Below are 57,671 nucleotides of genomic sequence, written 5' to 3'. Positions count from 1 at the left end.
TCGTTTATCAAGTCAGAAAAGAAAGGCCTGCGGATTAACTTTGCCACCCAAGTTGATTGGGATAATGTCGAATCAAGCTTTATTTACGGTATTGATGCACTGCAAGACATCAGTTCACAACCATTAGAAGACGGCCGAATTTGGGTGCCTGAAATGGACATGCGTAACTTAGCGGTTTATTTACAAACTAAGTTTGTCATTGCCAATGATTGGGTTTTAAAAGCCGGGATCCGCCAAGATAGCGTCGAGTTAACTGTCGATGATTATCAAACCTTAACACTCTGCCGAACCCCAAGTACTTGCTCAGTACCTTTTGATGTCACTGGCGGAGAATTAACATATGACTCAACCACTTATAATATTGGCTTACGTTACAATATCAATGCGTTATTTAACCCGTTTATGAGTTTTTCCCAAGGTGCAGATATTTCAGATATTGGTCGCCTTTTACGTACCGCCACGGTTGATGATATTGCGTTAATCCGCACAGAGTCATCCATTGTTGATAACTATGAAATCGGTTTTGCAGGGCAATGGGGTGATGTCAATTATGAAATTGCTGCCTACCGAAGCGAATCAGAATTAGGTACAAGTAATAGCTTTGATGCAACAACAGGCATTTACTTACCCGTACGTGCACCACAAAAAATTTGGGGTTACGAAGCACAAATTGACTATCGTGTATTTGATAATCTCAGCACGGGGTTAAGCTATAGTTGGATTGAAGGTAAAGACACCGATACCGATACTTATCTAGATGGTGGCACCATATCACCACCTAAATTAACCGCTTATGTCAGTTGGCAGCCTGTTGAAGAGGCAAGTATCGGCATTAACTACATGTCTGTTGGTGACCGTGATCGATTTGAGCCGATCGATGGCGCATATATTGGGTCTCAAGGCCCTATCGAAAATTACAACCTAGTAAACCTAACCAGTCGCTATCAACTCAATAATTGGCAACTCTCACTAGGGGTAGAAAACTTACTTAATGAAGATTATTTTTCTGCCCGCTCACAAGCTTCGACTAACGCGAGTTACTATACCAAATCACTGGGTACCACCATTAATATGGGCGTAAAAGCCAGCTTTTAACCCAGGAAAAGTAACAAAAAAAGGCCTCGCATTGCTGCGAGGCCTTTCATTATAAAGAGGTGAGTTGGCCGATAAGCCGGGTCTTGTCGTGGACAGTTATTCATCTAGGCCTGCAATCACTCACAGGCTCAAGCGACCTACCCGGTCCCAACGCGAGCAGCGCCATACGGGACCCTATTTGGTCTTGCTTCGGGTAGAGTTTACCTTGCTACGAACTATTGCTAGTCGCACGGTGCGCTCTTACCGCACCCTTTCACCCTTACCATTTTTAGCCGAAGCCAATAAATGGCGGTCTCCTCTCTGCTGCACTTGTCGTCGGTTCACACCGCCCAGGCGTTACCTGGTACCCTGCTCTTTGAAGCCCGGACTTTCCTCCCCGTACTTGCGTACGCGGCAACTGTCTGGCCAACTCGGCGCGGATTATAGCTTAAGCAGCGCAACAAACCAATGCATAAGCAACGGACTTTTTATAAATCGAGCTCTAAACCGTATTTATACAAAGCGTTTTTCTTTAAACCGTGTATTTGTGCCGCAATAGCCGCGGCCTTTTTAAGCGGTAATTCTTCACAGAGTAGCTTTAACGTAGTGACCGCGACCGCTGGAACACCTTCTTCATCAGATAATGAGAAGCCGTGACACATGATGACAATTTCGCCTTTCTGTTGATTTTTATCGGCTTCAACTATCGCCAAAACTTCAGCAGCGGTGCCAGATAAAAAGGTTTCGAAAATTTTAGTGACTTCACGCGCCATCACGATTTGTCTATCGGCGCCTAACACTTCAATAATCGCGGCAAGGCTATACAGAATACGATGAGGAGATTCGTAAAATATGAGTGTACGAGGATCTTCTTTAAGAAATTCAAGTTTATCGATACGGGCTTTTTCTTTTGACGGTAAGAACCCCTCAAAACTGAATCGATCCGACGGTAATCCCGATGCACTCAAGGCCGTAATCGCGGCACAAGCACCCGGTAAAGGCACCACTCGGTGGCCCGCTTTGCGGACATAATTAACCAAATGGTAGCCGGGGTCTGAAATGAGCGGTGTGCCAGCGTCAGAAATGAGTGCTATTGACTTGCCCGCATCTAATTGTTCAACTATCCATTGCACTCGGTCACGTTCATTGTGATCATGTAGTGCCGTTTTACGGGTTTCAATACCAAAGTGACTCAGCAGCTTTCCGCTGTGGCGAGTGTCTTCACAGGCGATTAAATCTACCTGTTGCAGCACCTCTAATGCACGAGCGCTGATGTCGCCAAAATTACCAATAGGGGTGGGAACAATATACAGCGCGACCATTTGGTCCATAATTACCTCGATAATGAATCTACCTGATACTTTCGCCAAGCGTAAGAGCAGGTTAAACTAGTGCCAGCATCTTACCAGAGTGAAGCCAAGTGTTAAAAAGACTGAATACTACAAAATTCGTGTGTGCGTTGATTTTCTCTGTATTGGTAGTAGGTTGTGCCGCCAAAAAACAGCAAGATAATGTTGACGTAAACGCATCACTCGTTGCCGCGGAGCATCCGGCTAAAATTTATTTAGTTAATGCTACCAATAGCAGTTTACCAGAAAAGCGTGATCGTTATTTATTACTGGCGGCTCACGCTTATATAAATGATGGTAATTTTAATGCTGCCACCAATGTTTTAACGTCAATGCAAAAGCCAATGGTGAAGGTACCTTCGCTTCTCGCTGAGCATATTTACTTGCGCGCCCGCATTGTTGAAAAAACCAATAGCAGCCAAGCCGCATTAGATATTTTACAGTATCCGCCGCATTGGCAGCTACCACGCTGGCAAATGGCAAGTTATCACCAATATAAAGCCAAGTTGTATAAGCATACTCAGCAGCCCATCGATCAGGTAAAGCAACTCAGCTTATTAAGTAATTACTTACCAAAATCCGAAACGGCCGCCGTTAATGATGTCATTTGGAAACTGCTACAGCCTTTGCATGAAGAAACTGTGCAGTCGTTTATGCGTGATCAATCTAATCCGATTTTTGCAGGTTGGTTGCAACTAACCTATATTGCCAAGCGTTATGCCGTTGAGCCAACACAGCTGGTGCGTTATTTAGGTGAGTGGCAACGCAATAACCCTTATCACCCGGGAGCGGTGAAGTTACCCGCTAATTTAGAAAAAGCACTGAATGCCAAACCCTTTAGACCACAAAATATTGCCGTCTTATTACCGTTAACGGGTCCGCGCGCTGCGATTGCCGAACCAATTCGCCAAGGATTATTATCTAGCTATTTATCTGATTTTGATACCAATGTGTCGCTTAACTTTTATGATACTCAGCAAGGCGTCACGGCGGCTTACCAACAAGCTGTCGCCAAAGGTGCAGAGTTTATCATTGGGCCGTTATTACCCAATGAAGTTGAAGAATTACAAAAAATTAACGACAAACAACAAAGCACTGTGCCTCAATTGTATTTGAACCAAACTGATACATTTACGCCACAGGCAAATTTATTTTATTTTTCATTGTCACCAGCGCAAGAAGCCAGTGATGCGGCACAGAAACTCTATAGTGATGGGGTAAAGCTGCCGCTACTACTGGTAAGTAATGATGCCATTGGCAAGCGTATGGCTGACAGTTTTAAGCAAACTTGGTTAACCTTAACCAGTAATGATGCCGAAGTGTATTATTATGATGCTGGCGACCAAATGAAGGTAACAGTTCAACAAGCACTAGGCGTTACAGATAGCCAAGCGCGAATTAGCAGAATGCGTAATTTATTGGGCAGTAGCGTAGAATCAGATTTTCGTTCTCGCCAAGATACTGATGCGATATACATGATTTCGGGTTCACAAGATTTAGCCCTGCTCAAACCCTTTTTAGATGTTAACTTTAGTGTGTTCTCTGAACCCGTAGCCTTGTATACCACTAGTCGTAGCCGCCTTGAAAACGAGTCGGCGCAGTCGGCTCAAGAACTCAATAACTTGATGATTAGTGATGTACCATGGTTAATGCAATCTAGTAGCGAAACGCAAATGGTGTCAGCGCTATGGAGTGGTTGGAATAACAGCCAAAAACGTTTGTATGTTATGGGTTTTGATGCACTTGAATTGGTCAACCGTTTAGCCCAAATGCGCGCTTTCCCAGGATATCAATTTATGGGCCGCAGCGGTGCGTTATCGGTGGATCCTAATGGGGTGATTGATCGTCAATTGTCTTGGGGACAATATACCCAAGGACAATTAACACCACTATGAACCGCGGACAATTAGCTGAACAACATGCGCGAACTTACCTTGAACAACAAGGTCTGACGTTTGTAGAGGCTAATGTGCGTTACCCATTTGGTGAAATAGATTTGATTATGCGCCAACAGGATGTATGGGTGTTTGTTGAAGTAAAATTTAGGGCGTCAAACCAGTTTGGTGGAGCCTTAAATGCCTTAACAAGCAAACAGATCACCCGGATAAGATTAGCTGCTGATCATTATTTACAACGCCAAAAATTGAATCCACCTTGTCGCTTTGATGTGATTGCGATGAATATTGATGAAATAAACTGGCTACAAGGCTGTTTTTAAGCGACAACTGATTACCATAACCTTGATTTATGGCATCATATAGTCAAATTACCGAGTCTAACTGATGAGCGACGATAAAAAGCCAATCAGAGACATACGTAGACATAATTTAGCGTAAGGATTGTTGCATGTTAGAACGTATTAAAGATAGTTTCACCGAATCGATTCAGACTAAAATTGATGCTGCAGAAGCATTACCTGAGCCTATTGAAAAAGCTGCAGAGATGATGGTGCAATGTTTACTTGGCGGTAATAAAATTCTGTCATGCGGTAATGGCGGCAGTGCTGGTGATGCTCAACACTTCTCTGCTGAGTTATTAAACCGTTATGAAATTGAACGTCCACCGCTACCTGCAATTGCATTAAGCTGTGACACGTCAACGATTACGGCTATCGCCAACGATTATAGCTACGATGAAATTTTCTCGAAGCAAATTTTTGCACTGGGTCAGCCAGGCGATATTTTATTAGCCATTTCGACCAGTGGTAACTCGGGTAACATTATTAAAGCCATGGAAGCAGCGTTAAGCCGCGACATGACTATTGTAGCGCTAACCGGTAAAGACGGCGGCGCAATGGCTGGCTTGATGAGTGTGGGTGATGTAGAAATCCGGGTACCATCAAACGTCACCGCACGTATTCAGGAAGTTCATTTACTGGTTATTCACTGCTTATGCGATAACATCGATCGCACCTTGTTCCCACAGGATGAACAAGCATGATAAGAGCCATACTCATCATCTCAGTCTTGGCAATGCTGCAGGGTTGTGCTGGTGCGGTCATGGTTGGCGCCGTTAGTGGTGCCAAGATGGCAAATGATGAGCGCAGCATGAGCACTCAAATTAGCGATACTAATGCTGACTTTGTTATTGCTAGCGCATTATCAAAACATGATGACCTTAATAATCAAACCAATATCGCGGCGATTGTGATGAACAACAATGTGTTGATGATAGGCCAAGCACCTAACTCAATGCTGCGCGATAAAGCTATTAAAGTGGTGCAAGAGTTACAAATTGGCGGAAAAATACATAACCAAATTCGTATTGGTACGCCAACATCGTTTACCACTCGCAGCAACGACACTTGGGTGACCACCAAAGTGAAAGGCCGCATGTTAAATGAAAAGTCACTCGACATTACTCGAGTAAAAGTGATTACCGAAAACGGCGAAGTCTTTTTACTTGGGTTAATTGACCGCAAGCAAGCTGACTTAGCCGTTGAAATCGCTCGGAATACTGCTGGTGTGCGTAAAGTGATTAAGGTTTTTGAATACACCAAATCTTAATCCTGCGGTACATTGTGGCTTATAGCGATTAAAAAATTCATCCTGCATTTTGCTCGATGAATTTTTTTTGGCCTCTTTTCGCTTGTATCCAAGGGATAATCAGCGACGGCAATACAATAAAACCAGCCCCTACCCAACTTAACCCATCGAGCCATTCATCAAAAAACAACCAGCCGAAAAAAACACAAAACAATAATCCGGTATATTCCGCCACCACGATTTGACTGGCTTGTGCTTGGCGATAGGCCAAAGCACAAAACCACTGATAGGCATTATTTTTCAGGTTAAGAGATGGGATCAATAAGCAAAAAAACAAACAAAAAATAAGCCAGCAAATTGCTGGCTTAAAGGTAAAATTGGCTGATGACTTAGACAATAAGCCCAATTTTTTCATACACATTCTTAAGGGTCACTGCAGCACGCGCTTGGGCTTTCTCTGCGCCTTCAGCCATGACCTGGTGTAAGAATGCCTCGTCAGCACGATACTCTTTAAAGCGCGCTTGCAATGGCTCAAGCATACCAACAACAGCTTCGCCTGTAGCCACTTTCAAATGACCATACATTTTGCCTTCAAACTCAGCTTCTAAAGACGCAATTGACTGACCCGTGCAACCTGACATTAAACTGAGCAGATTAGACACCCCTGGCTTTTGCTCCAGGTCAAAACGCACTACTGGCGGCTCTTCGCTGTCGGTCATGGCTTTTTTTATTTTCTTTAAAATCACTTTAGGATCTTCAAGCAAACCGATCACGTTATTACGATTATCATCCGATTTAGACATCTTTTTAAGCGGCTCTTGCAACGACATCACCTTAGCACCATGTTCAGGAATGAACGGTTCTGGGATGGTAAAAGTGTCGCCATAAGCATTATTAAAACGAGTGGCAATATCACGTGTCAGTTCTAAGTGTTGTTTCTGATCTTGACCAACAGGGATTTCATTGGCTTGATAAAGTAAAATGTCCGCCGCCATTAATACCGGATAATCATAAAGCCCAACGTTAATGTTATTGGCATGCTTTAACGACTTATCTTTAAACTGGGTCATGCGGTTTAACTCACCCATTTGGGTGTAACAATTTAGTGCCCAACTGAGCTGAGTATGCTGCGGTACTTGCGATTGAATAAACACAGTGCTTTTTTTAGGGTCAACACCACAAGCAAGATACAGTGCTAACGTGTCCAAGCAGGCTTCTCGCAATGCTTTAGGATCTTGGCGAACCGTAATGGCATGTAAATCAACAACACAATATAGGCAATCATGACTCTCTTGCATGGCAACCCATTGACGAAGTGCGCCCATATAATTACCTATGGTTAATTCGCCTGATGGCTGTGCACCGCTGAATACTATGGGTTTGGTCATGTGTTTTATTGCTCCAGATTATCTTTTTAAATTTCACATTATTATGAAAGTAAGTATTGCTCTATATCAGCAAAATTTTCGCATACCGCATGGGGATTGCTTAGGCTAATATCTTCGCCGTAGTTGTAGCCATAGGTCAAGCCAATAGACATAACGTTGGCAGCTTTAGCCGCTAAAATATCATTCTTTGAATCACCTACCATCAGTAAATGTGATTCATCTAACTGCCATAGCTTAAGCAGATGTTGCAACGGCATTGGATCTGGTTTCATTTTTGCCAATGAATCACCACCGAGTACTTCACAAAACAAGCCATCGAGACCAAAAGCGGTTAATAATGACACCGTAAAACCGTGAGGTTTATTGGTGACGATAGCAAGTTTGAAACCGGCTTGTTTTAACTTTTGTAATGTGGCTAATACACCAGGATACAAAAGGCTATGCTTCTGTAAATGCTCGCCATAATGATACATAAATTGAGGCATGGTTTGCTCAAGTAATGCCTGTAGTGCTGGGGCATCCTCCGGCATCGCAGACACATAACTTAACGCGCGTTGCATTAACACTTGAGCACCATTACCGACCCAACTGCGCACAAGTGCTTCTGTCACTGGCGGATATTGGCTTTGCGCTAAAGTCGCATTGGTTGCTGCGGCTAAGTCAGGTACGCTATCAATTAATGTACCATCTAAATCAAAAGCAATTGCGCGAATTTTTGACCATTGCATCATGTAAAGTCCCATTAAGTCTTTAAAAATAAATTATGATACCGAAGCGAGTTCAGCACGCATTTGATCAACAACCACTTTATAATCTGGTTGATTGAAAATGGCCGAACCGGCTACAAACATATCTGCACCCGCGGCAGCAATTTCAGCAATATTATCGACCTTTACGCCACCATCCACTTGTAAGCGAATATCAAAACCACTGGCATCAATGCGCGCCCGAACTTGACGAAGTTTATCTAAGGTATGGGGAATAAATGACTGACCACCAAAACCAGGGTTAACCGACATCAATAAAATGACATCGAGCTTATCCATAACATGATCTAAATAATGCAGTGGAGTGCCAGGATTAAAGACTAATCCGGCCTTACAACCAGATTCTTTAATCAGCTGTAGGGTGCGATCTATATGTTCAGATGCTTCTGGATGAAAAGTGATAATTGAAGCGCCGGCGGCAGCAAAATCAGGAATAATACGATCAACGGGTTTTACCATTAAATGCACATCAATATCAGCAGTAATACCGTATTTACGTAACGCCGTACATACCATTGGGCCGATGGTTAGATTAGGAACATAGTGATTATCCATTACGTCGAAGTGAACAACGTCTGAACCTGCATCTAATACGGCTTTAACATCGTCACCTAAACGGGAAAAATCGGCGGACAAAATCGATGGTGCAATTAAAAATGGGCGCATAATCTTCTCTATTGGCAGATCAAAGTGATGACATTTTACCCTTTGCGGCCGCAAGCCTCTAGTCACAAAAGGGAAATAACCACTATCTAATATAGAATTTAGTCAAAAACTAGACCATAAGGCGGATTTGCTATTCTTTAAATAGAAACCACTGTTCAATAACTAAGCGACTTTGCTATAATGAAAAATGTTGTTATCTTAGGGATCTAATAGTAGATTTAACAACTGTTGTAGCATCAATCGAGTTTATACCACGGATAGGACACCTTTTATGGTTAAGCACTTACTACGCAAGCTTTCAGGGCGTGATGGCAAATTATTGCCAGCATCTGTTTTTGCTGTGTTTGCAACGTCGGGGTTGGCATTATTGTTAAGCCAAATTTTACTCACCACCGAAGCTAATTCTGCTAATAGTAAAGCCTGCGTATGCGATAGCACCACAAGCTACAATACTAGTTTGCCAAGTAGTCACCCTACAAATCGTTGTGCTGAGCAATCAGATGATGTCAGTTGGGGTAATTGGGTAACGGGTAATAGCCGCTCGAGCCAATTTCACTTTATTGATTTACTTGAATTGATCCACGGCCACAAAGATAAGCCTTTAAATGATATGCCTACCTCAGGCAGCCCAACTCAGATATCGCGCTAATGTCACTTTGGCGAGTTTTTAGTAGCACTGTAGCGGCCTTTTTTGGCGTTCAGACAGAGCAGAACCGCCAAAAAGACTTCAAAAATCAATCCCCGTTACCCTTTATCATCATGGGAATTATCTTAGCTATAGCCTTGGTTATTTCATTAATGCTGATCGTGAATCAGGTATTAAGTTAACCACCTGCGGTTGTTATATTCTCATCCCAGTAGTACTACTCTTCTTCACGATAATGATGATCGTATAACGCCATAATTTCGTCAACTTTCTTGCGTGAACTGCCTTTTGGGCTAATGTTACGTTGCACCGAAATGGTTGAACAAGATGCGCCACGATACAACTCTCGTGTTAACGGAATATCATGGTTACTGATCAATACCGGAATATTGCGTTCATGGGCAATGAGCCGAGAATGACGGGCAAGTAATGCTTGATCGTCTAGACTAAACCCCGGACCTACATAGGTGGTAAAACTGGCGGTTGTCGATAATGGTGCATAAGGCGGATCACAATAAATGACATCTCCGCAATTCGCCATATAAAAGGCTTGTTCATAACTGATACATTTAAACGTCGCTTGTTGCGCTTTTAATGAGAAATAACGAATTTCAGCTTCTGGAAAGTATGGTTTTTTGTACGAACCAAACGGCACGTTAAAACCACCTTTGCGGTTATATCGACATAAACCATTAAAACCATGACGATTCATGTACAGAAAATATACCGACCGAATAAAAGGGTCACTGCAGAGATTAAATTCAGCACGAATACGGTAGTAGGCATCTTTATCATTCATCTCATCGACAAACATAGCTTTTGCCGCTTGAATGTAGGCATCAGGCTGTTGCTGAACAATTTGGTATAGATTGATTAAGTCTTGATTAATGTCACACAACAAGTAGTCATCAAACTGAGTATTGAGAAATACCGATCCCGCCCCAACGAAAGGCTCAATAAGTCGGTTTCCTGTAGGAAGGTGTTTTGCTAGCTCATCAACGAGCTTGTATTTACCACCTGCCCATTTTAGAAAGGCTCTATGCTTTTTTATCATGAATAGGAATTATACCAGCAAAATTAAAGCTGATAAGTGTACGCTGTTTAGCGACAATTATCATCGGATAAAGTAGATTAATTATGTTGTTTTTTCATATTATTTAATTAGCTATAACTGAATATGACGCGGTTAATCTTGTCGCTTATAATCACTCAAATCTGCCCACTTTCTAACCCATGGAGCAGCTAATGAATATTGTGTCTGAAGACTTTTAGCTTTTAAGTTTGCAACCGTTACGGTATCGAAATCACCTAATAATAAAACATAGCGTTGCTGGTAACTCATAACGTAAACCTGTGGCTCTTGTGCCATTTTAGCTAAAATAGGCGCGAGTGATGCTTTGTCATTAACACTTGCTAGCTGCAAAGTGAAACCTTGTACTTTCAAATTTGGGTTATTATCATTCTCAACAATATCACTGGGCTGAACGACTGCTTGGATCTGTGCTTTTGGCAATTTACCTTGAAAAGATAATCCCTTTATTGATGAACTCACCGTTACATCACTGTGATTGTCTGGAGCGGTGTTGTCGTTAACGTCAGAGATATTACGCTCACCCAGCGAGGTATCTGCAGCCATTTGCTTGTCAAATAACACGAGAGCTTGTTTATTTGCAGTAGACTTAGTGAGTGCCAATTGCCTTTTGGCAAAATAAGCACTCAGTGTCGTGTCGGCAAAATGAGCGACATATTGCTGTGCTTTTACACGTACGATTGATTGCTCTGCTGTCAATGTTGGTGCTAATGATGTTGAAATCGGCACAGGTAATTGACTATTAACCGCTGCCCCAATGGCAACAAAAACCGAGATAACAGCCAAAATTACAAACAGCTTAACTGACAGAGACCAAGAGGGTTTCTCTGTTTGTGGTTCTTCTAATGCTAACGCTAATAATTGAACAACTTCAGCTGGCGTACCCTGCTGTTTCTCTAGTTGTTTATGAATAATTTCACGTGGAATAAACGGCGCTTGCTCGCTGCGGAGCAATAAACTCTGATAAAGGCCATCGCGCTCGGGCACCGATAAAGGTTCAATAGTGACGGGTAGCAATCTAGCGCGTATATCATCAGTTAACTCAGCGACTAAGGTATACCAAAAACTGGGCGTGACGGTCACGGTTACTGCAACAGGTTTTCCTGCACAATGGATTTGACTCAGCAAAATGCATTCAGCCCAAATATCTTTAGGCAATAAATCGGCATCATCAATAATGATGTGCAGCGGCTTTGTTAGACTAGATTGGATCCTAAGCACAGTGTCCATTAAAGGACGTTCATCATCAAAAATAGGGGCGGAGATTAATTGGACCAGAATTTTTCGACGAATTTCAGCGCTATCTGCGTGTTGAGGACAAATGATTAATGCGCAATTATAGTCGTCCAGTTCACTTGCTAATGCGGCTGTCAGTGTAGATTTACCCGACCCCTTGTCACCGCAAATAACCAACAACTGTTCACCATAACTAGCAATATGCTGCAAACGCTGAACTAGCGCTTCTTGAGTGGGGAGTAACAATAGTCCTGGAGTCGTCAATGATTCACCACACTATAATGAATATGTAGCATAGTTATAAGCAGCTAATAACCTGTTTCAGTAAGTCTTCACCTACTTCACTAAAGAGATCAGCTTGGCCTATACCCGTAGGTAATACTAAACGAATTTTACCACCTAAGACTTTTTTATCACGGCGCATATGCTTAATAAAATGCTCAAAACCCATCGACTCGGGAGCCGTTATAGGTAAATCAAACGCTTGCATCAACTGACGAATACGCTCAACACTTTGATCATCTAATAGATTAAGTTTACAGGCTGTTTGTGCAGCAAGAACGGTACCAGCAGCTACTGCTTCGCCATGTAACCAGACACCGTAGCCCATTTCAGCTTCGATAGCATGCCCAAAGGTATGCCCAAGGTTTAATAATGCTCTAACACCTTGTTCAGTTTCATCTTGCGCGACAACATCAGCTTTAATCTGGCAACATTTTGCAATGGCATAGTTTAACGCATCAGTCTGGAGCGATTTTAATGCATCGACATTAGCTTCAAGCCATTGAAAAAAGTCCGCATCCCAAATAATACCGTACTTAATCACTTCAGCCATACCTGCGGCAAACTCATTTGCGGGTAATGTCTGTAAGCAAAGCGTATCGATAATCACAGATTTGGGTTGATAAAATGCGCCAATCATATTTTTCCCAAGTGGATGATTTACTGCCGTTTTACCACCGACAGAGGAATCAACTTGGGACAATAATGTTGTCGGCACTTGAATAAAATCAATACCACGCTGATAACACGCTGCCGCGAAACCAGTCATATCACCAACAACACCACCACCTAGCGCAACTAATACTGAATCTCGGGCAAAGTTATGCTCAAGTAATCCAGTAAAAATATAATCTAGATGCTGTAAATCTTTAAATTTTTCGCCATCAGGCAAAATAACAGTTTCAATACGCGCGCAAGCGCTCATCGCTTGTTGTATCTGTTGAAGATACAACGGAGCAATGGTGTCATTTGAAACAATTAAGGCTTTTTTGTTTGTTAGGTAGCGAGCAAATAGCTCGCTATCATTCATCAAATCCTGGCCAATATAAATGGGGTAACTTCTATCACCTAATTGAACCTGGATCTGTTGCATGTTGTTACCTAAAAGCCGAGTTGCTCGATAATTTGGTTTGCGACGATCTTCGCGCTTTGCTCATCAGTTTTAACGATAACATCCGCAATTTCCTCATATAAAGGATTACGAATTTCCGCTAAGCTTTCGAGCACTTCACGTGGATCATCTACTTGTAACAACGGGCGACGCTTATCACGCTGAGTACGCGCAACTTGCTTGTCGATTGTTGTTTCTAAGTAAACCACTATACCTCGAGCAGAAAGATAATTGCGGATATCTTTACTCTGAACAGAACCACCACCTGTCGCGAGAACGATACCTTGCCTTTCTGAAAGATCACCAATGACTTGAGCTTCACGACGACGGAAACCCTCCTCACCTTCAACATCAAACACCCAGGCAATATCTGCACCGGTACGTTGTTCAATCTCGTGATCTGAATCGTGGAAATCTAAATGCAGCATTTGCGCCAGATGGCGACCAATTGTGCTTTTACCTGCGCCCATAGGGCCTACCAGAAAAATATTGCGTTTTTCAGCCATTGCGTATACGTCTGAATCTTATATGGAAGAATGCCTTATCGACTTAAACTTCAAGCCGACCTATAATTTAACCTTGCTCTATTGAGACTTGACGAAGGATTATCTCAGTTAAGGGCTACCGCTTGCAAGTCATCACAGCTATTTATCATGATTTTATTATGTCACTGATACTAAAAATCCAAAAAAAAATATAATATTTGCGATTAAATGTTTGTTAATGCAAAGATTATACATGGATTGGCACGACACAATCTAATTGAGGCATATACTATCATACTTTAATGAGGTCGCCATTATTGCCACTTAAAATGCTAATTTGACAAACTGGAGTGACGTGTAGTGATGATATATTTAACGAGTTTGATCATTATCGCCGCAAAAATAACCGCCATAAAAAAGCCAGCGGTTAAATAGCTGGCTTTTTAGTGTTGTTATTGGCGAAAGAAACTAGCGTTTGTCAGCAACAATCTTAGGGGTTACAAAAATTAACAGCTCTTGGCGCTCATTTGTGTCGGTTGAATTTCTAAATAAGAACCCCACTAGCGGTATATCACCCAACACAGGAACCTTACTCACACGGCTAATCAAGTTTTGCTGATAAATACCACCTAATACGATAGTCTCACCATTATCGACCAGTACCTGAGTACCAATACGCTGAGTATCAATCGCAACCGCTTCACCCGTTGCTGTAGCAACCGTTGTTCCTTGAGAATCTTGGGTAATTTCAAGATCTAGGATCACCCGGTCATCTGGGGTGATTTGCGGTGTAACACGAAGCGATAGCACGGCCTTCTTAAAGGTCACGGTTGTTGCACCACTTGATGCAGACTCAACATAGGGAATTTCAACACCCTGCTCAATGTATGCCGACTTCTGGTTAGAAGTGGTAATACGTGGGCTGGCAATAATTTCACCTTTGTTTTCTTGTTCTAATGCACTTAACTCTAAATCGAGTACGGTACCGTCAGCCAATTTAGCCACATGAAAAGCAATACTAGTAGCCGAACTTGCCGCAGCCGGTAGATTCACGTTAAGGCGATCATCAATGCTTGGAATAATACCATTGGCAATACTGGTTGCACCTCCAATAGTACCAGAAGTGCCTTTAGAACCCTGCTGATCTGTTATGCCCCAGCGAATACCTAGATCTTCAGACACATCATCTTTAACTGTCACCATACGTGCTTCAATTAGCACTTGTTTAATGGGGATATCTAATACTTCAATCAAGCGGTGTACGTTTTCTAAAATCTCAGCCGTATCTTTTACCAATAGCGTATTTGTACGTTCATCTACGGCAACACTGCCTCGAGATGATAATAAGGTTGAATCGGTGGTTTTAAGTAACTCCGATATATCAACAGCTTTGGCGTAGTTTATTTGTAAGAATTCAGAATATAGCGGTGCTAATTCTTTGACTTCTTGTCGGTTTTTCAAGTCATTACTTTCACGAATGGCAAGCTCTTCACTCGGTGCCACCATTAAAATATTGCCTTCAATGCGTTTATCTAGACCTTTAGTTTGTAAAATAAGGTCTAATGCTTGATCCCAAGGCACATCGTCTAAACGCAAGGTAATATCACCTTCAACCGTATCGCTTGTCACAAGGTTAAAGTTGTTATAATCAGCAATAATTTGCAACACGGTACGAACCGCTATGTTTTGGAAGTTTAGTGACAATGAACGACCATTATATTTTTTAGCCTCTTTAGCAACAGAGACTCGTTCGACTTTGTCTACGCTAACTTTAAATACATTGCCGTCTTGGCGATAGTTATAGTCATAGTTACCGTCAACATCGACCAAGATACGGGTGGTCAAATCATCTTTAAATGTTTCAAAACTATTCACTGGTGTGGCAAAGTCTTGAACATCCATGACGTAAAGTAAATCATTGCCAATATCTGTGTTATAGAGTTTTATTTCAAGCTTTGAACCGACTTGCTCTACATTTGCCGCGACAGAACGATTGCTAAGATTAAATAATATTTCTCCACCACCGGTTTTATTGCGGCGAAAGTCAATACTGCTAATACCATTAACAAATGGATTGTTTGCTTCTACTGGACCGGAGACATCATCATTTATGGTTAATCGATAACTATTATCAACAATTTTACCTTGATATGGCTTTACTTTATTCATGGCGACAATGATTTGTAAATTGCCACCTTGTTGTTGTGTATTTACTTCTTTTACACCAACAGCATTTACCGGAATTTTGTTTTTATTTAAATTAGAAATAGTGTCAGAGAACATCAACATAATTTCTGCCGGGTCTGCCGATAAATCAACAGACGGTGACACTATTGATGATTCAAAAATCAACTCTAATTCTAATTGGTGATCAACCATTGAATGATATTTGACGTCCATAAGACGATTAGCAGCTATCGCATTGGGTACTAGACCCATTAATAAAACTGCGCCTAAGAGCGCTCTAAAAAATAATAACTTTGTTATTGCTTTTTTCATCGCGGCAGAAGATTCCATTATTCACTCATCCTTCGCACGTTATTTTCCTGATAATTCTAAATTGCTGGTTCTTTCAGTCCAGCAACCTGAACCATCAGGGATTAATTCTATAATTTCGATAAATTGCGTCGTTACTTTAGCAATTCGTCCATGATAAAGCCCTAAATATTCACCTACACCCATACGATAAACATTGCCATCACTAGATTCTATTAAAGCCCAAATAGTACTCTCTTCACTCAATGTTCCACGCATTCTTAAAATGTCTAATGCATAGGTTTCTAAACGGCCTTTGCGACGCTTTAAGTCTGGCTGTAAACAATCTTTAGATGTATCAATCACCTCTTCAGTCAATTCCCTAGACGGTGGAACAAACGGACTGCGCATCAATTCAGCTTGATAAGCAAAATGTTCAAACTTAGGTGTTTGCTTCAATGGCGGTATACGTGCAACGTGTTGCGCCTTTGTAGTAGTAACAAATAACTCTAAATCGCTGCGATCACCGATACAACCACTCAATAAAAACACCATTGATAACAATAAAAGCAAAAACTTCATTATTTCTGCTCCTTATTGGCCTGTTGCGTTAATTCAGCCCCTTCTTTAAAGCGATAGGTTTTGGCGAGAATATCCATTGATAATCCACCGGCATCATTCTGCTTTATTATAAAATCATGCAGACTGACAATTCGAGGTAATTTTGCAACACCACTGACCATATTACCCATCTGATGATAATCACCGACTACTGACATCTTTATTGGAAATTCAATATAAAAATCACGTTCGATTTCATCATCCCAATCTAGACTGTTAATTCTAAGGCCCGCGTCAGTGGCAACAAACGTTAAATCATCTAATAAACCTGGCATTTCATTTTCAGAAGGCAGCATTTTAAGCAACTCGGCAAACTGCACTTCCATTATATCTAGTTGTTCTCGATACAGTTTTAGATTAGCAGCTAAACGATATTTAGTTTCAAAATCTTCACGTAGTTGGATTTCTTTCTGCTGTTCGACTTTTATCACATCAATCGAGTCTGAAATAAACAAATAATAACTGGCACCGATAACACACACAGACAAAAACACAGCAAATACAACTTTTACCAGCTTGGGCCAACCACCGATATTTTCAAAATCGATATCATTAAATTGATCTAGGTCGAGATTCATTTTCTCGCTCCTTGGTTCGCATCAGCATTGGTTATTTGTGAATCATCACGAATAGTGACACGTAATTTAAAGCGCTGTAATTGCCTTAACTCTTCATTTTGCGTCACAATCGATTGCATACTTGGATCGTTAAGATAACCAGAGGTTTTAACCTTTCTCATCATATTAGCGACATTATTATTCGATTCGCTGCGTCCTTCGATTAATAACACGCTACCCTTTTTCTCTATACTTGAGAGATAAATACCAGGCGGCACCATACGGACTAATTCATCTAAAACATGAGTAGGTAAATTACGCGATTGTTGTAAGTTGAGAATTATTTCAGTTCGACGTTCAATGTCTTTTTTACGTTCGGTAATTTTTCTAATTTCTGCAATTTGGGTATCAAGTAAGCTAATTTCCGCTGCTAAATATGCATTGCGTTGACGTTGGTCATCAGTGACAACCTCTAGAAAACCCAGAAATAAATATATAACTAATGATGTCACTAAAAAAACTAACGCTAGAATGCCAATAAAGTCGCGTTTTTGCTTCTCTCTAGCTTCTTCACGCCAAGGTAATAAATTTATGTTCGCCATTGAGCATAACTCCTTAGCGCAAGACCACATGCCAGCATATATTTACTTATATTAGGTTGAAGCTGACTTTTCATAACATCATCTGCATGTAAACAACCTTGGAAAGGATCCGCAATAATGGTATGGGTGCCTAACTCGTTACCGAGTAGTTCAACCATTCCTTCTAACTTAGCGGTACCACCACACAAAACGATATAGTCAACTTTTTCACGTCCACTGGCAGTACAGTATATTTGTAACGTTCGTTTAATTTGCTGTAACAATTGTGTCTGATATGGTGATAAGACTTCGAACATATAATTACGCGGTAATTGGCTAGAGATCTTAGCTTGTTCAGCCTCATCATGAGGCATTCCATAATATGACATAATTGATTGAGTGAATAACTCACCGCCAAAGGCTTGCTCACGTATAAACGTAGTGTCACCATTTTCAACCACAGAGAATGTGGTCATATTGGCACCAATATCAATCATGGCGATGGATTTATCTTTAGCACCATCAGGTAACTGACCATAAATTAATTCTGCAGAGCGCCCTAAGGCATAAGCTTCCACATCAACAACTTTGACAACTAGATCAACAGAATCTAAAGCGTCCAAACGTGAATCAATGTTTTCTGTACGGCATGCACTCAGTAACACATTAACTTTAGTTGGATCGGTGATATTCGGGCTAAGCCTTTCAAAATCAATGCTGACTTCATCAAGCGAATAAGGAATAAGGTTGTCAGCTTCAATTTCAATTTGAGCTTCCATTTCCTCTTCGTTCAACGCGGCATCCATATAGATGACTTTAGTCATAACAGCGGAACCTGAAACAGCGACTGCTGCAAATTTGACCGATTTAGGTAAACCTCGTCTGATTTGCCTCAGTGATTCAAGTACCGCTTCAGAATCACGAATATCATGGTCAACAACCGCTCCCTTTCTAACAGGAACGGCCATATGGTTTTGAATTTTATATCCATCGGCAGTCTTGCTCAACAAAATGGCTTTTATTTCATGAGACCCAATATCAATCCCGACCATTTGAGGTGCTTGACGCTTCCACAATTTAGAAATCATAGTCCGTCATCACAATTCTATTCTTATTTTCTAAGAGATTAGCACATAATCAACTCGTTAAAAGTATTTGTATAAGATGTTTTAACATTTTACAAATACTATTTACTTATTTCATGTTTTACTTCACCAAAAACTCTCCCGCTTATATACTAGCGCCACTATTTTGTAATTTTCTGGAATTATCGAGTGAAATGGTTTAAACGTTTATTAATTGCATTTTTTAGCCTATCACTACTGGGAGTTGCTGCTATAGCAGCCGCTTACTTTTATGTGTTGCCTGATTTACCCGATGTTAATTCGCTAAAGACGGTACAATTACAAACTCCGCTGCGTATATATAGCCGCGATGGCAAACTTATTTCTCAATTTGGTGAGAAACGCCGCATACCTGTAGAATATGAAGAGGTGCCCGTTCAGTTAATCAATGCGGTACTCGACACCGAAGATGCACGTTTTTTTGAGCATAACGGTATTGATCCGATTGGTATTATCCGCGCAGCAATCATCTTGATAACGACAGGTGAGAAGAGTCAAGGGGCAAGTACGATTACCCAACAGGTTGCCCGAGGATTTTTCTTAACCAACGAAAAAACATACATTCGTAAAATCAAAGAAATATTCCTCGCGCTAAAAATTGAAAAGGCGCTATCCAAAAAAGAAATTTTAACGCTTTATTTAAATCGCTCTTTCTTAGGCAACCGCGCCTATGGTGTGGGCGCTGCTGCTCAAGTCTATTATGGTAAAGAACTTAGTCAGCTTACACTGCCAGAGATGGCAATGATTGCGGGTCTACCTCAAGCCCCATCTGCAGCCAATCCAGTTAGAAACCAAGAACGAGCCATATCACGTCGTAACTGGGTATTAAGCCGTATGCTCGAGAAACGCAATATTACTCAAGCAGAATATCAAGCGGCAATCAATAGCCCTTCTAGCGCAAAATACCATGGTGCTGAAATTGATTTATACGCTCCGTATATTTCGGAAATGGCGCGTGAATATATGACCCAGAAATACGGTGAAGAAGCAGCCTATACCAACGGTTACAATGTCTACACTACAATATCATCGGATTTACAATTGATGGCTCAGGAGTCATTAAGAGATAACGTTTTTGCTTATGACCAACGCCATGGTTACCGTGGTCCGGTTACGGAATTATGGACGGATACGCCGCTAAATAACGATGAGATTGTCGCTATTTTAAAAAACACATCTTCAATGCAAAGCATTATGCCTGCAGCAGTGCTGAGCGTAAAAGATCAACAAGCACAGGTGATAGATGACAAAGGCGAACTGATTACACTTGAATGGAAAGGCTTAAAATGGGCTCGTAAGTTTATCTCCGATAAACGTCAAACCTTACCACCAAAGCAAGCAGCCGATATACTCACCGCCGGCCAACAAGTGTGGATCCGCCATAATGGTAAGCATTGGCAATTGTCACAAATCCCAATAGTCTCGAGTGCAACCGTCTCACTTGAACCTCATGACGGCGCAATCAAAACCCTCGTGGGTGGATTTAGCTTTCGCAAAAGTCAATTCAATCGAGTAACCCAAGCTAAACGCCAATTAGGTTCCAATATTAAGCCTTTTATTTATGCTGCGGCATTAGAAAAAGACTATACCTTGGCGACGCTCATTAATAATGCACCGATTAACAAACCTGATACCCGTCAGGGCACAGCGTGGCGCCCTAAAAACTCACCCGATGTTTATGGTGGACCAACACGCTTACGTGTCGGCTTAGCTCAGTCGATTAACGTTATGTCGGTCAGAGCGATGCGACATACCGGTTTAGACGACACCATCAAAGAGCTGGTGAAGTTTGGTTTTGATCCGAGTGATTTACCACGAAATGAATCGTTAGCGTTAGGGTCGCCGTCAGTGACACCATTACAAGTTGCCACGGCATTTAATAGCTTTGCTAATGGCGGTTATTTAGTTGAATCTTATTATATCGATCACGTGACCGACTCATACGACAACATTATTGAACAAACCATACCGACTATTGCATGCAGTAAACCAGAGCCTTCTGTTGAAGAACCAGTGGCTATTGATGACCCATTTGCTGCGATGGCTGAAGAGCTATCTCAACAAGCGGTAAGCCCATCAGCAGATACATTAGACGAAGAAACTGAGGTCGATTTACTGACTGTTGAACAAAATATTTGCAGTAACCCACAAGCTCGCTTTGCTAAGCGGATCATTTCTGAACAAACGGCATTTTTGATCACTGAAGCGTTAAAGAGCGTTATTTGGGGCGGCGGTGACTGGAGCCAAGGTACGGGATGGAATGGTACTGCATGGCGAGCGTCTAAATTAATTAGACGTCATGATATTGCGGGTAAAACAGGAACAACTAACGAGTCTCGAGATACTTGGTTCAGTGGTTTTAATCCTACACTTACCGCGACCTTCTGGGTTGGTTTTGATGATTTTGGTCGTCAACTCGGTCGCTCAAGCTGGGTGGCCAATGGCGACCCCGATCAAATATCGGGTGGTGAAGCAGGGGCGAAAACCGCAGGTCCTGGCTGGAATGACTTTATGAATAAAGCCCTCGCGGGTAGCCCGGAAGCGCCGGTTATTCCACCGAAAGGGATTGTCTCTGCACGTATTGATTTAGCCACGGGTAAATTAACACGTAAGACAGACCACACCACACAGTTTGAGTATTTTGTTGAAGGTACAGAACCCAAAGAATATGTCACCGAAACACCGCAAAGTGGTGATATCTTTATCGACAATGTTGCTGAAGATTTATTTCAATAACACTCTTTAAAATCAGCTGATAAAAAAAGCCATTCAGTCGAATGGCTTTTTTATGTCTGAACTGACCAACTATTGAGTGGCATCGGGCAGCAATAATTGATGTAGTTCAGCTAAATTACGGACCTGATAGCTTGGAGAGATATTATTAGTCACAGGTGCATCATGATGATTTAACCAACAGGTGTCGATACCGGCATTGATACCGCCTAAAATATCAGAATGTAGGTTATCACCGACCATGAGTACTTGATGCTTCTCCGGCTCCCCCATTAAGCCAAACGCATGATGAAAAATAGCCACATCAGGTTTTGCTTTACCCAGTTGTTCAGAGATAACCACAGGATTAAAGGCACCTTGAAAGCCTGTGCGACTCAAGCGGATATTTTGTAACTCGGTAAAACCATTAGTAATGATGCCAAGCTTGACCCTACCATTTAATGAGTCAATCAATTCCCGGGCACCGGGTAATGGCTGACAAATATCGGCCATTGCCGCCAGAAATTGACTGTTTAGATGTTGCGGGGTAACAGACAACTTTGTCGCCCAGTCATGAAACCGAGTGTGTTGTAAATGCGCAGCACTAATTACACCATTTTGGTATTCAACCCATAGTGGTTTGTTGACCTGCTGATAAACAGCAAAGTTTTCGATGTTAAAATCAATATTAAATCGAGAGAACATTAATTTCAATCCCGCAAAATCATCGAAATGAAATAATGTTTCGTCAGCATCAAATAAAATCCATTTATATTTATTGAGCATATTTAACATCAACGAGATCCTTATTTCGTTCAAATAAATGGTTAACTATGGCAGCTAAGCGTTAAATAATGACTTTAACGCAGCTTCTTGCCTCAGTAGACTTTGATAAATAGTTAGCTGATTTATCGCGCGATCAAGATTATGATTTTGGTGCTTGATCCCAAAATAAACATCACCATTTAAATAATCAGTTAAAAATCGTACACCAAGCATTAACGGCATCACTTTAGTTCCTAGCCATAAACTGCGCTTTTCAAGCGGGGTAATGATGCCAGCGAGAGACGCTATATACGCGTTTGCCGCAGAAATAATGATCTCAGGTCGTGCATACACATTGCCTAAGTCAGTCGAGTCTTCCAGCTCAGGTGAACAAAAAGCCCGCACCATATCACCAAAGTCATACATCAAATACCCTTTCATGCAGGTATCTAAATCAATAATAGCCAGACTGGACATATCTCGACTATCAAACAACATATTATTGATTTTAGTATCATTGTGACAAATTCTGAGCGGTAAGGCAGCTTCATATTGTACTAACTCTGCTAATAAATCCGTTTGTGCTAAGCACAAGTCTGGCCATTTTTTACACTGAACTAATCGACCGTTGACATCATTAACCATTGCTTCATGCAATTGAGTGATACGCTGGGGTAAATTCAAAAAGTTGGGAATAACATCGATAATGTCATTGGGGGTTAAATCACTCAACGCCGCGGCAAAATGGCCAAAAGCCTCGGCGGCCAGCATGGCTTGTTGGGCGGTATCAACCACTTCAATCGTATCGCTATGGGGCAAATAATCTATTGCTCGCCAAAACCCTTGCTCACCTAAATTCAAGTAAAGTGCACCTGAAACGGTGGCTATTGGACTCACCACTTGCAATGGATATTGCTGCTGTTGACGCTTAGTGAGTAAATGCTGACTAATATTGCTGGCATTTTGAATCATCACCTTAGGATCGGTAAATATTTGGGTATTGATACGCTGCAAGACCATCGTTTTAGCGTTATCATTCACCAAAAAAGTCTGATTAATATGGCCATTACCCAGTGGATGAAGCGTACTATGCTCGCCCCTAAAACCAAACTGAGGCAACACATTTTTGCGGATAAAATTAACCAATCACAACTCCAAACTCATCTTTATCATAGCCAAAGATAACCGACAGAGCTCTACTGTCTGATTATCTCCCTAATGGTTACTGGCTTAGTATCATTTCAAATTGAGGGTTTTGCATTAATGTTGCTTGGCTGCCCTTTAAGCTAAATTCATAACCACACAACTTAAAGCTACCTTTAAGCGCGACATTATTGACAATGGCATCTTTATCCAGCGGCGTAAATCTGGCTTCAGTGGCACTGTCCTGTAACCGATCAACCGTGAGGGGTCGATAACGACTACCATCATTAAATTCAAGGTTGGCGCAGGTTTTATCGCCTATGGCGCTGGCTAAATGCCACAAGCGTCTAGCATCACCGCGATCCCCTAACCAGCGTACAATCAGAACATCGCCGTCTAGTACTAACCAAAACCCATCCGGCAGTTCAATCATTTGTCGACTACTGGCTTGTTGTTGATTGATCATCTCATCAGCATGGTCAGTTTGTTCTGTCGCCTCGCCAGAAAAAACACTGATTAAGGCGGAAACTAAATATACAACCAAACCGGCAGCGACAATGGCAGCAGTAATTTTTCCGATTAAAATAAGCTTTTGCTGATGTAACTTGGCCACATTAAGCCAAGATTTTGCAAGCTCGGTAATCGACCCTGAATGCAATGCATCCTGATCAACATAAAGAGGCTGATTACTGCGAGCAGATGATGTAGAAAATGATCTCACTTGATCATCCTCAATTTTCTCATCAACGTCATGGTCCATGTGTGCGTCAGTTTGCTCGGAACTTGCCTGCTGCACCACATCATCATTTAATTGGTATTTTTCTCTCTCGAAAGAATCTGGCTCAACCGCCCCCGTAAAGTTCACTTCATCATCCGTTAACTCTGTTGATGAAAATGTACTCTCTGGCATAGCATGAACAGGCATAACCCGCCTCTTCATTACCGGTTCTTGTCGGTGATGTACCGAGCCCGCAAAAGATACTGGCACCATACTGGGTCCATTATAGCCTTGCACATAATTAATCTTACTTTTAGCCGGCATAAAGGCCAAATAGCCACCACAAGCTAGGCCAAACAAAAACACTCCTGCTAGTGCGCCTAAAGGCGCCATAAAGTAAGTCAATATGCCAAAAACGCCCACAGGAACGACACAAACCATCGCCAATTTAATCGATTTATTGACGTCATTTAGGCGACGAACAGCAGACAAACCAACAATAGGCATTATCGTTAGCGTCACAACCCAATTAATTACACTCGCCGGGAATACGATAGCAGCGACAGTTAACAACAAAAATGCTGCTAATATAATTACCATTAACCTTAAGCCTGTGTCACGACCATCTCGGCACAGTAGGGGTTTTACAAACATCAATCATTCCTATTAATTTACAAAAAAATCAAAACAGCTGGCTACATAACAGAAATCGTCGGTGATTCTACACCGCTATTACAAGGTTAAAGGATTGTTGTTATCATCAAAATCGACAACCGCTATTAATAGCCCAAAGCCTACAGAATTTATCTTATAAAGCCAGACCCAAGCTAGATTTTGGATTACTTTTTTATTCCTACTTTTGCAAGTCACTTTTATCCATCTTATCGCGATAAGACTCATCAGCAATCTCTATGATTGCGCTAGCATAACCCTACTGTTAACGAGTATAATGTTAAGCTTTCTTAATGAATAATCGGATGAGCAACCTTATTTATGAGCACTCGTGGAAATCTTTTTATTGTGTCAGCCCCTAGTGGCGCAGGTAAATCATCACTTATATCAGCACTATTAAAAGATAAACCCAGCGATAAACAGGTTTCTGTGTCACATACGACCCGTAAACCTCGCCTTGGCGAAGTCGATGGACAGCATTATCATTTCGTGACTATTGAGCAATTTAAAGCATTAATTGACCAAAATGCCTTTCTTGAATGGGCAGAAGTCTTTGGCAATTTTTATGGCACCTCCATGCGCGTCATCGAACAAACCTTAGATAAAGGTATCGATGTGTTTCTTGATATTGATTGGCAAGGCGCAGAGCAAGTTAAAAAATTGATGAAAACGGCAGTAGGGGTGTTTATTTTACCCCCGTCTAAGTCCGAGCTTGAACGCCGTTTAACCGGTCGAGGCCAAGACAATCAACAAGTGATTGATTCACGTATGGCACAAGCCGTTTCAGAAATGTCACATTACGCTCAATATGACTTTGTGATTGTAAATGATGATTTTGATGACGCATTGGTCGATTTAAGCGCCATTATCCGCAGTCAACGATTAACCTGTGCTAGTCAGCAGTGTGCCCACAATGATATGATTACTGATCTCTTGGCAAATTAATTGTCATAGTGTACAATTTTGCGTCCTTTTTTCCCATAGATAACACTGGAGTTTCAACACATGGCTCGCGTAACTGTAGAAGACGCCGTAAACAAAATCGGCAACCGTTTTGATATGATCCTGGTTGCAGCGCGTCGTGCACGCCAAATCGCCGTCCAAGGTAAAGAACCTATGGTTGATGAGATGAATGATAAACCAACGGTTGTCGCATTACGTGAAATCGAATTAGGTTTAGTCACCTCAAACACTTTAGATGCTGATGAGCGCCAAACTGTTCGTGAACGTGAAGCCGCTGAAATTGCCGCTGTCGCAGCCATTGCAGAAGGCCGCGTTTTATAAGGAGTAGCGCCACTTGTATCTGTTTGAAGGTCTAAAAGAGTCAGCATCCAGCTATTTAGAGCCGGATCAAGTAGAATTACTCAAGCAGGCCTATTTGGTTGCGCGTGATGCCCACGAAGGGCAAATGCGCACAAGTGGCGAGCCTTACATTACCCATCCCGTTGCGGTTAGCCGCATCTTGGCAGACATGCGTCTCGATCATGAGTCGCTTATGGCTGCCTTACTTCATGACACCATCGAAGATACACCTGTCACCAAAGAAGAACTCTCTGAGTTATTTGGTGTTGCTGTTGCAGAACTAGTGGAAGGTGTATCAAAGCTTGATAAAATCAAGTTTCGTGATAGAAAAGAAGCCCAAGCGGAAAACTTCCGTAAAATGATGATGGCAATGACTCAAGATATTCGGGTGATCCTCATCAAATTGGCTGATCGAACCCACAACATGCGTACTTTAGGCGCACTGCGCCCTGATAAACGCCGTCGTATTGCTCGTGAAACCCTAGAAATCTACGCCCCAATTGCTAATCGATTAGGTATTCACAATATCAAAATCGAACTTGAAGACTTAGGTTTTCAAGCCTATTACCCTATGCGCCATAGAGTGATCCGCGATGTTGTCAAAGCGGCCCGGGGGAATCGTAAAGAACTGATTAACAGTATTGAACTTGCTATTGAAAAACGCCTTGAAGAGGCTGGAATACCCACAAAAGTCAAAGGCCGTGAAAAAAACCTCTACTCGATTTATCGAAAAATGCGCAGTAAAGAACTGCAATTTCAAGAGGTTATGGATATCTATGCGTTCCGCGTTATTGTTGACTCTATCGATACCTGTTATCGCGTTTTAGGCGCTATGCACGGATTATACAAGCCGCGCCCAGGACGTTTTAAAGATTATATCGCTATTCCAAAAGCCAACGGTTATCAATCATTGCACACATCATTATTTGGTCCTCATGCGGTTCCTGTTGAAGTGCAAATTCGCACTGAAGAAATGGATCAAATGGCCGACAAAGGTGTCGCTGCACATTGGATGTATAAAAATAAGATTGATTCGGCTCAGCAAAGTACCTCTCAAGTTCGTGCTCACCGATGGATGCAAAGTTTGCTGGAATTGCAGCAAAGCGCCAGCAGCTCATTTGAATTTGTTGAAAACGTTAAAACAGAGCTATTTCCTGAAGAAATTTATGTGTTTACCCCAGAAGGCCGTATTTTAGAATTGCCGGTTAATGCCACAGCGGTCGACTTTGCCTACGAAGTGCATACTGATGTGGGTAATACCTGCGTGGGGGCGAGAGTCAATCGCCAAGCTTATCCTCTGAGCCAGCCACTGATCTCTGGGCAAACGGTTGAAATTATTACCGCTAAAGGCGCTCGTCCTAATGCTGCATGGTTAAACTTTGTGGTCACCGGTAAAGCTCGTGGTAAAATTAGGCAAGTATTGAAGAGCCTTAAAGGTGATAACGCCATTGCATTAGGTAAGCGTTTGTTAAACCATGCCTTGGGTGATACTAAACTTGAAACTATTCCAGCCGATTTACTTGAGAAAGTGATTAAAGAAACCAAACATACTTCGCTGGACTCATTACTGGCCGATATTGGCTTAGGTAATGCCATGAGTATTGTGATTGCCCAACGTTTATTAGGCCAACAGCTAGACGCTCACGATCATAATAACGAAACCTTGCAGATGCCAATTCGTGGCGCTGAAGGTATGTTGGTGACCTACGCTAATTGTTGTCGCCCTATCCCTGGCGATGCCGTCATTGCCCATGTGAGTCCAGGCAAAGGTTTAGTGGTTCACATGGAAAGCTGTGCCAATATTCGTGGCTATCAAGGCGAGCCTGATAAGTACATATCTGTGCATTGGGACAACGTAGAAGGCGCAGAGTACCAAGCTAATCTGCGCGTCGAAATTGTTAACCATCAAGGTGCGCTGGCTAAAATCACCTCGATTATCGCTTCAGCTGGGTCAAATATTCACAATCTCAGTACCGAAGAGCGTGATGGCCGAGTGTATTTGATTAATTTACGTATTTCAGTTAAAGATCGTGTCCATCTTGCCAACGTAATGCGCAGGATACGCGTTTTACCTGAAGTATTACGCACCTCGCGTAATCGCTAGTCACTGATCACAATAAAGAGAGTACAACATGGCTGAAAAAATTATCATCGCAACCGACAAAGCCCCACAAGCAATTGGCACTTACTCACAAGCCGTTAAAGTCGGCAGTACCGTTTATCTTTCAGGTCAAATTCCATTAGATCCAAAAACCATGACCATGGTAAGCGATGATTTTGCTGAACAAGTCGTGCAAGTTTTCGAAAATTTATCTGCGGTATGCGAAGCTGCAGGCGGAAAAATGAGTGATATCGTTAAGTTAAATATCTTCCTGACCGATCTGTCTCATTTCGCCACAGTTAATGAAATTATGAGCCGTTATTTTCAACAGCCTTACCCTGCTCGTGCCGCTATTGGCATCAAAGCGTTACCAAAAGGGTCATTGGTTGAAATGGACGGAATAATGGAAATCTAAGCCCAACGGTATAATATTGTTTAAAGGCGCCTAGAGCGCCTTTTTTATTATCTGTGGGCCCCCCATTGTAGAGTATTTACTCAATACCTATTGTTAATTCAGCAGATCCTGCTAACGTGTTTATAATGTTACCTTGCACACATAGTGTGCAATTGTTTGCGCCAGCGCACAAAAATAGCCATAATAAGTTTATAAAGACCTACAATAACAATAAAGAACTATGGAAGCGTCTATGGAAAATTTAATTAAAACGCCGGTTGAGATGTTGTCTCATTGGGTTGATACACAAGGCGATAAAGTTTACCTTCGCCAGCCAATTGACGGTAAGTATGTGGATTTCACCTGGCGTGAAGTTCAACAAAAAATGCAACAAATTGCAGGTTCACTGCGTCATTTAGGTCTAGAACGTGGCGACAAAGTTGCTGTACTGTCTAAAAACTGCGCCGAGTGGTTTATTGTCGATTTAGCATTAATGTACGGTGGTTACATTAGTGTACCGGTTTATCCAACCGCGAATGCTGAAACCATTCGCTATATACTTGAACATAGCGGTGCCAAAGCCATCTTTACCGGCAAGCTCGATCATTGGCCTGAACAAGAAGCGGCTGTGGGCGGTGAAATCCTCCGCTTAGCCATGCCTTATGACACTATGCCAGCTCAATATCATTGGCAGCAACTGTTAACGCTGGGTCAGCCGCTTGTTGACGAGCAGCTGCCAACGGCTGATCAAGTCATGACACTCATTTATACTTCGGGGTCAACCGGCAAACCCAAAGGCGTGATACAAACCTTTACCAGCTATTGTTGGGCCTGTGAAGCGGTCATTCGTGATTTACAAACCAATACGACTGACCGACTATTATCTTACTTACCTCTGGCACACATTACTGAACGTGTGGCGATAGAAGGTTCATCATTCTATTCTGGAGCAACGATTTCTTTTGTAGAAAGCCTCGACTCATTTGTTGATGATATTCAGCGTTGTCGTCCAACGATATTTTTCTCCGTGCCGCGCTTATGGACGGTATTTCAATTAAATATCATCAATAAAATTGGCGTCAAAAAACTCAACACATTACTGAAATTACCCATTATTAGCAGTATCGTTAAGCGTAAAATTAAGAGCGGTTTAGGACTCGATCAATCTCGCTTAAATGGCTCAGGTTCCGCGCCTATCCCACCATCATTACTGCAATGGTATAACAGCATCGGCATTGATATTTGTGAAGCGTGGGGTATGACCGAAAACTGTGCTTACTCGATAATCAATTACCCATTCAATGCCAAGAAAATTGGCACGGTTGGCCGTCCGGTTGAAGGATGCTTAGTGCGTCAAACTGAACAAGGTGAGTTATTAGTCAAAAGCCCAGGCTTAATGAGTGGCTATTACCTACAAGAAGCCGCTACCGCTGCAGCATTTACTGAAGACGGCTTTTTCCTCACTGGCGATTTGTGTGAAATCGACGAAGACGGTTATATCGATATTACCGGTCGAGTCAAAGACAACTTTAAAACGTCAAAAGGCAAATATGTTTCACCGGTACCTATTGAACGTAAATTGGCTCAAGATTCACATATTGAGTTGATTTGTGTTATTGGTTCTGGCTTACCGCACCCTATCGCTTTGGTGCAGCTTTCTGAAGGTTCAAAATTACAGCCGCGCGAGGAAGTAAGAACCTCATTAAAAGAGAACCTCGACAGTATTAATCCCAAGCTTGAATCACATGAAAATATTGATGCCATTATAATCGTAAATGATGACTGGACCATTGAGAGCGACGTATTAACGCCGACGTTAAAAATTAAACGTCACGTTCTGGAAAAAGCATTTAGCGCCAAAGTAGAAGGTGTCCGCGGTGCTAAAGTACGTTGGGAAGACGAATTATAATCACCCACTAAATGATTAACTATCTTAAAAAAAATACACGCAATATGCGTGTATTTTTTTGACATATTCTGTCAATATACGCCCCATCAACTATATCAATCTTGTTACACACCCTTACTTAGGCAGAGACTCTCATGCTCATTGCGTTAACCATTATCGGCGGTTTTATCATTTTAACCTTTGGTGCAGAAGCTCTTGTGCGCGGAGCCAGTGCTGTAGCGCTTCGTTTAGGCATTGCACCACTGATTATAGGCTTAACTATTGTAGCATTTGGTACTAGCGCCCCTGAATTGGCGGTAAGTGTAAAATCGGCATTAGCAGGTAACCCTGGGATTGCTTTAGGTAATGTGGTGGGGTCCAATATTGTCAATATCGGCTTAATTTTAGCTATTACCTCCCTTATTCGCCCTATTACAGTGCAATCTCAAATGGTTAAGCGCGACATCCCTATCATGATTTGTGCATCGGTATTAATGTGGTTTTTACTGCTTGATGGTGAAGTGAGCTTTATCGACGGTGCCATTTTATTCAGTGCACTTGTTAGCTATTTAGTGTTTAGTTATGTCAGCGCCAAAAATAATCCCGAAGATCTTGATCTTGATGCCAGCCCTCAACACCCAGGGTTATCAATAGCATTAATTATTATGGGTATCGCTATGCTGGTCGGTGGTGGCATATTATTTGTTAATGGTGCTGTGGATTTAGCCAAGCAATTTGGCATTAGCGAAGTCATCATCGGCTTAACTATTGTGGCGATTGGCACCAGCATGCCAGAACTTGTCACCTCGGTGATGGCTGCACTGAAAGGTCAAAGTGACATTGCCATCGGTAATGTGGTTGGATCAAACATTTTCAATGTGCTCGGTATTTTAGGCGCAACGGCGTTAATCCACCCTGTCTCCGCTGCCGGATTTAACCAAATCGATTTTATCGCCATGCTGATCTTTGCTTTCATGGTATTACCGTTTGCTTGGAGCGGCTTACGTATTGGCCGCCGTGAAGGTGTAGTGCTTCTGGCGGGTTACTTAGGTTACACCAGTTACTTAGTCATGCAGGTTGGGTAATTTTACGAAGCTATTTGTCAGAAGTGATTAATAAACTCAATGCAAGCAACCGAATTGATGCCGCCAGAATCGCCAAACAAAAGGGTTGGTTATAATTAGCGGCTTAATATTGCCTTGTATTGAAAGTCTGCTAAGATACCTTAAACATATGTATATAATTACAGTGATTCGAAATTGACAGTTTGAAATTACAATGCTTTTTTACATCTTTAATCACCAACTTGGGGTGCGCACAATTTGCTACGACTGGATCTTGTTCCGATCACCGACCTTAAAGGTGTTGCTAAAAAGGTCGCGGAAAAACTGGCTAAGTTAAGTATTAAAACAGTACAAGATGTACTGTTTCATTTACCCCTGCGTTATGAAGACCGTACGCAAATCTACCCCATTGCCGCGTTGCCTCCTGGCAGTTATGGCACCATAGAAGCCGAAATTCAGTCGACTCAAATAATGCAAGGTCGGCGACGTATGCTAATGTGTAATGTTCGCGATCACAGCGGAATGATGAGCCTGCGTTTTTTTAATTTTTCAATGGCACAACGTAACGCCATGGAAAATGGATCCACCATTCGGGCTTACGGTGAAATACGTCGCGGCAATCATCACAAAGAAATTGTTCACCCCGAATATCAAATTATTCATCCTGGTGGATCAGTCACATTAAGCGACACACTAACGCCTATATACCCGACAACAGAAGGGGTAAAACAAGCCAGTTGGATAAAACTGACCGAGCAAGCCTTAACCATGTTAGATGATGGTGGATTGCCAGAATTATTACCCAATGGCCTGCAGCCAAACAATATAAGTCTTCGCGATGCGCTGCATATTTTACATCGTCCCCACAGCTCGGTATCACCTGTTGAATTAGAACAAGGTCAGCATCCGGCACAGCAAAGGTTAATACAAGAAGAACTGCTTGCTCATAACCTCAGTATGTTGCAACTACGCCAACGTAGTAACCAAGATGCCGCAGTGCCTATGCCTGCAACCGGCCAATTATCAAGCCCTTTTTTAGCCCTGTTACCCTTTAAGCCAACGGGGGCACAACAGCGCGTAGTGACCGAAATCCGCCAAGATATTCAGCATCCAACGCCCATGATGCGTTTAGTTCAAGGTGACGTTGGCTCAGGAAAAACGCTGGTGGCGGCGCTTGCAGCATTGCAGGCTATTGAAAACGGATACCAAGTGGCCATGATGGCGCCGACCGAGTTACTCGCTGAACAACATGCCAGCAATTTTGCCGCATGGTTTGAACCTCTGGGAGTGAAAATAGGTTGGTTAGCAGGCAAACTCAAAGGTAAAGCTAGAGTCCAATCCCTTGAAAACATTGCCTCTGGTGCAGCCCAAATGGTGATCGGTACTCATGCGATATTTCAACAAGCGGTGGTATTTAACAAACTGGCGCTGATTATTATTGACGAGCAACATCGTTTTGGCGTTCATCAACGCTTAGGTTTACGAGAAAAAGGCGTCAGCCAAGGCTTTCACCCGCACCAGTTAATTATGACGGCCACGCCAATTCCGCGCACCTTAGCCATGACAGCCTATGCAGATCTTGATACCTCGATTATTGATGAACTTCCCCCAGGGCGCACACCCGTGACGACCGTTGCCGTTGCTGATAGCCGCCGCGAACACGTTATTGAGCGAGTCAAACAAGCAGCATTACATGATAATCGCCAAACTTATTGGGTATGTACCTTAATTGAAGAATCTGAAGTGCTTGAATGCCAAGCTGCTGAAGACACTGCAGCGGAACTCACCATAGCATTACCTGAACTCAAAATAGGCTTGATCCATGGCCGAATGAAAAGCGCTGACAAACAGGCCATTATGGCGCAATTTAAAGCGGGTGATGTAAACTTATTAGTCGCCACTACCGTCATAGAAGTGGGTGTTGACGTACCCAATGCCAGTTTAATGATCATCGAAAATCCTGAACGATTAGGCCTAGCGCAGTTACACCAATTAAGAGGTCGAGTCGGCCGAGGCGCGGTAGCCAGTCATTGCGTGTTACTCTATAAAGCGCCATTGTCGCAAACGGCCACCAAACGCTTAGGTGTTCTGCGAAACAGTAACGACGGCTTCATCATCGCCCAAAAAGATCTCGAAATTAGAGGGCCTGGTGAAGTGCTCGGGACAAAACAAACAGGTTTAGCCGATCTCAAAATCGCAGATTTACTTCGCGATCAACACTTAATTGAACCTACTCAAAAATTAGCCGTACACGTTAACCAGCAAGTGCCACAAAACGTAGACGCTATCATTCAACGCTGGATAGGTGATAGACAACAATATGTCCAAGCATAATACAATACTAATCGTAATATATTGTTCATTATCATCAGTTATCACTAGACAAGTCAGCCGAATATTGCAAAATGGTACTATGCACAATTTTTCGACTCCACCTAGATATTTGTACCGATTAGCAATCACACCAAGGAATTGAAATGCAAGTTAATGAAGAAGACCGAATTACCCCTCCAGGTTCTGAAAAGCCAGGGTCTAACAAGATGTTAATCGCTATCGCGGTGATTGCATTGTTAGGCGCAAGCAGTTATTTCTATTTTACCAGTGATGACACTGATGAATTTGAACCCGTTGTTATCACCCCAGTTGAACTGCCAGAATCAGTTCCTGAGACGCCAATAGAGCAAACGCCTATTGAAGAACCAGAAAGCATTGCCACAACAGATGATGTAGTGCCCACTGGAGAATCCGCTGCCGCAACGATAGAGCCACTCCCCACCTTAGATGAGTCTGATGATTTTGTAGAAGCAAAAACATTAGCCATTGCTAACGGCATGAAAATTGCGCCAATGATCTTGAAAAAAGACATTGCCCGCCAATTTGTGGTATTTGTCGATAACTTAGCCCAAGGCAATATGGTGCGTAAAGCGAGCCCGTTAAAAGGCCCCGATACAAAATTTACCGTGAGCGAAATAACCAACAAAATCTATCTTAATCCAGACAGTTATCATAGATATGATTTATACGCTAATTTTATAGAGGAGCTGAGTGATAAAGATTTAATCAGTACTTACAATGAGTTAAAGCCATTATTTGCCGAAGCTTTTACTGAACTAGGTTACAGTAACATTGACTTTGATACGCGAATGCAGCAGGTTTTCAGCATGGTTGCTGATGCGCCCATTATTGAAGATCCTATTGAATTATCATCGATCAGTGTTAACTATAAATATGTCGATCCCAATCTTGAGGCATTACCCAATGCACAAAAACTGTTGATCCGCATGGGGCCAGAAAACGCTCGTAAAATCAAAGCAGCAGTCAAGAAACTACAACAAAGCTTTCCGAGCCAATAAGCTATTACATCAAGCGGTAAAGCTATTTTATTAGGCTATAAGCAATCAGCGCGACGTTTACCGTCGCGCTTTTTTATTGCACAATCACTTTGTTCAATAAACCCTCTGCTATTAGCCTTTTTCGTCCACACGACTTCTTATCTACATTCACTTCAGTGTACAATCGGCAAGGTTAACGAATATTCATTATTGGCATGATTATTATTAACAATTAGATAAGGATAGCTAGGCAGTTATAGAGGGAATGTAGTGCAATTAGTATTTGATCTTCTATCATGGGGTGCATGGTCTGCGGACTTTCAGACAACAGAACGTTGGCAGCAATGGCAACAGCCTAATGGCGACTTGTCGCCAAAATCTGACTCACCAGCATTAGCACACATTCCTGCCATGCAACGTCGGCGCTTTAGTCGCTTAACCAAAATGATGCTAACCGCGGCATACCAATGCCAACCCGATATGCATTGCCGTAGTATTTTTGCATCTCGTCATGGTGAACTTACCAGAACCTTAGGCTTACTTAAGGATATTGCCCAGCAGCAAGCTTTATCACCAATGGCTTTTAGTCAATCAGTGCACAATACTGCCAGTGGTATTTTTGGTATTGTGAATGATAATACTACGACGTCTACATCCATTGCTGCGGGTGAGCAAACCCTCACACAAGCACTCATTGAAGCCTACGCTCAATTAGCACAATCCCCATCGCCAGTATTGGTTGTCTTTGGTGACGATCCGGTTCCACCGGTATACAGTGAATTTATTCACGAGGTCGAACTTCCTCTGGCATTCGGTTTGTACCTTGCACCACTCAATAACATCGCCCACCGAGCTGAAAAGCAGGCTATAGCACCCGAATTACATCAAACAATGCCTCAACGGACGACTCTACGCCTGTCTGATCATCCACTCGGATTAGGCCCTCTTGACAACCAAAAACACCAAGACAACATCAGCTTGAGCGAGTTAATCCATCATATTGCCAGTGCAAAGAATATCCAGGGTAAACTGTGCCATTGGTATTGGTCACTTGAACATCATGACTAATCAACCACACAAACCACAACATGCTGATGCTATTGAGCAAAAAAAATCCGCCGCGCCGAAACTGCGCGGATGTCGTTATGTACCTCGCTGGATTGGCGGTGTGCTTTGTTATATTGCTTTTGGTTTAGGTGGACTGCTCTGCTCATTAACTATTTTACCCATATTACAACTTTGGCCCACTAAGCCAGAGCTGCGGGTTGCACGGGTACAAAGATTAGTCAGCGGGATGTTTAGAGCATTGGTCGCCATGCTCAGTTTTGCTGGGGTGATTACAGTTAACACTAAGAATATCGAAACACTACAGCAAGCAAAGGGGCAGATTGTCATCGCCAATCACCCAACATTAGTGGATGTGGTAGTATTAATTAGTCTTATGCCGAATGCGGGTTGTATTGTAAAACAAGGCTTATGGCGTAATCCATTTATTCGCGGCGTACTCGCCAGTGCCGGTTATATTCCAAATCGTGGCGCTGATTGGCTACTAGATGACTGCTTACAAGTGTTGCAAACCGATACCAATTTAATTATTTTCCCTGAAGGTACGCGAACATTAACCGGTAATATCGTTAATCCTTTTGCTCGCGGGGCCGCCAATATTGCGCTACGCACCCAAACAGATATTTTACCTGTGGTATTACGTACTGATGTTGCAGGGTTGACCAAGCAACAAGCTTGGTACCAAATTCCACGGCAAACCATCAATATGTCAGTAGAAATAGGCACAAGCATGTCATACCTGCTGTATGATGTTAAACAAGGTAATGAAGCCAAAATGGCTCGACAGCTGACGCGCGACTTGCAGCAGTTTTACCTTGATACACTTAAACAGCCTATCAAGTCACATTGATAGCCATACTTATAAGAAAAACAAAAAAATGAACTTACACAATCAAATAAAACAACTGATCATCGATTGCTTAGATCTAGAAGATGTCACTGTCGATGATATCGAAACCGATGCAGCCTTATTTGGTGACGGTCTAGGCTTAGACTCGATCGATGCACTCGAATTAGGCTTGGCCATTAAGAAAGAATTTGATATCAAAATTGAAGCAAATTCTGATGCGACTACTGCACACTTTTTCAGTGTTGCTAGCTTAGCTAGCTTTATTGAATCTCAACGTGTTTAGGAGCCTGCATGCAAAATCGTGAACAAATTCTCGAAATGCTTAGCGCCATTTTAGTTGAAGATTTTGAAATAGATGCGGCCGATATCACTCTAGAAGCTTCTTTGTATAAAGACCTTGATTTAGATAGTATTGATGCGGTTGATTTGGTGATTAAATTGCAACAGCGTACCGGTAGAAAAATTCAACCTGAGGCATTTAAAACCGTTCGCACAGTCGATGATGTCGTGAACGCCATTGAAGGATTAATTAAAAGCTAATGCGGTTAATCCTGCAGATTATTACTACTTTAGTCATTATTGCTTATCCTTTAGCAGTGTACTTTGGATTGCAGTATTTACCACCGGGCACCATTGCTTTGCTGCTTTGTTTGTTATTATTGATGCGGTTTATGGTCACTAAGCAACAAGTGAAATCCATGACACTGCCAATACTGATTGGCATCGGATTAACCGCAGCCAGTTTTATTGCTCAGCGTAACGACTGGTTACTATACTATCCGGTGGTGATAAACCTGAGTATGTTAGGATTATTTGGTTACTCACTGATTAATGGCCCAAGTATGATTGAGCGCTTAGCACGCTTAAAAGAGCCTGATTTACCAGACTCTGCTATTCCATACTTACAAACCATTACCAAACTTTGGTGTGGGTTATTTATTGTTAATGGTGCAGTGGCGACCTATACCGCCATAGCAACAAGCATTGAAATATGGACACTTTACAACGGACTGATCGCCTATCTGTTTATGGGTATGCTACTCAGTGGTGAATGGATTTATCGTCGTTTTTGGTTGAAAAAACATGAATAAGCTTTTACTCAATTGGTTATCCACAGGGCCTGCCTCACAGCAGCTGATAAGCTTTGACCATCATGACATCATGACGGGATCATTGTTTTGTGCGCACGTTGCCCACCTCCATGCTCAACTGACCCAAAGTGCTGCTAAGCGTTGGTTGCTTGCAGCCAAGCACAGCGACTTATTTGCCGCAGGCTTATGCGCGGCCTTGTTAGCCGGTAAACAAGTAATATTACCCGCCAACACCCAAAGTGGTACCTTGAGTCAACTCAACCACGAATTTGATGCCATTATTGCCGACACGCCCTTATGTGAAGTGGGTGAGTATATTGCGCTCAAAAAAGAATTAAGTTTACCCGCAGCGAAATGGCCTAAATCAGAATCATTAGGTGAATTAATCTTATTCACCTCTGGTAGTAGCGGCCAGCCCAAAGCCGTCAAAAAAACGCTGCAGCAACTCGATGCCGAAGTCAGTATTCTTGAACAAACCTTTGCCGAACATTTACCTCATTGCTCGGTGGTATCGACGGTTTCGCATCAACATATCTACGGTTTATTATTTAAAGTTCTGTGGCCTTTGGCCGCGAGCCGAGCTTTCTTAAGTGAACAAATCGACTTTCCAGAAACCCTTAGCTACTACCTGGCCATCATGCCAAATTTGTGTTTGATCAGTAGCCCCGCTCAATTGACTCGCTTACCTGATGCGCTTGATAACCAAAAGCAACAACGCATTCCAAGCTTAATTTTCAGTTCTGGTGGACCATTAAATTTTGATGCTGCCCAGGCGGTTAAGCAATGTTTTTATCAATTGCCAATCGAAATATTTGGCAGTACTGAGACCGGCGGTATAGCCTATCGACGCCAGCAGCAACCACTGCAACCATGGCAAGCCTTTACCCAAGTCAACATTGATATAGATCCCCAAGACGGGGCTTTGATGTTGCAGTCAGTTTATTTAGACAATCAGGCCCAGTGGCTGAGGTGCGATGATAAAATTGAACTGTTAACTGATGGCCAGTTCCGTTTATTACATCGCCTTGATCGCATTGTGAAAATTGAAGAAAAACGTTTGTCATTAGCCCAAGTGGAGCATTTACTGCAAACCCATCCTTTTGTTCGCGAAGCGGCCGTCACGGTATTAGAACAACCGCGTACCATGTTAGGTGCGGCAATATGCTTAAGCGAATTAGGCCTTAAAACACTCGAAGCGGAAGGGAAATTAGCGCTCAATAATGCGTTGAAAAACCACTTATTAAGCCAGTTTGAGCGCATCACCTTACCAAGACGCTGGCGTTATCCTGCACACTTGCCACTCAACAGCCAAGGCAAGCGTACTCAAGCAGAAATTATAGCCTTATTTAGTCATGATTAAGTCAGAATTACCCCATATTGTTAGCCATCAAGGCGGTAACAATCTCTATCAATGGCGTTTATTTGTTAGCGCAGATTTAGCCTTTTTTAATGGTCATTTTCCTCAGCAAGCCGTATTGCCTGGGGTTACCCAATTGGATTGGGCGGTCAAACTTGGCTGTGAGGCATTTGGTTATTCAGCCACTATTGCCACATTAGAAGTGCTTAAGTTTCAACAACTCATATTACCCGACACCTATGTTGATTTGGTGATTGAACATCAAGTCCAAAAAGCAAAACTGATTTTCAGTTATCGCGATCAAGATAAACGTTTCTCTTCTGGGCGCATTGTGGTCAAACCCGCGTTGGTCACTGCTGCGCCGACTGCCATTGAGAGTAACCCATGAAATTGACCTTGGTTATCCCCAACTACAATCATCATATCGCCATTGAACAAACCCTAACCAAGTTGGCAAAATTCAACCTGACCTGTTATCTAGTTGATGATGGTAGCCAAGATGAAACCCGCTATGTATTGCAAGCTATGGCGGACAAATTTAGCTGGGTAACCCTCATCAGCCATCCTTTTAATCGCGGTAAAGGTGCGGCAGTGACCAGCGGTCTGCGCCAAGCTTACCGCGATGGTTTCACCCATGCATTACAGGTTGATGCCGATGGGCAGCATAATTTAGACGATATTCCGTTAATGATATCGAGCTGCGAACAGCACCCACAGGCATTAATATCTGGCCAGCCGATTTATGATGAGTCCGTGCCTAAAGGCCGTTTATACGGGCGTTACCTCACCCATTTGTGGGTATGGATTGAAACCTTGAGTTTTGACATTCAAGATTCTATGTGTGGTTTTCGGGTCTATCCATTAGCGGCTACTGAACAGTTATTCAGCCAGCAAGCTTTGGGTGAGCGGATGGATTTTGATATTGAAATTATGGTCAGACTGCACTGGCAGGGTACGCCAGTCATTCATGTGCCAACTAAAGTGATCTATCCTGAAGATGGCATCAGTCACTTCCAAGGCGTGCAAGATAATGTGCGGATCAGCTGGATGCACACCCGGTTATTTTTTGGCATGCTCGCTCGCCTGCCGCGCATTATCAGCAAACAACTTTTACAGCAAAAAGATCCACCACCAGAGCAAGCTCAGTCGCAAAAACATTGGTCGACAATGACAGAGCGTGGCAGTTTTTGGGGCATCAAACTGTTAGCTGAATGCTATCGTCTTGGCGGGCATTGGCTGTGCCGGGCAATGATGTATCCGGTAATTTGTTATTTTTTCATAACGGGATCGACGGCTCGACACGCATCATTGGATTTTTTACGCCGCGTTCAACAGCTACAACCTCATCACCCTAATCTCAGTAGCGAGGTTAATTGGCGCGATAGCCTTAAACATTTCTTTGCCTTTGGCAATGCCGCCCTCGATAGAATGGATGCTTGGTGCGACCGAATTAATCTAGAGCAAGTCGACTTTAACGACCGAAAAATACTCGCAGACCAAGTGGCCACAGGTCGAGGTGCAGTATTGATTGTGTCGCATTTAGGCAATATGGAATTGTGTCGCGCTATCTCTGTCCACCAGCAAAAGGTGAAAGTGAATGTGATGGTGCTAACCCAACACGCTGAAAATTTTAACAAGGTACTGCAGCAGCTTAATCCACAAAGTAGTCTTAACTTAATCCATGTCAATGAGCTTGATCCCAGTACCGCCATGTTACTGCAGCAAAAAATTGATCAAGGTGAAATGGTGGTTATTGCCGCGGACCGCACCTCGTCTAGCAGCCAAGGTCGCGTCACCTATTTGCCCTTTTTAGGCCAAGATGCTGCGTTTCCACAAGGGCCATTTATTTTAGCAAGCTTACTCGACTGCCCTGTTTACAGCTTATTTTGTATTCGCCAGCATGGGCGTTATCAAGTACATGTAGAACATCTAAGCGACAGCTTAAAAGGTCCACGAGCAGGCAGAATTGAACGCTTAACCGACGCCATGAGCCAATATAGCCAACGCTTAGCGCACTTTGCCCTACAGGCTCCGATGCAATGGTTTAACTTTTTCGATTTTTGGCGTAGAGATGAATTGATTACTCGTCCTGTTTCACGCCCAGGTACAGCACCTAATTCAAGTACAGCGACTAATTCAAGTACTGCACCTAATTCAAGTACAGCGACTAATTCAAGTACTGCACCTAATTCAAGTACAGCACCTAATTCAAGTACAGCACCTAGTTCAAGTACTGTACCCAATAACAGCACAACGTCACCCCGTCAGGATAACTAATTCAATGAGCCACACTTCTTCACCGTCATCAACCGCCAATAGCACAGTGCATTTAGGCCAAAGCTATCTTAGTCTTGAGCAAGTAGTGGCTATCGCCAAAGGCGCCGCGGTCAAGGTGGCTGATACTGCCGACTATGTTGAATATATCCAAAAAGGCGCTCGCTTTATTGACAGCCTGCTGCATGAAGAGGGTGTGGTATATGGTGTCACCACAGGTTACGGCGACTCATGTACCGTGAATGTCAGCCTAGACTTAGTTCACGAATTACCACTGCACTTAACCCGGTTTCATGGTTGTGGTTTAGGCGATGTATTTAGCCCAATGCAAGCCCGCGCCATTATGGCTTGCCGCTTAAACTCCTTGGCTATGGGCAAGTCAGGTGTGAGTTATCTACTGCTGCAACGCATCGAATGGCTATTAAACAATGATATTACTCCGGTGATCCCTCAAGAAGGCTCGGTCGGCGCCAGCGGTGATTTAACCCCATTATCTTATCTTGCTGCTGTATTGGTTGGCGAACGAGAAGTGATGTTCCAAGGTAAACGTCAAGCGACCAAAGATGTTTATCTCAAATTCGGTATGGTGCCATTGACCTTGCGCCCTAAAGAAGGCCTAGCCTTAATGAATGGCACTGCGGTGATGACTGCGCTAGCGTGTTTAGCCTTCGATAGATCCCAGTACTTAACCCGCTTATCAAGCCGAATTACGGCCATGGCGTCGTTAACGCTCAAGGGTAACGCAAACCATTTTGATGATATTTTATTTGCCGCCAAGCCCCACCCAGGACAAAACCAGATAGCCAGCTGGATCCGTGAAGACTTAAATCATCATGTGCACCCTCGTAACTCAGATCGTTTACAAGACCGCTATTCAATTCGCTGTGCGCCGCACATTATTGGCGTACTGCAAGATGCCCTGCCCTTTATGCGCCAATTTATTGAAACCGAACTCAATAGTGCCAACGACAATCCTATTGTCGATGCTGAAGGTGAACATATCCTCCATGGCGGTCACTTTTATGGCGGCCACATCGCGTTTGCCATGGATGCGATGAAAAATGCCGTGGCCAATATAGCCGACTTAATTGATCGCCAAATGGCCTTAGTCATGGACCCTAAATTTAATAATGGTTTACCGGCTAATTTGTCTGCTGCAGAAGGCGAACGCCGCGCCATTAACCATGGTTTTAAAGCGGTACAAATTGGCGTATCCGCTTGGACTGCTGAAGCGTTAAAAAACACTATGCCCGCCAGCGTGTTTTCACGTTCAACTGAATGCCATAATCAAGATAAAGTCAGTATGGGGACTATTGCCGCACGTGATTGCATGCGGATACTGCAACTCACAGAGCAAGTCGCCGCCGCAGCATTATTGGCCATGAGCCAGGGGATCCAATTGCGTATAATGCAGCAAGAACTCGATGCAAGTTCATTAACCCCCTCTTTGGCCACTACTTTAGCCCAAGTCAGCGAAGATTTTGAACTGCTTACCGAAGACCGCCCCCTAGAAGCGGTACTGCGTCAAACTGTCGAAAAAATTCAACTAGGTCAGTGGGAGGTGTGCTAAATGAAAGGATTATTACTCACCGAAATGGAAATGGTGATCCCGTTTCACGATGTCGATTCGATGGGCATCACTTGGCATGGCAATTATTTGCGCTACTTTGAAGTGGTGCGCTGCCTATTGCTGGATAAACTCGGTTATAACTATCGCACTATGCAAGAGTCCGGTTATGCGTGGCCCATTGTCGATGTGCAAGTAAAGTATGTTAAAAGCAGCACCTTTGACCAAAAAATCAAAGTCATTGCGGCCATTGTTGAGTGGGAAAATCGCCTACGTATTAATTATCAAGTTTTCGATGCCCAAACCAATGTGCGGATCACTAAAGGCTATACCATTCAGGCAGCCGTTGAGATTGCCACCCAAGAATTATGCTTTGTCACCCCAGAAGTGTTCCTGCAAAAAATTCGCCCATTACTTGATACGAGCCAAGCTTAATGAATACTCGCAAAGGAATGTTTGCTCGGGTCAGTCGTCTCGTTATAGTGCTCTGTTTGCATATTGGCATAGTCTCGGCCAATGAACGTCCGCCAGCAAGCAACAATCAAACACTGACTCCAGAGCGGACACAAGCAAAGCCCCAACCTCTGACTCAAGCTCTGACCAAAGAGCAATTAGCTGATATTCAGACTTTGTACAGTCAACCAGCTACCACAGAAGCCCTCAGGGCTCTAGCTCAGCAATTAAATTTACAACTTGATACTAGAGGGCAGTTTATTCAGCTGCGCCACTTACAGGTGCTAAAAAAGCCCTTGCTCAGCCAAGGGCAATTTATTTTTAGTCCGGCGCAGGGATTAGTATGGCAACAACAGCGGCCGTTCAGCACCTTAATGGTGTTAAAAGATCAGCAGTTGATCCAGCAAAACAGCCAAGGCAAGGTGCAACAACTTAACGCTGCGGTCAGTGGCAACCCCATCGCGCAGCAATTACCGCGTTTATTACAAGCCATTATGGCGGGCGATATCGATGCTTTAAGTGCTGATTTTGCCTTGTTTATGCCAGCAAAAACGCCAAAAAATGCGTCATGGCAACTCGGCTTGCAAGCTAAAGATCCTCAAGTGCAAGCGTCCATGGGCAACATAACCCTCAGTGGCGACACTCAGTTACGCTCATTAATCATGACAAGTAGCCAGGCGGATATTCGCGACTATACCCAAATTCAATTTATCGATCCCCAGCAAGGGCCGCTCAGTGTAAGCGAACTGGCGCTTTTTAGCCTTGGCAATGAGTCCGTTCAATAATGATACCAAGATCGCTTGGCGCCATATTATCGCCCATTGGGCGGTTTGCCTTATGGATAGTATTGCTGCTGGCAATGTTAGCCACAGGCCTTTTGCAATGGCAGCAAGGCGCGCATATTCAGACTGACATTTTGGCTATGCTGCCGCATTTACAACAAGATAAGCTCACCGAAACAGCATTAAACAAGGTAGAACAGCAACTCGCTAATCAAGTGTACATTGCCGTTATTGCCAACAACGACAGCCAAGCTATCAGCGCAGCCAAGCAACTGATGATATCCCTTGAACAACAGACTCAACAGCCCTTTACCGCCATTCGTAGCGGCGCGGATGATCATCTGCAAGACTTGGCTAAAGTGTATTTCGAACATCGTTTTGGCTTACTGACGCCTGAACAAGCACACGCCATTGAAACAGGCCATTGGCGCCAATTGCTTAACGCTGCCCAAAGCCAACTTTATAGCGCATTTGGTTTTGCTAACAGTCAACTGCTCAGCAATGATCCGTTATTGATGTTTCCGGCTAACTTGCTGGCGTTATCGCCCAACAGTGCGCTGCGCAGCCAACAAGGGGTTTTACTGACAGATACCGTAGACGGTGTAGCTGCGATTGTCATGGCCAAAGGCCGTGATAGTGCTTTTAGCCCGACCGCTCAGCAACAGCAAATGCAAGCATTAGAATCTGCGTTTAGCCAAATTAATCAGCACTATCCCGAGGTGAGCTTTCTCAAGGCTGGGGCACTTTTTCATGCCATTGCTGCCACAGAATCAGCCAAACAAGAAATCAGCCGCATTGGCTTAATTTCCATGTTGGGGATTATCTTATTAGTCTGGTTGGCCTTTCGATCTATGATGCCGTTATTTGCCGCGCTACTGACCTTAACCTCTGGGGTGGTGTTTGCGTTTGTCGCCACCTTAAGTTTTTTTGGTGAGCTGCATTTACTGACACTGGTATTTGGCACCAGCTTAATTGGTGTAGCCATTGATTACAGCTTCCACTTTTACTGCGAAAAACAAGCTCACCCCAATGACAACGCCAGTGACACATTAACGCGTATTTTCCCTGCGCTCACCCTCGCCCTTGTTACCAGTGTCAGTGCCTTTGTCGCCATAGGGTTTACGCCATTCCCGGGGATGCAACAAGTGGCGGTATTTTGCGCCGCGGGGTTAATGGGTGCTTACCTAACCTTGTTACTGGTGTTTCCATTGCTGGGCAACCATGGGCTTAAACCCACCCGCGGATTAACCCTAGCCCAAGGTTATCTGACCGTATTGCAACGCACATTTATACCGAGTCGATTGTGGCAAAAAGTCGCCATCGCGGCACTGCTGATTGGTTTAACGGCTATATTATTTTTGGGCTTATCACAAGCTGACACCGACGATGATATTCGCCAATTACAGCAAAGCCCTGCTGCCATCACCAGCGAAGAAAACCAGCTCAGACAGCTGCTCAGCGGCGGCACAGACAACCAATTTATTTTGGTCAGCAGCCACAACGAACAAGCATTATTGCAAACATTAGAGCAACTGGTCCCCGTACTTGATAAGGCCGTTGCCGATGACGAGTTAAGCCAGGCCATTAGCCTGAGTCGCTTTATGCCCAGCATTGCGCGTCAGCGCCACGATTATCAATTACAACAACAGCTCTATCAGCAACATTTAGATGAAATCATCACCGAGATGGGCCTAAATGACAGCATAAAGACCAGCTTGCTTGCACAACTCGACCAAGCTACAACACAATGGTTAACGCCAAAAAGGGTGTTAGCCCAAGCTAATGATGATTTACATGCCCTATGGCTTGGCGCAATATCGACCACAGACAACACCGAGCAATATGGTGCAATTGTGTTGCTAGGTGGCATACACTCGTTAGTGTCCCTCGAGCAACGACTCACTGACCAAAACTGGTCTTTAGGCCAAGTGCGTTTAATCGATAAAGTCGGGGGTATATCGGCTTTAATGGGCAAGTATCGCCAACTGACATTACAGCTATTAGTGTGGGTCTTTGTGTTAGCAAGCCTACTGTTTAGCATTAAATATGGCATTAAGCTGGCGTTAGCCATCGTGGCGGTACCGGCATTATCAGTACTGCTCACCCTCGCGTGTTTAGGGCTTGTCGGCTCGAGCATCAGTTTGTTTCACGCATTAGCACTTATTTTGGTGTTAGGGATCGGGATTGATTACAGCCTGTTTTTTGCCGAGGCGAAACACACCAGTCGCGGTGTGATGATGGCAATCTTTATGTCAGCCTGTTCAACGCTATTGGCTTTTGGTTTATTGGCGCTCAGTCAAACTAATGCGATTCACTTTTTTGGATTAACACTTCTTTTTGGGATCAGTTTTGCATTCTTACTGGCACCGTTTATTTCATTTATCACTAGGAAAACACTGTAAATGTTAAGCAGTCAAACACATACAGTCAGCAACATGGACGTCGACGTTGCCATCATTGGCGCAGGCCCTTCAGGCGCTATTGCTGCAAGCCTATTACGCCAGCAAGGTCATCAGGTTATTGTTATTGAAAAACAGCATTTTCCACGTTTTTCAATTGGCGAAAGCTTACTGCCTTGTTGCATGCAGTTTCTCGAACAAGCCGGCATGTTAGAAGCGGTTAATCAGGCTGGATTTCAGTTTAAAAATGGCGCCGCATTTCGCCACCAAGGTCGCTATACTACTTTTGATTTTAATGACAAATTTACCCCTGGCCCAAGCACTACCTTTCAGGTTCAGCGGGCTGATTTTGATAAACTATTGGCAGACACAGCAATCGGTCAAGGGGTCGATATTCGTTTTGGTCATCGAGTCGATAATATTGATCTTACTGAAAATCCTCGCTTAACGGTAACGAATGAACAAGGTCAGCAATATCAAGTTAACGCTAAATTTGTGCTTGATGCCAGTGGTTTTGGTCGAGTACTACCACGATTGTTGAACCTAGAACAGCCGTCAAACCTGCCGCCTCGAAGTGCTATTTTTACCCACATTGAAGACAACATCAGCGATCCCAGCTTTGATCGTAATAAGATCCTCATTAGCGTTCACCCAAAGCATAAGGATATTTGGTACTGGTTAATCCCTTTTAACCATAACCGTTGCTCCATTGGGGTGGTGGCGGAGCCTCATTTACTGCAACATTTATCCGGTACCCTAGAACAACAACTGTTAGCGATAGTGAATGAAGAACCAGAGCTACAACGCTTACTGGCTAACGCTAATATTGTTCAACCTTGCGCCACATTGAAAGGTTATTCGGCCAATGTCACCACCTTAGCAACCAACAAGTTTGCTTTGCTGGGCAACGCTGGAGAATTCCTTGACCCGGTATTTTCATCAGGGGTAACGATTGCAATGCAGTCAGCATCAATGGCAGTAGCCAGTGTAAATAAGCAACTTAACGGTCAAACCGTTGACTGGAATACCGAGTACACAGAGCCATTAATGCAAGGGGTAAACACCTTTAGAACCTATGTCCAAGCTTGGTATGATGGACGTTTTCAAGATGTCATTTTCTATCAACAAGCCAACAGCAAGATTAAACAAATGATTTGCTCAATTTTAGCGGGCTACGCTTGGGACATGAGTAATCCGTTTGTGAAAGAGTCTGAGCGACGCCTCAACACCATTGTTGAGTTATGTCAGGAGCCCAATATTGCTTAACCTATTCGAGCATTTTATTGATTTGTTATCACGCCGTATTGTGGCCCTGCTTCTACTAAGCTTATTAACCGCTTGCAGCCAGCAAATCGTGCGGCAAACTTGTGTCCCTCTCACGGGTGAAGCACAATATTGCTTAAGTCCAACCTCGACAGTATTAACTGATGCTCATCAAGAGATTAATTTAACTCAAATGGTTAACTTTACCCGTGGGCAAGATAGCCATGAGTTATTAACCCAGCTTGAACTCAACCCACAACGGATGACGTTAGTAGGATTAGCGCCTCTTGGGCAAGCACTATTCACACTAGTGTACGATGGGCAAACCCTGCAAAGTCAGCAAAGTCTGTTATTGGGTGAGCAGTTTAAAGCGGAATATTTAATGGCGATAATGCAGATAATTTACTGGCCAACGGAGCAAGTCAATCGCCACTTAAGTGGCGGTGAATTAATGATTAAACCCTGTAATATGGGGCTATGTAAGCAACTGCTGGATGCTAATGGCGAGTTAATGAGGTTAACGTATAGCAATATAGATCCATGGTTAGCGCAAGTGAACGTTGACATCGACGCCGCTGATATTCACATAAAAATCACTCCAATTGAATAGTCAGAGCTCTACCCTAGTCATAAACAGACAGTAATAAATAGGCCATAAAACCAAGTATGAATAGTCGCATAGCAATAACTCACATCGGATTGTGTACACCTTTAGGGAACTCGCCAGAAGAGGTGCTGCCACGCCTCATTAAGGGTGATATCAGTGCCATGCAATGGCGCGATAATCTATTGTTCAATGCCCCTACCATAGTGGGTTGCATCGATGAGACACGCTTAATCGATATTGCTGATCATTTAAGTCTGTTTACGTGTCGTAATAATCGCTTATTAAATACCGCGGCACAACAACTCGTCCCTGCGATAGCACAAGCCAAACAACGTTTTGGGGCAGATCGTATCGGGGTGGTGTTAGGCACAAGCACCTCGGGTATTTCCAAAGGCGAAGCCGCGTTAAAATACCAACTTGAACATGGGCATTTTCCCCCGAGCTACCATTACTCGCAACAGGAATTGGGCAGTACCAGTGATTATCTAAAGCAGTTATTTGCACTCTCTGGCCCTTGTTATACCGTCTCGACTGCGTGTTCATCGAGCGCCAAAGTGTTTGCCAGTGCACAGCGATTACTCAATGCAGATCTCTGCGATATGGTGATTGTTGGCGGCGTAGACAGTTTGTGTCAGTTAACCGTTAATGGCTTTGCCGCATTAGAATCCATATCCAAAGGCCATTGTAATCCGTTCAGTCGCCATCGAGATGGAATTAACATTGGTGAAGGCGCGGCGTTATTTACCTTAGAACGTGGTCAAAGTGAGGTGATGTTGGCCGGGGTTGGTGAGTCTGCCGATGCACATCATATTTCGGCACCACACCCAGAAGGAACAGGCGCGATTGCCGCCATGCAACAAGCCTTAACCGCGGCGAATATTTCGCCGCAGCAAATTGATTATGTCAATCTACATGGCACCGCTACCCCTAAAAATGATGCGATGGAATCACGAGCCATAACAGCAGTATTTAGCCAATCATTACCCCCATGCAGTTCAACCAAACCGCTTACCGGTCATACCTTAGGGGCTGCGGGTGCGATTGAGGCCGCTTTTTGCTATTTATTATTAAGTCCACTTAATCATAGCAAGCGCCTACCACCTCATATCTGGGATGGTCAGTTTGATGATAACGACCCGCACATAGCGCTGGTCAATGCCAACAGTAATACTGGGTTAAGTCAGCTCAATTTCATTATGAGTAATTCATTTGCCTTTGGTGGCAGTAATGCCAGCCTGATTTTTTGTCGAAAGGATGCCTAGTTTCATGCCAACACGCACAGCAAATGCCGCTATGTTAGCGCAAGACATCAGTACTTTTATTCCGCATCGCGCGCCGATGATCTTGATTGATAACCTGTTAGAGCACTATCCAGACAGCTTGATCACTGAAACCCATATTCGCCCAGACAGTGCCTATTTTGACCGCCAACTCAATGGTGTTCCTAATTACGTGGGCATCGAATATATGGCCCAAAGCATTGCAGCATTAGCCGGTGTAGAGGCACGACTCGATCACGAAGGTATCCGAGTCGGTTTTTTACTCGGCACTCGCAAGCTACAAATGCACATAGACACGTTTACCTTAGGTGAGTCTTATCGCACTCAAGTCACCAGGTTATATCAAGAAGAGTCGGGGTTAGCGGTATTTGATTGCCATATTTATCATCAAGATACCTTAGTGGCACAAGCCAATGTCAATGTATTTCAACCCCAAGATACCCAAACCTATATTAATAACAGCCAAGTTAATAACTAACCTTTTTATCCCCATTTGAGTTCCTCGAATCAATCACGGAGAGACATTTTGAATAATAGAGTATTAGTTACCGGTTCAAGCCGAGGAATAGGCAAAGCCATCGCAATTAAATTAGCCGAGAATGGTTTTGATATTGCGCTGCACTTTCACAGCAATCATGTTGCCGCCGCACAAGTACAAAAAAGCTTATTAGATCTGGGTATTCAGGTCAGTTTACTGCAATTTGATATTGCTGACCGTCAGGCAGTTAAGCTTGCTATCGAAACTGACATTGCCGAACACGGAGCCTATTATGGCGTTATTCTCAATGCAGGTATCAACCGCGACACCGCTTTTCCAGCCATGACTGAACACGAATGGGACAGTGTCATTCACACTAACCTTGATGGTTTTTATAATGTTATTCATCCTACGGTTATGCCTATGGTTCAAGCTCGTAAAGGCGGACGTATTATCACTCTCGCCTCAGTGTCAGGCATCGCAGGTAACCGTGGTCAAGTGAATTACAGCGCCTCAAAAGCGGGGATTATTGGTGCAACCAAAGCCCTATCACTTGAGTTGGCAAAACGAAAAATCACCGTTAATTGTATCGCCCCAGGGCTAATTGAAACCGACATGGTGACGGACATTTCAACCGATATGGTCAACCAAATGGTGCCGATGAAGCGCATGGGTAAACCCAGTGAAATAGCCGGCCTTGCTAACTTTTTATTGTCAGACGATGCCGCCTATATTACACGCCAAGTGATTTCAGTTAACGGAGGCATGATATGAAGCGTGTTGTCGTTACAGGCATGGGGGGAATTTGTGCATTGGGTCAGGACTGGGCGCAAATTAAAGCCAGCCTACTCGCTAAACATAACTGCGTCATTCAAATGGATGAATGGGATCGCTACCCAGGGTTAAATACTCGCCTTGCCGCGCCTGTGACCGAGTTTGTTCTCCCTAAACACTATTCACGTAAAAAAATTCGCTCAATGGGGCGAGTCTCCATGATGGCCACTCGCGCCAGTGAACTCGCGCTTGAAGATGCTGGTCTGTTAAATGATCCTATTGTTAACTCTGGCCAAGTAGGCGTGGCTTACGGCTCATCAACTGGCAGTACCGATCCGATAATGGGATTTGGCGATATGTTAAAAACCGGCGATATGTCAGGGTTAACCGCTACCAGCTATATCCGCATGATGGCCCACACTACGGCCGTAAATATTGGCGTGTTTTTTGGCTTACAAGGCCGAGTCCATACTACCAGCAGTGCATGTACTTCTGCGAGCCAAGGTATTGGCTACGCTTATGAAGCGATTAAATATGGTATGCAAACCATTATGTTAGCGGGTGGCGCTGAAGAACTTTGTCCTACCGAAGCTGTGGTATTTGATACTTTGTTTGCTACCAGCACCAAAAATGATACGCCAGCTCAAACACCACGCCCATTTGACAGTCAACGTGATGGTTTAGTGATAGGTGAAGGTGCTTGTACTCTTATATTAGAAGAGCTTGAGCACGCTCAAGCCCGTGGCGCCAAAATTTATGCTGAACTGGTTGGTTTTGGAACCAATTCAGATGGACAACACGTGACCCAACCCAATGCAAAAACCATGGAAGTGGCGATTCGTTTAGCCTTAAAAGATGCCGCGTTAACGCCACAAGACATTGGTTATATTAGTGCCCATGGCACCGCAACCGATCGCGGTGACATTGCTGAAACCGCCGCTACCCATGCTGTATTTGGCACGAATACGCCGATTTCATCACTAAAAAGTTACACCGGTCATACCTTAGGTGCCTGTGGTTCATTGGAAGCGTGGACCAGTATTGAAATGATGAACGAAGGCTGGTTTGCGCCAACACTCAACCTCACCAATATTGACCCACAATGCGCCCCGCTCGATTACATTAAAGACGATATCCGCCTTATCGATACAGACTATGTCATGAGCAATAATTTTGCCTTTGGGGGCATTAATACTTCATTGATTTTTAAACGCTGGCATTAATGGCAACGGGGAGTCAGTAATTTGCCAATAAGAGTAAAATCCGACATAAAAAAACGCTTAATGAAACGTTAAAGTCTCATTAAGCGTTAAGTTTTTAAGCAGAGAACTTTATTTAAGTAACGGTATATACCCAAGCCACTTCAACATGCTCGTTTCAGGGCTCCCGTAGGATAACTGAACAAGTCAGTGATTGAAGAGAATGGTTATTCCCTTTTTAATATCACTATTCCAAGGTTCTAGGACGCTGCGCGGCTAGATGCTATAAAATCTTAGCCGCGAAGCTGTCCCTAGCAGACCGAAGCTCGCTCTAGCAGCCGCAGGCGCCCTATTCTTAGACCCTTGAACTCTGTCACTTATGGACATGCACAATCCTGCATTTCGAGGTCGTTTGGGTATGAATTAATTAAAGTGAAAGTTCATCGATAGCAAGCTTAGCTTGGCTAATGCCGGCTTCTGCAGCATCAGGGCCCATATTTAAGGCTTCTGCATAAATCGTTTCCACATTGTTAATCCCAATAAAACCTAATAATGTCGTTAGGTAAGGCACCACATGGTCAGTTGCACCATCTTTGTGGACGCCACCGCGAGTGGTAACAATAATCGCCCGCTTACCTTCAATTAAGCCAACCGGTCCTGTTGCAGTATAACTAAACGTCACACCTACACGAGCGATGAAATCAATCCAATTTTTTAACGTCGTAGGAATGGTGAAATTGTACATGGGCGCTGCAATAATAATGCTGTCATGCTGTTTAATTTCAGCCACTAATTCGTTCGATAGCGCGAGTGCTGATAATTGACGCTCAGAAAGATCCTCACCACCGCGTAAACCTGTAGCAAGTTCACCATCTAACATTGGCACGGGTTGGCTGCCTAAATCACGCACGGTGATCTGCGCACCTTTACGGCTCCATTGCTGATGTAAATAGTCCACTAATGCTGAAGATTGTGAATAACTGCCTAGAATGCTTGATTTTAAAATTAATACTTTTGCCATTGTTAATTCTCACCCATCTGTTTGTTGGGTCACATGGCTATGCGCCTGACCAATGAAATGAGTATATTGATCTATAAAAAAGAAAAATAGCGCAATAATTTTGCAGTTACGTTCGATAAAATAGAAAGTAATACCCGTCCATTAATTATCTACTCTGAGCTAACAATCTTTGGCGGAAACGATACAAATTGTCCGGTAAACGTGGCGCACATAATCTCATCACAATACAGAGCCACTTCTAAGGTGATTTTCACTAGCTGACCACGGGTTAATGGAGTCAAATCGGTATAAGGCCAAATGACTTTGGCATAAGGCTGTTTAGTAACCGGTTTTAAATACCTTACTTTCGCATCAGCTAATACAATGTCGCCATGTGCTTGAGATAATTGCTGCTGTAACCACACCATTCCCCATCCGGTTAATGTCATTAAGGTATAGATGCTGCCCGCAAACATGGTGTGATGTAAATTAATGTTGGGAGCAATAGGCGCTGTGACCTGTAAGCTATCACCATTAAACAATACTGGTGTAATCTGCATAAACTTACTGGCAGGGATGGTATTGTGCCAAGTTTCACACAAAGTCTGTAATAATGCGCTGACCTCGGCATCTGATTGTGCTTCGGTCAATGACAAATCGAACATAGCAATATCCCTCTGATGACAACGAGTGGACCATACACAACAGATACACTTTATACTTGTAAATTAAAGGTCACAGGACCGTCATTGACCAACTCAACCTGCATCTCTGCACCAAATTGGCCGGTTTCAGTAATGGCCCCTTGTTGACGACAATAGTCCACAAACGCCTGATAGAGACGATCGGCTTGCTCAGGGGTTGCTGCGCTCGAAAAGCTGGGCCTTAAGCCTTTATCGGTATCGGCTACCAAGGTAAATTGTGACACCACCAGTAACTGTCCGGCGACTTGTGCCAGATTAAGATTCATTTTGCCATTTTCATCACTAAACACCCGATAACGAATGACTTTTGTGGCTAGCTTAACCATTTTCTCAATATTATCTTCACGCTCTACACCTAGTAATACTAACAAGCCTTGGTCAATTTTGCCGACTATCGTGCTATCTACCGAGACGGATGCGCGTTTAACACGTTGAATTAATGCAATCATAACGGCCCTAAAAATAGACTATTGGGTGACAATTATTGGATAAACTAATCACGATCACTCCTAATACTTATCAGATGACGATACCGATTTACTCACCACCCGCTGATCATCCACATTATTAATATGATCATCTTTAGGCTCAGTAAATATTTCGGCTTTTAGGTCGTCAGCGATAACAGCCAAACTGCCTAAATATTCTGGTAATGCCGCAGTAATTTCTGCCCCAAGTAATACAATAATCCACGATAAATACACCCATACAAACAAAATAGGGATCACTGCCAGCGCACCATATATGGCTTCATAACTCGGAAATTGAGTCACGTAAAACGCAAAGCCTTTTTTACCCGCTTCAAATAATACCGCCGCAACAATGGCCCCCAATAAGGCATGTAAAAAATGCACTTTCTTATTCGGCACGACCATATATAAAAGCAATATCGATGCAACAGAAAACAGCAATGGCAGACGCTCAATAATCCTCGGAACTAATCCAGACAACTCACTACCCGTCACCACCTCTAATGACACCACATATGAGGTTGCCAGCAAACTTGCACCAATAAGAACAGGGCCAAGCGTCAATACCATCCAGTACATCGAAAATGACACCACGTAAGAGCGCTGTTCAGTGATCCGCCAAATGTTATTCAGTGCTTTGTCGATAGCAGAAATCAGCATAATGGCAACGAACACTAACGCAACAATACCCACAAAGGTCCCTTTAGATGCATTGGCCACAAACTCATTAATATGCACTTGAACCGTATCACCCGCAGCAGGTATAAAATTATTATAAATAAATCCTTCAATATTACCGCGAATGCCTTTAAACACCGGAAACGCAGATAGCATAGACATAGTAACGGCCACCATAGGCACCAGTGACAACAAGGTCACATAAGCCAAATGACCTGCTCGTATATTGATTTGGTCTTCAGTAAGCCGTTGTTTGAGATGGCGTAGAAACTGCCAAACCCCGCTAAAAAAAGCCACAATCGGGCTGTAATCAAACTTTTTGGGCATAATAATCCTTCTTTCTTGCCACGTTAGGGGAGATAACGTTTGTATTCAGTCACTAACTTCGTACAATGTTATAACATATTAGTCATCGAACAATGGAGCAAATTGATGTCACAACAAGGTTCGGCGGGCAATGTGCTCGCTGCTGTCGCTAGTTTTTTTTTCCCGGGCTTAGGTCAGCTTTTACAAGGGCGTATTTTAGCGGCTTTGTTATTCTTCTGCATTACTGCCGTTTGCTATTTCTTTTTTGTGTTGGTCATCCCAGCCATTATCGGTGGTTTATTCCATTTATGGAGCATCATCGACGCAGCAAAATTTAAATCAGGCAGTTAACCTCAACGAGGTCACTTTTCGCCTCAGACAATAAAAGAGACACATTGATGAAAAAATGGATATCACTGGCGCTATTAAGTAGCAGTTTACTGTTGAGCGGCTGTCAAAGTGCCTATTACGGTGCAATGGAAAAAGTTGGCTATCACAAGCGCGACATCATGGTCGATAGAGTGCAAAGTGCTAAAGAGTCGCAACAAGAAGCTCAGGAGCAATTTAGTTCTGCTTTGGAAGAAATGCAGGCTCTATTGGCGTTTGATGGTGGTGATTTAGACGATGCCTATAACAAAGCAAAAGATGAGTATGAATCTGCGCAGTCAGCGGCAGATGAAGTCAGTCGCCGTATTGAAAAAGTTGAAGATGTCGCTGAAGCATTATTTGACGAATGGCAAACTGAAATCGAAGAGATAAGTAAAGCCAGTTTACGCCGTAACAGCACCAATACGCTCAACAAGACCAAGCGGTCATATTACTCGCTAGTCAAAAGTATGCGTCGGGCAGAAGCCAAAATGCCACCGATTTTAACCGCGATGAAAGACAATATGCTGTATTTAAAACATAACCTAAACGCACAAGCCATTGGCGCAATTAAAGGCGAATTTGCCAATTTACAGACGGATATTTCCAGCCTGATTAACGAAATGAACAAATCGATTGCCGAATCGAATCAGTTTATTGCCTCAATGGAACAAGGTTAAACCTTACCTACCTATATCAAGTAACGCCCTTAGCGGTAACCTATGCTGTTATAGTCTATGACGGCCTAGGAGCTGCTTTTGGGGATTTATAGTAATGTGCTTAGTCAATCGGCGACTGGTCCACAGGTAAAGCCGTACGGCTAAATATTTGCTTCAAAACCACTGTAGTTTCAATGCTGGCGACAAACTTGAGGTTACCGAGTGATTTCTTGATAAATTGTTCATAGGAAACTAGGTCTTTGGCGACTATTTTGAGCAAATAATCATAGGCTCCGGTTATCACAGCACATTCCATCACTTGAGGTAGTGGTGCCATGGTTGATTCAAATAATGCTGTCGACTGATCAGTATGTTCTGTTAAGCGTACCGAGGTATAAACCACAATATTCAACCCCACTTTAAGAGGATCAACCTGCGCACCATAACCCAAAATCACTTTATCTTGTTCAAGCTTTTTTACTCGTCGTAAACAAGGAGTATCTGACATATTAACCTTATCGGCTAATTCAGAAATAGCCATTCGGCCCTGACGTTGTAAGATTTCTAATAGCTTGAGGTCTTTCTTATCCATTGAACAAGTCGCTTTTTAGTGAGTGATTAGTGTTATAAATATCATATTTATGAGTGAAATCCTCTACAAATTTACCACACTATCAATTTATTCAATGAGATGGTCTGTCACACTTTTGCTCTATAGAGTCTAGAAACTGCACAACATCAACCACAATCACATTGATAGCGTCACAATAATAGAGATAAAAGTAACTATATGTCTGAGTTTAGCAGGCGCTAACACTGATCAATATACACTTCAACTAGCGGAGTTTGACCCACGGCCTGAGGCTGGGAATAACGAATTTCACATTTATTGGCGGCATATTCTGCGTTAGGCCGAATACGAAGACCTGAACGTCCAGAATCGGTATAGGTTGTTAAAATAAACTCACCACCATCACTGATGTCGGCAATATTGGTCATTCGAGCTATTCCAGCACCAGTA

At 43.2% G+C, this 57,671-nt stretch carries 58 protein-coding genes, 1 other RNA gene and 2 pseudogenes (2 of these 61 running past the window's edge); 37 read left to right on the top strand and 24 right to left on the bottom strand.

What is annotated here, in order from left to right:
* Nucleotides 1-1,095: the 3' portion of a TonB-dependent receptor gene (locus AAEZ00_RS01075; protein ID WP_351077594.1), read on the top strand. Its footprint begins 1,059 nt before the window's first position; the window shows 1,095 of its 2,154 coding nt (coding positions 1,060-2,154); its start codon lies beyond the left edge, outside the window; the stop codon is at nt 1,093-1,095.
* Between the two features lie 56 nt (nt 1,096-1,151).
* Here AAEZ00_RS01075 and rnpB read toward each other — a convergent pair.
* Both rnpB and rsmI read right to left on the bottom strand, forming a co-directional pair.
* Nucleotides 1,152-1,508, bottom strand: an RNA gene (rnpB, locus tag AAEZ00_RS01070) — RNase P RNA component class A.
* Nucleotides 1,509-1,562: 54 nt separating this feature from the next.
* Nucleotides 1,563-2,405 (bottom strand): 16S rRNA (cytidine(1402)-2'-O)-methyltransferase, encoded by an 843-nt coding sequence (rsmI, locus tag AAEZ00_RS01065; RefSeq protein ID WP_101033050.1) that lies wholly within the window; start codon nt 2,403-2,405, stop codon nt 1,563-1,565.
* 89 nt (nt 2,406-2,494) lie between these two features.
* Here rsmI and AAEZ00_RS01060 point away from each other — a divergent pair, with 89 nt between their 5' ends.
* The 4 genes from AAEZ00_RS01060 (at nt 2,495) to AAEZ00_RS01045 (ending at nt 5,929) form a co-directional block, all read left to right on the top strand.
* Nucleotides 2,495-4,318, top strand: coding sequence for a penicillin-binding protein activator (locus AAEZ00_RS01060; RefSeq protein WP_351077597.1), 1,824 nt, complete (start codon nt 2,495-2,497; stop codon nt 4,316-4,318).
* Entirely contained in the window at nt 4,315-4,641 is a 327-nt protein-coding gene (locus AAEZ00_RS01055; protein ID WP_101033052.1) for a YraN family protein, read from the top strand. The genes AAEZ00_RS01060 and AAEZ00_RS01055 overlap by 4 nt, the downstream gene beginning before the upstream one ends.
* A 128-nt stretch (nt 4,642-4,769) precedes the next feature.
* Nucleotides 4,770-5,363 carry a phosphoheptose isomerase gene (locus AAEZ00_RS01050; RefSeq protein WP_101033053.1) on the top strand — a complete coding sequence of 198 codons (594 nt, stop codon included), beginning with the start codon at nt 4,770-4,772 and terminating at the stop codon, nt 5,361-5,363.
* Nucleotides 5,360-5,929, top strand: coding sequence for a BON domain-containing protein (locus tag AAEZ00_RS01045; protein WP_124013208.1), 570 nt, complete (start codon nt 5,360-5,362; stop codon nt 5,927-5,929). Before AAEZ00_RS01050 ends, AAEZ00_RS01045 begins: the two co-directional genes overlap by 4 nt.
* A gap of 37 nt (nt 5,930-5,966) precedes the next feature.
* Here the strand turns inward: AAEZ00_RS01045 and AAEZ00_RS01040 are convergent.
* The 4 genes and pseudogenes from AAEZ00_RS01040 to rpe all read right to left on the bottom strand — a co-directional run.
* A pseudogene (locus tag AAEZ00_RS01040) lies at nt 5,967-6,197 on the bottom strand (DMT family transporter); the annotation flags it as partial.
* Between the two features lie 100 nt (nt 6,198-6,297).
* Nucleotides 6,298-7,296: a tryptophan--tRNA ligase gene (gene trpS, locus AAEZ00_RS01035; protein WP_101033055.1), complete on the bottom strand. Its 999-nt coding sequence runs from the start codon at nt 7,294-7,296 to the stop codon at nt 6,298-6,300.
* A gap of 41 nt (nt 7,297-7,337) precedes the next feature.
* Complete coding sequence (locus AAEZ00_RS01030; protein WP_124013206.1) at nt 7,338-8,027, bottom strand: phosphoglycolate phosphatase; 690 nt, start codon at nt 8,025-8,027, stop codon at nt 7,338-7,340.
* A 30-nt stretch (nt 8,028-8,057) separates the two neighbouring features.
* Complete coding sequence (rpe, locus tag AAEZ00_RS01025) at nt 8,058-8,729, bottom strand: ribulose-phosphate 3-epimerase (protein ID WP_101033057.1); 672 nt, start codon at nt 8,727-8,729, stop codon at nt 8,058-8,060.
* A 271-nt stretch (nt 8,730-9,000) separates the two neighbouring features.
* Here rpe and AAEZ00_RS01020 point away from each other — a divergent pair, with 271 nt between their 5' ends.
* Both AAEZ00_RS01020 and AAEZ00_RS01015 read left to right on the top strand, forming a co-directional pair.
* Nucleotides 9,001-9,378, top strand: a complete 378-nt coding sequence (locus tag AAEZ00_RS01020; RefSeq protein WP_124013205.1) for a hypothetical protein — start codon at nt 9,001-9,003, stop codon at nt 9,376-9,378.
* Nucleotides 9,378-9,557 carry a DUF2970 domain-containing protein gene (locus tag AAEZ00_RS01015; protein ID WP_101033059.1) on the top strand — a complete coding sequence of 60 codons (180 nt, stop codon included), beginning with the start codon at nt 9,378-9,380 and terminating at the stop codon, nt 9,555-9,557. Before AAEZ00_RS01020 ends, AAEZ00_RS01015 begins: the two co-directional genes overlap by 1 nt.
* A gap of 35 nt (nt 9,558-9,592) precedes the next feature.
* On the opposite strand, the gene AAEZ00_RS01010 is transcribed toward AAEZ00_RS01015, so the two are convergent.
* From AAEZ00_RS01010 to AAEZ00_RS00970, 9 genes are all read right to left on the bottom strand, one after another.
* Complete coding sequence (locus AAEZ00_RS01010) at nt 9,593-10,429, bottom strand: Dam family site-specific DNA-(adenine-N6)-methyltransferase (RefSeq protein ID WP_124013204.1); 837 nt, start codon at nt 10,427-10,429, stop codon at nt 9,593-9,595.
* Between the two features lie 132 nt (nt 10,430-10,561).
* The gene (locus tag AAEZ00_RS01005) at nt 10,562-11,965 is read right to left on the bottom strand and encodes an ATP-binding protein (RefSeq protein WP_124013203.1); all 1,404 of its coding nucleotides are present in this window, start codon (nt 11,963-11,965) and stop codon (nt 10,562-10,564) included.
* A 34-nt stretch (nt 11,966-11,999) separates the two neighbouring features.
* Nucleotides 12,000-13,076, bottom strand: a complete 1,077-nt coding sequence (gene aroB, locus AAEZ00_RS01000) for a 3-dehydroquinate synthase (RefSeq protein ID WP_351077607.1) — start codon at nt 13,074-13,076, stop codon at nt 12,000-12,002.
* A gap of 8 nt (nt 13,077-13,084) precedes the next feature.
* Nucleotides 13,085-13,600, bottom strand: a complete 516-nt coding sequence (gene aroK / locus AAEZ00_RS00995) for a shikimate kinase AroK (RefSeq protein ID WP_011635865.1) — start codon at nt 13,598-13,600, stop codon at nt 13,085-13,087.
* Between the two features lie 447 nt (nt 13,601-14,047).
* On the bottom strand, nt 14,048-16,096 hold the full coding sequence (locus tag AAEZ00_RS00990) for a type IV pilus secretin PilQ (protein WP_351088064.1): 2,049 nt from the start codon (nt 16,094-16,096) through the stop codon (nt 14,048-14,050).
* A gap of 21 nt (nt 16,097-16,117) precedes the next feature.
* Nucleotides 16,118-16,636 carry a pilus assembly protein PilP gene (locus tag AAEZ00_RS00985; RefSeq protein ID WP_101033064.1) on the bottom strand — a complete coding sequence of 173 codons (519 nt, stop codon included), beginning with the start codon at nt 16,634-16,636 and terminating at the stop codon, nt 16,118-16,120.
* Nucleotides 16,636-17,253 carry a type IV pilus inner membrane component PilO gene (locus tag AAEZ00_RS00980; protein ID WP_335686672.1) on the bottom strand — a complete coding sequence of 206 codons (618 nt, stop codon included), beginning with the start codon at nt 17,251-17,253 and terminating at the stop codon, nt 16,636-16,638. Before AAEZ00_RS00980 ends, AAEZ00_RS00985 begins: the two co-directional genes overlap by 1 nt.
* Complete coding sequence (locus AAEZ00_RS00975; RefSeq protein WP_101033066.1) at nt 17,250-17,834, bottom strand: PilN domain-containing protein; 585 nt, start codon at nt 17,832-17,834, stop codon at nt 17,250-17,252. The genes AAEZ00_RS00980 and AAEZ00_RS00975 overlap by 4 nt, the downstream gene beginning before the upstream one ends.
* Nucleotides 17,822-18,901 (bottom strand): pilus assembly protein PilM, encoded by a 1,080-nt coding sequence (locus tag AAEZ00_RS00970; protein WP_124013200.1) that lies wholly within the window; start codon nt 18,899-18,901, stop codon nt 17,822-17,824. The genes AAEZ00_RS00975 and AAEZ00_RS00970 overlap by 13 nt, the downstream gene beginning before the upstream one ends.
* A 186-nt stretch (nt 18,902-19,087) precedes the next feature.
* On the opposite strand from AAEZ00_RS00970, the gene AAEZ00_RS00965 reads away from it, so the two are divergent.
* Entirely contained in the window at nt 19,088-21,673 is a 2,586-nt protein-coding gene (locus tag AAEZ00_RS00965) for a penicillin-binding protein 1A (protein WP_335686673.1), read from the top strand.
* 69 nt (nt 21,674-21,742) lie between these two features.
* Here AAEZ00_RS00965 and yjjG read toward each other — a convergent pair whose 3' ends face one another.
* From yjjG to AAEZ00_RS00950, 3 genes are all read right to left on the bottom strand, one after another.
* Nucleotides 21,743-22,444, bottom strand: coding sequence for a pyrimidine 5'-nucleotidase (gene yjjG, locus AAEZ00_RS00960; RefSeq protein WP_335686674.1), 702 nt, complete (start codon nt 22,442-22,444; stop codon nt 21,743-21,745).
* Between the two features lie 45 nt (nt 22,445-22,489).
* Entirely contained in the window at nt 22,490-23,560 is a 1,071-nt protein-coding gene (locus tag AAEZ00_RS00955) for a phosphotransferase enzyme family protein (RefSeq protein WP_351088060.1), read from the bottom strand.
* Nucleotides 23,561-23,636: 76 nt separating this feature from the next.
* A complete protein-coding gene (locus AAEZ00_RS00950; protein ID WP_351088058.1) occupies nt 23,637-24,929 on the bottom strand; it encodes a DUF805 domain-containing protein in 1,293 nt (430 codons plus the stop codon).
* A gap of 339 nt (nt 24,930-25,268) precedes the next feature.
* Here AAEZ00_RS00950 and gmk point away from each other — a divergent pair, with 339 nt between their 5' ends.
* The 27 genes and pseudogenes from gmk to AAEZ00_RS00815 all read left to right on the top strand — a co-directional run bounded on the left by gmk (nt 25,269) and on the right by AAEZ00_RS00815 (nt 52,491).
* A complete protein-coding gene (gene gmk, locus AAEZ00_RS00945; RefSeq protein ID WP_351088056.1) occupies nt 25,269-25,892 on the top strand; it encodes a guanylate kinase in 624 nt (207 codons plus the stop codon).
* A 60-nt stretch (nt 25,893-25,952) separates the two neighbouring features.
* Nucleotides 25,953-26,231 carry a DNA-directed RNA polymerase subunit omega gene (rpoZ, locus tag AAEZ00_RS00940; RefSeq protein WP_011635854.1) on the top strand — a complete coding sequence of 93 codons (279 nt, stop codon included), beginning with the start codon at nt 25,953-25,955 and terminating at the stop codon, nt 26,229-26,231.
* 13 nt (nt 26,232-26,244) lie between these two features.
* The gene (gene spoT, locus AAEZ00_RS00935; RefSeq protein ID WP_351088054.1) at nt 26,245-28,353 is read left to right on the top strand and encodes a bifunctional GTP diphosphokinase/guanosine-3',5'-bis pyrophosphate 3'-pyrophosphohydrolase; all 2,109 of its coding nucleotides are present in this window, start codon (nt 26,245-26,247) and stop codon (nt 28,351-28,353) included.
* A gap of 28 nt (nt 28,354-28,381) precedes the next feature.
* The gene (gene ridA / locus AAEZ00_RS00930; RefSeq protein WP_101033074.1) at nt 28,382-28,765 is read left to right on the top strand and encodes a deaminase RidA; all 384 of its coding nucleotides are present in this window, start codon (nt 28,382-28,384) and stop codon (nt 28,763-28,765) included.
* 232 nt (nt 28,766-28,997) lie between these two features.
* Complete coding sequence (locus AAEZ00_RS00925; RefSeq protein ID WP_335686679.1) at nt 28,998-30,653, top strand: AMP-binding protein; 1,656 nt, start codon at nt 28,998-29,000, stop codon at nt 30,651-30,653.
* Between the two features lie 134 nt (nt 30,654-30,787).
* Nucleotides 30,788-31,717 (top strand): calcium/sodium antiporter, encoded by a 930-nt coding sequence (locus tag AAEZ00_RS00920; RefSeq protein WP_351088051.1) that lies wholly within the window; start codon nt 30,788-30,790, stop codon nt 31,715-31,717.
* 2 nt (nt 31,718-31,719) lie between these two features.
* A pseudogene (locus tag AAEZ00_RS00915) lies at nt 31,720-31,812 on the top strand (DNA-binding response regulator); the annotation flags it as partial.
* Between the two features lie 142 nt (nt 31,813-31,954).
* Entirely contained in the window at nt 31,955-34,030 is a 2,076-nt protein-coding gene (recG, locus tag AAEZ00_RS00910) for an ATP-dependent DNA helicase RecG (RefSeq protein WP_351088049.1), read from the top strand.
* Nucleotides 34,031-34,173: 143 nt separating this feature from the next.
* Nucleotides 34,174-35,049: a DUF3014 domain-containing protein gene (locus tag AAEZ00_RS00905; RefSeq protein ID WP_351077630.1), complete on the top strand. Its 876-nt coding sequence runs from the start codon at nt 34,174-34,176 to the stop codon at nt 35,047-35,049.
* Between the two features lie 249 nt (nt 35,050-35,298).
* Complete coding sequence (locus AAEZ00_RS00900; RefSeq protein WP_124013190.1) at nt 35,299-36,096, top strand: beta-ketoacyl synthase chain length factor; 798 nt, start codon at nt 35,299-35,301, stop codon at nt 36,094-36,096.
* Entirely contained in the window at nt 36,089-36,943 is an 855-nt protein-coding gene (locus tag AAEZ00_RS00895; protein WP_124013189.1) for a lysophospholipid acyltransferase family protein, read from the top strand. Before AAEZ00_RS00900 ends, AAEZ00_RS00895 begins: the two co-directional genes overlap by 8 nt.
* Nucleotides 36,944-36,971: 28 nt before the next feature.
* Nucleotides 36,972-37,226, top strand: a complete 255-nt coding sequence (locus AAEZ00_RS00890; RefSeq protein WP_101033081.1) for a phosphopantetheine-binding protein — start codon at nt 36,972-36,974, stop codon at nt 37,224-37,226.
* 8 nt (nt 37,227-37,234) lie between these two features.
* Nucleotides 37,235-37,483, top strand: coding sequence for an acyl carrier protein (locus tag AAEZ00_RS00885; RefSeq protein ID WP_101033082.1), 249 nt, complete (start codon nt 37,235-37,237; stop codon nt 37,481-37,483).
* A complete protein-coding gene (locus tag AAEZ00_RS00880; RefSeq protein ID WP_101033083.1) occupies nt 37,483-38,034 on the top strand; it encodes a COG4648 family protein in 552 nt (183 codons plus the stop codon). The genes AAEZ00_RS00885 and AAEZ00_RS00880 overlap by 1 nt, the downstream gene beginning before the upstream one ends.
* On the top strand, nt 38,027-39,394 hold the full coding sequence (locus AAEZ00_RS00875; RefSeq protein ID WP_124013188.1) for an AMP-binding protein: 1,368 nt from the start codon (nt 38,027-38,029) through the stop codon (nt 39,392-39,394). Before AAEZ00_RS00880 ends, AAEZ00_RS00875 begins: the two co-directional genes overlap by 8 nt.
* Nucleotides 39,387-39,779 (top strand): ApeI family dehydratase, encoded by a 393-nt coding sequence (locus AAEZ00_RS00870; protein WP_101033085.1) that lies wholly within the window; start codon nt 39,387-39,389, stop codon nt 39,777-39,779. Before AAEZ00_RS00875 ends, AAEZ00_RS00870 begins: the two co-directional genes overlap by 8 nt.
* Nucleotides 39,776-41,668, top strand: coding sequence for a glycosyltransferase family 2 protein (locus tag AAEZ00_RS00865; RefSeq protein WP_351077637.1), 1,893 nt, complete (start codon nt 39,776-39,778; stop codon nt 41,666-41,668). Before AAEZ00_RS00870 ends, AAEZ00_RS00865 begins: the two co-directional genes overlap by 4 nt.
* Nucleotides 41,669-41,672: 4 nt before the next feature.
* A complete protein-coding gene (locus AAEZ00_RS00860) occupies nt 41,673-43,235 on the top strand; it encodes an HAL/PAL/TAL family ammonia-lyase (RefSeq protein ID WP_351077640.1) in 1,563 nt (520 codons plus the stop codon).
* Nucleotides 43,236-43,667, top strand: coding sequence for an acyl-CoA thioesterase (locus tag AAEZ00_RS00855; protein WP_101033088.1), 432 nt, complete (start codon nt 43,236-43,238; stop codon nt 43,665-43,667). It begins immediately after the preceding gene.
* Nucleotides 43,667-44,470 (top strand): outer membrane lipoprotein carrier protein LolA, encoded by an 804-nt coding sequence (locus tag AAEZ00_RS00850; RefSeq protein WP_351077644.1) that lies wholly within the window; start codon nt 43,667-43,669, stop codon nt 44,468-44,470. The genes AAEZ00_RS00855 and AAEZ00_RS00850 overlap by 1 nt, the downstream gene beginning before the upstream one ends.
* Complete coding sequence (locus tag AAEZ00_RS00845; protein WP_351088047.1) at nt 44,470-46,869, top strand: MMPL family transporter; 2,400 nt, start codon at nt 44,470-44,472, stop codon at nt 46,867-46,869. Before AAEZ00_RS00850 ends, AAEZ00_RS00845 begins: the two co-directional genes overlap by 1 nt.
* Nucleotides 46,870-48,132 (top strand): NAD(P)/FAD-dependent oxidoreductase, encoded by a 1,263-nt coding sequence (locus AAEZ00_RS00840; RefSeq protein WP_101033091.1) that lies wholly within the window; start codon nt 46,870-46,872, stop codon nt 48,130-48,132. It begins immediately after the preceding gene.
* Nucleotides 48,125-48,739, top strand: a complete 615-nt coding sequence (locus AAEZ00_RS00835; RefSeq protein WP_335686690.1) for a DUF3261 domain-containing protein — start codon at nt 48,125-48,127, stop codon at nt 48,737-48,739. The genes AAEZ00_RS00840 and AAEZ00_RS00835 overlap by 8 nt, the downstream gene beginning before the upstream one ends.
* Before the next feature lie 56 nt (nt 48,740-48,795).
* Entirely contained in the window at nt 48,796-49,998 is a 1,203-nt protein-coding gene (locus tag AAEZ00_RS00830; protein ID WP_124013182.1) for a beta-ketoacyl-[acyl-carrier-protein] synthase family protein, read from the top strand.
* A 4-nt stretch (nt 49,999-50,002) separates the two neighbouring features.
* The gene (locus AAEZ00_RS00825; RefSeq protein WP_101033093.1) at nt 50,003-50,494 is read left to right on the top strand and encodes a hotdog family protein; all 492 of its coding nucleotides are present in this window, start codon (nt 50,003-50,005) and stop codon (nt 50,492-50,494) included.
* A gap of 48 nt (nt 50,495-50,542) precedes the next feature.
* On the top strand, nt 50,543-51,268 hold the full coding sequence (locus AAEZ00_RS00820; protein ID WP_101033094.1) for a 3-ketoacyl-ACP reductase FabG2: 726 nt from the start codon (nt 50,543-50,545) through the stop codon (nt 51,266-51,268).
* A complete protein-coding gene (locus AAEZ00_RS00815; RefSeq protein ID WP_101033095.1) occupies nt 51,265-52,491 on the top strand; it encodes a beta-ketoacyl-ACP synthase in 1,227 nt (408 codons plus the stop codon). The genes AAEZ00_RS00820 and AAEZ00_RS00815 overlap by 4 nt, the downstream gene beginning before the upstream one ends.
* Before the next feature lie 403 nt (nt 52,492-52,894).
* On the opposite strand, the gene AAEZ00_RS00810 is transcribed toward AAEZ00_RS00815, so the two are convergent.
* From AAEZ00_RS00810 to AAEZ00_RS00795, 4 genes are all read right to left on the bottom strand, one after another.
* Entirely contained in the window at nt 52,895-53,488 is a 594-nt protein-coding gene (locus tag AAEZ00_RS00810) for an FMN-dependent NADH-azoreductase (RefSeq protein WP_124013181.1), read from the bottom strand.
* Between the two features lie 149 nt (nt 53,489-53,637).
* Nucleotides 53,638-54,132 (bottom strand): thioesterase domain-containing protein, encoded by a 495-nt coding sequence (locus tag AAEZ00_RS00805; RefSeq protein WP_124013180.1) that lies wholly within the window; start codon nt 54,130-54,132, stop codon nt 53,638-53,640.
* A 50-nt stretch (nt 54,133-54,182) separates the two neighbouring features.
* Nucleotides 54,183-54,620, bottom strand: coding sequence for a D-aminoacyl-tRNA deacylase (gene dtd, locus AAEZ00_RS00800; protein WP_124013179.1), 438 nt, complete (start codon nt 54,618-54,620; stop codon nt 54,183-54,185).
* Nucleotides 54,621-54,680: 60 nt separating this feature from the next.
* A complete protein-coding gene (locus AAEZ00_RS00795) occupies nt 54,681-55,646 on the bottom strand; it encodes a virulence factor BrkB family protein (protein ID WP_101033099.1) in 966 nt (321 codons plus the stop codon).
* 105 nt (nt 55,647-55,751) lie between these two features.
* Between AAEZ00_RS00795 and AAEZ00_RS00790 the strand changes: the two genes are divergently transcribed.
* Both AAEZ00_RS00790 and AAEZ00_RS00785 read left to right on the top strand, forming a co-directional pair.
* Nucleotides 55,752-55,976, top strand: a complete 225-nt coding sequence (locus tag AAEZ00_RS00790; RefSeq protein WP_101033100.1) for a hypothetical protein — start codon at nt 55,752-55,754, stop codon at nt 55,974-55,976.
* Between the two features lie 47 nt (nt 55,977-56,023).
* The gene (locus AAEZ00_RS00785) at nt 56,024-56,671 is read left to right on the top strand and encodes a DUF2959 domain-containing protein (RefSeq protein WP_101033101.1); all 648 of its coding nucleotides are present in this window, start codon (nt 56,024-56,026) and stop codon (nt 56,669-56,671) included.
* A 100-nt stretch (nt 56,672-56,771) separates the two neighbouring features.
* On the opposite strand, the gene AAEZ00_RS00780 is transcribed toward AAEZ00_RS00785, so the two are convergent.
* Both AAEZ00_RS00780 and AAEZ00_RS00775 read right to left on the bottom strand, forming a co-directional pair.
* Complete coding sequence (locus AAEZ00_RS00780; RefSeq protein ID WP_124013178.1) at nt 56,772-57,242, bottom strand: Lrp/AsnC family transcriptional regulator; 471 nt, start codon at nt 57,240-57,242, stop codon at nt 56,772-56,774.
* 218 nt (nt 57,243-57,460) lie between these two features.
* Nucleotides 57,461-57,671: the 3' end of a type II secretion system protein gene (locus tag AAEZ00_RS00775; RefSeq protein WP_124013177.1), read on the bottom strand. 326 nt of this gene lie beyond the right edge of the window; 211 of the gene's 537 nt are visible here — the last part of the coding sequence; its start codon lies beyond the right edge, outside the window — the gene reads right to left on this strand; it ends in the stop codon at nt 57,461-57,463.

This window comes from Shewanella sp. S1-49-MNA-CIBAN-0167 (genome assembly GCF_040310145.1).
Lineage (GTDB): Bacteria > Pseudomonadota > Gammaproteobacteria > Enterobacterales > Shewanellaceae > Shewanella > Shewanella psychromarinicola.
The sequence above is the reverse complement of the archived record's forward strand: the minus strand, read 5'-3'. Positions and strand labels throughout refer to the sequence as shown.

Excerpts from the sequence above, each read along its gene's own strand:
- dtd (WP_124013179.1), bottom strand. The coding sequence starts at position 54,620 with ATGATTGCATTAATTCAACGTGTTAAACGCGCATCCGTCTCGGTAGAT.
- AAEZ00_RS00860 (WP_351077640.1), top strand. The coding sequence starts at position 41,673 with ATGAGCCACACTTCTTCACCGTCATCAACCGCCAATAGCACAGTGCAT.
- AAEZ00_RS00985 (WP_101033064.1), bottom strand. The coding sequence starts at position 16,636 with ATGAAGTTTTTGCTTTTATTGTTATCAATGGTGTTTTTATTGAGTGGT.
- AAEZ00_RS00855 (WP_101033088.1), top strand. The coding sequence starts at position 43,236 with ATGAAAGGATTATTACTCACCGAAATGGAAATGGTGATCCCGTTTCAC.
- yjjG (WP_335686674.1), bottom strand. The coding sequence starts at position 22,444 with ATGTTAAATATGCTCAATAAATATAAATGGATTTTATTTGATGCTGAC.
- AAEZ00_RS00920 (WP_351088051.1), top strand. The coding sequence starts at position 30,788 with ATGCTCATTGCGTTAACCATTATCGGCGGTTTTATCATTTTAACCTTT.
- AAEZ00_RS01055 (WP_101033052.1), top strand. The coding sequence starts at position 4,315 with ATGAACCGCGGACAATTAGCTGAACAACATGCGCGAACTTACCTTGAA.
- AAEZ00_RS00885 (WP_101033082.1), top strand. The coding sequence starts at position 37,235 with ATGCAAAATCGTGAACAAATTCTCGAAATGCTTAGCGCCATTTTAGTT.
- rpoZ (WP_011635854.1), top strand. The coding sequence starts at position 25,953 with ATGGCTCGCGTAACTGTAGAAGACGCCGTAAACAAAATCGGCAACCGT.
- AAEZ00_RS00845 (WP_351088047.1), top strand. The coding sequence starts at position 44,470 with ATGATACCAAGATCGCTTGGCGCCATATTATCGCCCATTGGGCGGTTT.
- AAEZ00_RS00840 (WP_101033091.1), top strand. The coding sequence starts at position 46,870 with ATGTTAAGCAGTCAAACACATACAGTCAGCAACATGGACGTCGACGTT.
- AAEZ00_RS01050 (WP_101033053.1), top strand. The coding sequence starts at position 4,770 with ATGTTAGAACGTATTAAAGATAGTTTCACCGAATCGATTCAGACTAAA.
- AAEZ00_RS01020 (WP_124013205.1), top strand. The coding sequence starts at position 9,001 with ATGGTTAAGCACTTACTACGCAAGCTTTCAGGGCGTGATGGCAAATTA.
- AAEZ00_RS00980 (WP_335686672.1), bottom strand. The coding sequence starts at position 17,253 with ATGAATCTCGACCTAGATCAATTTAATGATATCGATTTTGAAAATATC.
- AAEZ00_RS00975 (WP_101033066.1), bottom strand. The coding sequence starts at position 17,834 with ATGGCGAACATAAATTTATTACCTTGGCGTGAAGAAGCTAGAGAGAAG.
- trpS (WP_101033055.1), bottom strand. The coding sequence starts at position 7,296 with ATGACCAAACCCATAGTATTCAGCGGTGCACAGCCATCAGGCGAATTA.
- AAEZ00_RS01030 (WP_124013206.1), bottom strand. The coding sequence starts at position 8,027 with ATGATGCAATGGTCAAAAATTCGCGCAATTGCTTTTGATTTAGATGGT.
- AAEZ00_RS00925 (WP_335686679.1), top strand. The coding sequence starts at position 28,998 with ATGGAAAATTTAATTAAAACGCCGGTTGAGATGTTGTCTCATTGGGTT.
- AAEZ00_RS01015 (WP_101033059.1), top strand. The coding sequence starts at position 9,378 with ATGTCACTTTGGCGAGTTTTTAGTAGCACTGTAGCGGCCTTTTTTGGC.
- aroB (WP_351077607.1), bottom strand. The coding sequence starts at position 13,076 with ATGCAACAGATCCAGGTTCAATTAGGTGATAGAAGTTACCCCATTTAT.
- AAEZ00_RS00795 (WP_101033099.1), bottom strand. The coding sequence starts at position 55,646 with ATGCCCAAAAAGTTTGATTACAGCCCGATTGTGGCTTTTTTTAGCGGG.
- AAEZ00_RS00895 (WP_124013189.1), top strand. The coding sequence starts at position 36,089 with ATGACTAATCAACCACACAAACCACAACATGCTGATGCTATTGAGCAA.
- AAEZ00_RS01045 (WP_124013208.1), top strand. The coding sequence starts at position 5,360 with ATGATAAGAGCCATACTCATCATCTCAGTCTTGGCAATGCTGCAGGGT.
- AAEZ00_RS00850 (WP_351077644.1), top strand. The coding sequence starts at position 43,667 with ATGAATACTCGCAAAGGAATGTTTGCTCGGGTCAGTCGTCTCGTTATA.
- gmk (WP_351088056.1), top strand. The coding sequence starts at position 25,269 with ATGAGCACTCGTGGAAATCTTTTTATTGTGTCAGCCCCTAGTGGCGCA.
- AAEZ00_RS00830 (WP_124013182.1), top strand. The coding sequence starts at position 48,796 with ATGAATAGTCGCATAGCAATAACTCACATCGGATTGTGTACACCTTTA.
- AAEZ00_RS00880 (WP_101033083.1), top strand. The coding sequence starts at position 37,483 with ATGCGGTTAATCCTGCAGATTATTACTACTTTAGTCATTATTGCTTAT.
- AAEZ00_RS00970 (WP_124013200.1), bottom strand. The coding sequence starts at position 18,901 with ATGATTTCTAAATTGTGGAAGCGTCAAGCACCTCAAATGGTCGGGATT.
- AAEZ00_RS00825 (WP_101033093.1), top strand. The coding sequence starts at position 50,003 with ATGCCAACACGCACAGCAAATGCCGCTATGTTAGCGCAAGACATCAGT.
- AAEZ00_RS00810 (WP_124013181.1), bottom strand. The coding sequence starts at position 53,488 with ATGGCAAAAGTATTAATTTTAAAATCAAGCATTCTAGGCAGTTATTCA.
- aroK (WP_011635865.1), bottom strand. The coding sequence starts at position 13,600 with ATGGCTGAAAAACGCAATATTTTTCTGGTAGGCCCTATGGGCGCAGGT.
- AAEZ00_RS00905 (WP_351077630.1), top strand. The coding sequence starts at position 34,174 with ATGCAAGTTAATGAAGAAGACCGAATTACCCCTCCAGGTTCTGAAAAG.
- AAEZ00_RS00785 (WP_101033101.1), top strand. The coding sequence starts at position 56,024 with ATGAAAAAATGGATATCACTGGCGCTATTAAGTAGCAGTTTACTGTTG.
- AAEZ00_RS00865 (WP_351077637.1), top strand. The coding sequence starts at position 39,776 with ATGAAATTGACCTTGGTTATCCCCAACTACAATCATCATATCGCCATT.
- AAEZ00_RS00780 (WP_124013178.1), bottom strand. The coding sequence starts at position 57,242 with ATGGATAAGAAAGACCTCAAGCTATTAGAAATCTTACAACGTCAGGGC.
- AAEZ00_RS01010 (WP_124013204.1), bottom strand. The coding sequence starts at position 10,429 with ATGATAAAAAAGCATAGAGCCTTTCTAAAATGGGCAGGTGGTAAATAC.
- AAEZ00_RS00790 (WP_101033100.1), top strand. The coding sequence starts at position 55,752 with ATGTCACAACAAGGTTCGGCGGGCAATGTGCTCGCTGCTGTCGCTAGT.
- AAEZ00_RS00950 (WP_351088058.1), bottom strand. The coding sequence starts at position 24,929 with ATGTTTGTAAAACCCCTACTGTGCCGAGATGGTCGTGACACAGGCTTA.
- AAEZ00_RS00815 (WP_101033095.1), top strand. The coding sequence starts at position 51,265 with ATGAAGCGTGTTGTCGTTACAGGCATGGGGGGAATTTGTGCATTGGGT.
- AAEZ00_RS00870 (WP_101033085.1), top strand. The coding sequence starts at position 39,387 with ATGATTAAGTCAGAATTACCCCATATTGTTAGCCATCAAGGCGGTAAC.
- AAEZ00_RS00805 (WP_124013180.1), bottom strand. The coding sequence starts at position 54,132 with ATGTTCGATTTGTCATTGACCGAAGCACAATCAGATGCCGAGGTCAGC.
- AAEZ00_RS00875 (WP_124013188.1), top strand. The coding sequence starts at position 38,027 with ATGAATAAGCTTTTACTCAATTGGTTATCCACAGGGCCTGCCTCACAG.
- AAEZ00_RS00890 (WP_101033081.1), top strand. The coding sequence starts at position 36,972 with ATGAACTTACACAATCAAATAAAACAACTGATCATCGATTGCTTAGAT.
- rpe (WP_101033057.1), bottom strand. The coding sequence starts at position 8,729 with ATGCGCCCATTTTTAATTGCACCATCGATTTTGTCCGCCGATTTTTCC.
- AAEZ00_RS00990 (WP_351088064.1), bottom strand. The coding sequence starts at position 16,096 with ATGGAATCTTCTGCCGCGATGAAAAAAGCAATAACAAAGTTATTATTT.
- rsmI (WP_101033050.1), bottom strand. The coding sequence starts at position 2,405 with ATGGACCAAATGGTCGCGCTGTATATTGTTCCCACCCCTATTGGTAAT.
- ridA (WP_101033074.1), top strand. The coding sequence starts at position 28,382 with ATGGCTGAAAAAATTATCATCGCAACCGACAAAGCCCCACAAGCAATT.